The 50,695-nt window shown below is 65.5% G+C and carries 41 protein-coding genes and 2 CRISPR repeat arrays; of the genes, 28 read left to right on the top strand and 13 right to left on the bottom strand.

The window, feature by feature from the left end; translation table 11 throughout:
* The 4 genes from ACO6D6_RS15025 to ACO6D6_RS15010 form a co-directional block, all read right to left on the bottom strand.
* The coding region (locus ACO6D6_RS15025) for a hypothetical protein (protein WP_484786050.1) at window positions 1-274 on the bottom strand (274 nt) is incomplete at its 3' end.
* A gap of 54 nt (window positions 275-328) precedes the next feature.
* Window positions 329-883, bottom strand: coding sequence for a hypothetical protein (locus tag ACO6D6_RS15020; protein WP_484786049.1), 555 nt, complete (start codon window positions 881-883; stop codon window positions 329-331).
* Between the two features lie 52 nt (window positions 884-935).
* Window positions 936-3,050, bottom strand: a complete 2,115-nt coding sequence (locus ACO6D6_RS15015) for a GH-E family nuclease (RefSeq protein WP_484786048.1) — start codon at window positions 3,048-3,050, stop codon at window positions 936-938.
* A gap of 225 nt (window positions 3,051-3,275) precedes the next feature.
* On the bottom strand, window positions 3,276-3,647 hold the full coding sequence (locus ACO6D6_RS15010; RefSeq protein WP_484786047.1) for a DUF6507 family protein: 372 nt from the start codon (window positions 3,645-3,647) through the stop codon (window positions 3,276-3,278).
* Window positions 3,648-4,045: 398 nt separating this feature from the next.
* Between ACO6D6_RS15010 and pdhA the strand changes: the two genes are divergently transcribed.
* From pdhA to ACO6D6_RS14995, 3 genes are read left to right on the top strand one after another with little or no spacing between them, the layout of a single operon-like run.
* A complete protein-coding gene (gene pdhA / locus ACO6D6_RS15005; RefSeq protein WP_484786046.1) occupies window positions 4,046-5,125 on the top strand; it encodes a pyruvate dehydrogenase (acetyl-transferring) E1 component subunit alpha in 1,080 nt (359 codons plus the stop codon).
* A complete protein-coding gene (locus tag ACO6D6_RS15000; protein WP_484786045.1) occupies window positions 5,122-6,096 on the top strand; it encodes an alpha-ketoacid dehydrogenase subunit beta in 975 nt (324 codons plus the stop codon). The genes pdhA and ACO6D6_RS15000 overlap by 4 nt, the downstream gene beginning before the upstream one ends.
* Before the next feature lie 19 nt (window positions 6,097-6,115).
* Window positions 6,116-7,600 carry a dihydrolipoamide acetyltransferase family protein gene (locus ACO6D6_RS14995; protein ID WP_484786044.1) on the top strand — a complete coding sequence of 495 codons (1,485 nt, stop codon included), beginning with the start codon at window positions 6,116-6,118 and terminating at the stop codon, window positions 7,598-7,600.
* 65 nt (window positions 7,601-7,665) lie between these two features.
* Here the strand turns inward: ACO6D6_RS14995 and ACO6D6_RS14990 are convergent, their stop codons facing one another.
* Window positions 7,666-8,388, bottom strand: a complete 723-nt coding sequence (locus ACO6D6_RS14990) for a DUF4282 domain-containing protein (protein WP_484786043.1) — start codon at window positions 8,386-8,388, stop codon at window positions 7,666-7,668.
* A 71-nt stretch (window positions 8,389-8,459) separates the two neighbouring features.
* Between ACO6D6_RS14990 and alr the strand changes: the two genes are divergently transcribed.
* Window positions 8,460-9,572 carry an alanine racemase gene (gene alr, locus ACO6D6_RS14985; protein WP_484786042.1) on the top strand — a complete coding sequence of 371 codons (1,113 nt, stop codon included), beginning with the start codon at window positions 8,460-8,462 and terminating at the stop codon, window positions 9,570-9,572.
* A 305-nt stretch (window positions 9,573-9,877) separates the two neighbouring features.
* Here the strand turns inward: alr and ACO6D6_RS14980 are convergent, their stop codons facing one another.
* Window positions 9,878-10,573 (bottom strand): EcsC family protein, encoded by a 696-nt coding sequence (locus ACO6D6_RS14980; RefSeq protein WP_484786041.1) that lies wholly within the window; start codon window positions 10,571-10,573, stop codon window positions 9,878-9,880.
* A gap of 87 nt (window positions 10,574-10,660) precedes the next feature.
* Here ACO6D6_RS14980 and aat point away from each other — a divergent pair, with 87 nt between their 5' ends.
* Both aat and ACO6D6_RS14970 read left to right on the top strand, forming a co-directional pair.
* Window positions 10,661-11,419 (top strand): leucyl/phenylalanyl-tRNA--protein transferase, encoded by a 759-nt coding sequence (gene aat, locus ACO6D6_RS14975; RefSeq protein ID WP_484786040.1) that lies wholly within the window; start codon window positions 10,661-10,663, stop codon window positions 11,417-11,419.
* A gap of 33 nt (window positions 11,420-11,452) precedes the next feature.
* The gene (locus ACO6D6_RS14970; RefSeq protein ID WP_484786039.1) at window positions 11,453-12,232 is read left to right on the top strand and encodes a hypothetical protein; all 780 of its coding nucleotides are present in this window, start codon (window positions 11,453-11,455) and stop codon (window positions 12,230-12,232) included.
* Between the two features lie 50 nt (window positions 12,233-12,282).
* Here ACO6D6_RS14970 and ACO6D6_RS14965 read toward each other — a convergent pair whose 3' ends face one another.
* Window positions 12,283-12,900, bottom strand: coding sequence for a WXG100 family type VII secretion target (locus ACO6D6_RS14965; protein WP_484786038.1), 618 nt, complete (start codon window positions 12,898-12,900; stop codon window positions 12,283-12,285).
* A gap of 105 nt (window positions 12,901-13,005) precedes the next feature.
* Here ACO6D6_RS14965 and pheA point away from each other — a divergent pair, with 105 nt between their 5' ends.
* From pheA to ACO6D6_RS14950, 3 genes are all read left to right on the top strand, one after another.
* The gene (gene pheA / locus ACO6D6_RS14960) at window positions 13,006-13,911 is read left to right on the top strand and encodes a prephenate dehydratase (protein WP_484786037.1); all 906 of its coding nucleotides are present in this window, start codon (window positions 13,006-13,008) and stop codon (window positions 13,909-13,911) included.
* 758 nt (window positions 13,912-14,669) lie between these two features.
* On the top strand, window positions 14,670-15,941 hold the full coding sequence (serS, locus tag ACO6D6_RS14955) for a serine--tRNA ligase (protein ID WP_484786036.1): 1,272 nt from the start codon (window positions 14,670-14,672) through the stop codon (window positions 15,939-15,941).
* A gap of 112 nt (window positions 15,942-16,053) precedes the next feature.
* On the top strand, window positions 16,054-16,836 hold the full coding sequence (locus tag ACO6D6_RS14950; protein ID WP_484786051.1) for an HAD-IIB family hydrolase: 783 nt from the start codon (window positions 16,054-16,056) through the stop codon (window positions 16,834-16,836).
* 39 nt (window positions 16,837-16,875) lie between these two features.
* On the opposite strand, the gene ACO6D6_RS14945 is transcribed toward ACO6D6_RS14950, so the two are convergent.
* On the bottom strand, window positions 16,876-17,424 hold the full coding sequence (locus tag ACO6D6_RS14945) for a WhiB family transcriptional regulator (RefSeq protein ID WP_484786035.1): 549 nt from the start codon (window positions 17,422-17,424) through the stop codon (window positions 16,876-16,878).
* A gap of 326 nt (window positions 17,425-17,750) precedes the next feature.
* Window positions 17,751-18,701, bottom strand: a complete 951-nt coding sequence (locus ACO6D6_RS14940; RefSeq protein ID WP_484786034.1) for a hypothetical protein — start codon at window positions 18,699-18,701, stop codon at window positions 17,751-17,753.
* Window positions 18,702-18,812: 111 nt separating this feature from the next.
* Between ACO6D6_RS14940 and ACO6D6_RS14935 the strand changes: the two genes are divergently transcribed.
* The 19 genes from ACO6D6_RS14935 to ACO6D6_RS14845 all read left to right on the top strand — a co-directional run bounded on the left by ACO6D6_RS14935 (window position 18,813) and on the right by ACO6D6_RS14845 (window position 43,448).
* Complete coding sequence (locus tag ACO6D6_RS14935; protein WP_484786033.1) at window positions 18,813-20,210, top strand: hypothetical protein; 1,398 nt, start codon at window positions 18,813-18,815, stop codon at window positions 20,208-20,210.
* Window positions 20,207-21,571, top strand: a complete 1,365-nt coding sequence (locus tag ACO6D6_RS14930) for a hypothetical protein (RefSeq protein ID WP_484786032.1) — start codon at window positions 20,207-20,209, stop codon at window positions 21,569-21,571. Before ACO6D6_RS14935 ends, ACO6D6_RS14930 begins: the two co-directional genes overlap by 4 nt.
* 435 nt (window positions 21,572-22,006) lie before the next feature.
* Window positions 22,007-23,821, top strand: a complete 1,815-nt coding sequence (locus ACO6D6_RS14925) for a hypothetical protein (RefSeq protein ID WP_484786031.1) — start codon at window positions 22,007-22,009, stop codon at window positions 23,819-23,821.
* Between the two features lie 2 nt (window positions 23,822-23,823).
* Window positions 23,824-24,777: a CRISPR system precrRNA processing endoribonuclease RAMP protein Cas6 gene (gene cas6, locus ACO6D6_RS14920; RefSeq protein ID WP_484786030.1), complete on the top strand. Its 954-nt coding sequence runs from the start codon at window positions 23,824-23,826 to the stop codon at window positions 24,775-24,777.
* Window positions 24,770-27,253, top strand: a complete 2,484-nt coding sequence (locus ACO6D6_RS14915; protein WP_484786029.1) for a TIGR03986 family type III CRISPR-associated RAMP protein — start codon at window positions 24,770-24,772, stop codon at window positions 27,251-27,253. The genes cas6 and ACO6D6_RS14915 overlap by 8 nt, the downstream gene beginning before the upstream one ends.
* Before the next feature lie 11 nt (window positions 27,254-27,264).
* The gene (locus tag ACO6D6_RS14910) at window positions 27,265-28,779 is read left to right on the top strand and encodes a Cas10/Cmr2 second palm domain-containing protein (RefSeq protein ID WP_484786028.1); all 1,515 of its coding nucleotides are present in this window, start codon (window positions 27,265-27,267) and stop codon (window positions 28,777-28,779) included.
* Complete coding sequence (locus ACO6D6_RS14905) at window positions 28,776-29,402, top strand: RAMP superfamily CRISPR-associated protein (RefSeq protein ID WP_484786027.1); 627 nt, start codon at window positions 28,776-28,778, stop codon at window positions 29,400-29,402. The genes ACO6D6_RS14910 and ACO6D6_RS14905 overlap by 4 nt, the downstream gene beginning before the upstream one ends.
* Entirely contained in the window at window positions 29,399-30,490 is a 1,092-nt protein-coding gene (locus tag ACO6D6_RS14900; RefSeq protein WP_484786026.1) for an RAMP superfamily CRISPR-associated protein, read from the top strand. Before ACO6D6_RS14905 ends, ACO6D6_RS14900 begins: the two co-directional genes overlap by 4 nt.
* Window positions 30,491-30,595: 105 nt before the next feature.
* Complete coding sequence (locus ACO6D6_RS14895) at window positions 30,596-31,906, top strand: RAMP superfamily CRISPR-associated protein (RefSeq protein WP_484786025.1); 1,311 nt, start codon at window positions 30,596-30,598, stop codon at window positions 31,904-31,906.
* A complete protein-coding gene (locus ACO6D6_RS14890) occupies window positions 31,899-32,339 on the top strand; it encodes a hypothetical protein (protein ID WP_484786024.1) in 441 nt (146 codons plus the stop codon). Before ACO6D6_RS14895 ends, ACO6D6_RS14890 begins: the two co-directional genes overlap by 8 nt.
* A gap of 519 nt (window positions 32,340-32,858) precedes the next feature.
* Window positions 32,859-34,044: a CRISPR direct-repeat array (repeat unit 37 nt; unit sequence GTCTGGAACCACCGCGAACCTCAAAGCGGATTGAAAC).
* Between the two features lie 136 nt (window positions 34,045-34,180).
* Entirely contained in the window at window positions 34,181-36,079 is a 1,899-nt protein-coding gene (gene cas1, locus ACO6D6_RS14885; RefSeq protein ID WP_484786023.1) for a CRISPR-associated endonuclease Cas1, read from the top strand.
* Window positions 36,070-36,354: a CRISPR-associated endonuclease Cas2 gene (gene cas2, locus ACO6D6_RS14880; protein ID WP_278693294.1), complete on the top strand. Its 285-nt coding sequence runs from the start codon at window positions 36,070-36,072 to the stop codon at window positions 36,352-36,354. Before cas1 ends, cas2 begins: the two co-directional genes overlap by 10 nt.
* 290 nt (window positions 36,355-36,644) lie before the next feature.
* Window positions 36,645-38,056: a CRISPR direct-repeat array (repeat unit 37 nt; unit sequence GTCTGAAACCACCGCGAACCTCAAAGCGGATTGAAAC).
* A 686-nt stretch (window positions 38,057-38,742) separates the two neighbouring features.
* Window positions 38,743-39,027 (top strand): WhiB family transcriptional regulator, encoded by a 285-nt coding sequence (locus ACO6D6_RS14875; protein ID WP_073969986.1) that lies wholly within the window; start codon window positions 38,743-38,745, stop codon window positions 39,025-39,027.
* A gap of 471 nt (window positions 39,028-39,498) precedes the next feature.
* Complete coding sequence (gene sp36, locus ACO6D6_RS14870) at window positions 39,499-39,663, top strand: Sp36 family protein (protein ID WP_126376329.1); 165 nt, start codon at window positions 39,499-39,501, stop codon at window positions 39,661-39,663.
* On the top strand, window positions 39,660-40,121 hold the full coding sequence (locus ACO6D6_RS14865; RefSeq protein WP_484786022.1) for a RidA family protein: 462 nt from the start codon (window positions 39,660-39,662) through the stop codon (window positions 40,119-40,121). Before sp36 ends, ACO6D6_RS14865 begins: the two co-directional genes overlap by 4 nt.
* Window positions 40,118-40,735 carry an endonuclease III gene (gene nth / locus ACO6D6_RS14860; RefSeq protein WP_484786021.1) on the top strand — a complete coding sequence of 206 codons (618 nt, stop codon included), beginning with the start codon at window positions 40,118-40,120 and terminating at the stop codon, window positions 40,733-40,735. The genes ACO6D6_RS14865 and nth overlap by 4 nt, the downstream gene beginning before the upstream one ends.
* Window positions 40,714-41,337, top strand: a complete 624-nt coding sequence (locus ACO6D6_RS14855; protein ID WP_484786020.1) for an NUDIX hydrolase — start codon at window positions 40,714-40,716, stop codon at window positions 41,335-41,337. Before nth ends, ACO6D6_RS14855 begins: the two co-directional genes overlap by 22 nt.
* Before the next feature lie 513 nt (window positions 41,338-41,850).
* Entirely contained in the window at window positions 41,851-42,618 is a 768-nt protein-coding gene (locus ACO6D6_RS14850) for an ABC transporter ATP-binding protein (RefSeq protein ID WP_484786019.1), read from the top strand.
* A gap of 17 nt (window positions 42,619-42,635) precedes the next feature.
* A complete protein-coding gene (locus tag ACO6D6_RS14845; protein WP_484786018.1) occupies window positions 42,636-43,448 on the top strand; it encodes an ABC transporter permease in 813 nt (270 codons plus the stop codon).
* Window positions 43,449-43,534: 86 nt separating this feature from the next.
* Here ACO6D6_RS14845 and ACO6D6_RS14840 read toward each other — a convergent pair whose 3' ends face one another.
* From ACO6D6_RS14840 to ACO6D6_RS14825, 4 genes are all read right to left on the bottom strand, one after another.
* On the bottom strand, window positions 43,535-44,818 hold the full coding sequence (locus tag ACO6D6_RS14840) for a hypothetical protein (RefSeq protein ID WP_484786017.1): 1,284 nt from the start codon (window positions 44,816-44,818) through the stop codon (window positions 43,535-43,537).
* On the bottom strand, window positions 44,818-46,848 hold the full coding sequence (locus ACO6D6_RS14835; protein ID WP_484786016.1) for a hypothetical protein: 2,031 nt from the start codon (window positions 46,846-46,848) through the stop codon (window positions 44,818-44,820). The genes ACO6D6_RS14840 and ACO6D6_RS14835 overlap by 1 nt, the downstream gene beginning before the upstream one ends.
* Before the next feature lie 362 nt (window positions 46,849-47,210).
* A complete protein-coding gene (locus ACO6D6_RS14830; RefSeq protein ID WP_484786015.1) occupies window positions 47,211-48,440 on the bottom strand; it encodes a hypothetical protein in 1,230 nt (409 codons plus the stop codon).
* Complete coding sequence (locus ACO6D6_RS14825; protein ID WP_484786014.1) at window positions 48,437-50,437, bottom strand: hypothetical protein; 2,001 nt, start codon at window positions 50,435-50,437, stop codon at window positions 48,437-48,439. Before ACO6D6_RS14825 ends, ACO6D6_RS14830 begins: the two co-directional genes overlap by 4 nt.
* Window positions 50,438-50,695: the final 258 nt, after the last annotated feature.

Raw genomic sequence — 50,695 nt, 5'->3', positions numbered from 1 at the left:
TGTCATCGACTGTTTTGACCCACATCTGATTCCGGCCCGGTTTCGGGAGGTTGAGTTCACCTTTCCGGATCTCGGCGAGTTGTTCGGCGTGGGAGAGTCTCCATACCTTCTCGATCTGGTTCTTGGAGTATTTGGGGCGTTCGTTGGCGTAGGGGAGGAGGTCCCCGTTCGAGTCGTAGCCGTAGGAGTTCGCTGTTCCTTTGGCTGGCATGCCGGTTTCATCGAGGCTGCGGTTCTCGGGTAGCCGGGAACCGGTTTTTTCGTCGTAGCGCATGACCCAGCCCCGGTGTCCTGAGGGGTTCTTGTGGTGCTGGATCTGGTTGATGGGTCAGTTGAATTCGGGTCGGGGTGAGGGGCCGTGTTGGAGGTAGTCGTGCATGCGCCGGTGGAGGTCGGGGTGTTGTTGCGCGTCGAGGTCGACGTATTCTTTCAGTGTTACGGGTTTTCCGAAGGCTTTGCCGACGATGATGTCCCAATCGATTCCTGGGTAGGAGAAGATGACGTCGTAGAAGGGGCCGAGTTCTTTGTCGCTGAGGCCGTAATTGTCGAGCATGGTGCGGATTGGGACGTTCCATTTGGGTGCTTTGAGGTTGATGTCGGCTCCGCCGTCGAGGAAGCGTTGCAGCAGCTTCGCCTCTCCGATGTAGTCATGCTTACGTTTTCCGAACATGACGTGTAGGATGTTGATTTTTTCGCTCGGCTTGACTCGGGTTGGATCTGCTCCGTGGTCGAGCATCCAGTTCGCGATCTCCACCCGGGCGGTCAGATCCTCGTTTTTGAAAACACTGAAAAAGAAGTGTTTCCAGTCGAAGTCCGGGTTCTCGGCGAGTGCTTCCTTGAATTCTTCCAGGGTGCCTTCTTCGATGGCGTCGTATGCATCCATAGATTTTCTCCTCTGGGTGATGACGGGTTCGTGATCTGTGAGTTGGGCTCAGTTATTCGTCGATGTGCGAGCGGTTGCGCATGGGGTCCTCCACGCGATAGTTCTTTGGATCTCGGTATCGTTTCAAGAATTGTTCCTTGGTGATTCTTCCTGAGAGGTAGTCGTCTCGGAGGTCGCTGTATTTGGCATCTTGGATGTGTCCCATGTCCCAGTCGCGGGTTGTGCTCTTGGGGTCCCAGGTGATTTTGCGCCATCTGTTTCCGTCTGCGTCGATGTGGATGTCGGGTCCGTTGGGGATGTCATCGACTGTTTTGACCCACATCTGATTCCGGCCCGGTTTCGGGAGGTTGAGTTCACCTTTCCGGATCTCGGCGAGTTGTTCGGCGTGGGAGAGTCTCCATACCTTCTCGATCTGGTTCTTGGAGTATTTGGGGCGTTCGTTGGCGTAGGGGAGGAGGTCCCCGTTCGAGTCGTAGCCGTAGGAGTTCGCTGTTCCTTTGGCTGGCATGCCGGTTTCATCGAGGCTGCGGTTCTCGGGTAGCCAGGAACCGGTTTTCTCGTCGTAGCGCATGACCCAACCCCGATGTCCCGATGAGTCCGTCAGCTTCAGCGGCCGGCCATTGCGGTGGTCGACCGGTTGGCCGTCCGCATTGCGTGGCGCACGATCCAGCGCGCGCTGCACGTCGTCCGGGGTGTAGCGCCCGATCTTCTTGGCCGCGTCCTTGGCCGAGATCGTTTTACGAACCGGAGCGTCCGGGTCATAGACGGTGCCCTTGCTGCCCGCCGTCAGACTGGTGCCATCGGTCGGCTGTGCGAGTTTTCGTTCCGGGAGGGAATCCCTCGAAGGTGCGGAACTGCTCTCACCGGGAACCGTGGGTGAGTCCCCATCCGAAAGGCCTGGATCGCCCGGGGCGTGACCATTGCGGGGAAGATCCGATGGGGCTTCCGCGGCTCGGCGTGGTTTGGCTGGGTTCTCAGAGCGCTTGCCGGTACCGGGGGTGGGATCCGCGGTGTGGTGGACGACATCGAAATTGTTGGTGATTTTCCTGCGCCCATTGCCGGGTCCGCCGACGTAGGCGGGTTGGCGGCCGTGTCTCTTGCGGATCTCCTCGGCCAGTTTGTCGGCCGCTTCACCGAATTTGTCGATTCCTTCGAAGATCTTCTGGTTGCCCTTGTGCATCCAATCCTTGAGGGATGCGCTGAGGTTCCTGAGGCCGGCTGTGAATTTCGGGATCTGGTTGCGCAGATACGTGACCGGGTGTGGAATTTTGGGAAGCAGGCCGAGCTTGCCCAGGGTCTTCAAAGCGGCCGCTTTCCCGAAGAGCCCGAGACCCAGCTCGGTTCCGGTGGCGACGGGATCGTTCTTCCATTTGTGCCAGCCGTCCTTTCCGGCCCAGTGGGCGTCGAGATCGAAGCCCACCAGGTCCGTCCCGGCGCGGGTGAAGACTTCTAAGCGTTCGCGTTCCCATTCGCTGGGCTTGTATCCTCCCCACACGATGAAGGGAGTCGCGATAACGGATACGACCAGCGAGGTACCCAGGTCAGTGATGCCCACCGCACCGCCCCAGATCGTGTTCCACGTGTTCCCGATACTCCAGCCGTGCTCGTCGAAACCCGCGAGGCGTGTGGCGCTGTCCCAGGCTCCCTGGAAGAATCGGCTGGCCCCCGTGTTGAAGGAATCAGCGCAGTTCTTCGTCTGGCGTTCCCCGGGGGCTCCCCATGGCATGGGGCCCATCTGCTCCAGTTCTTCGAGGGTGGGGGTCGGGGGAGCTGGAATGCACATCGTCGAGTCTGTTTTGTTGATCCTGTCCGCGCACTCGCTGACGGCCTGGGTGATCTTCACGTAGATCGCGTTGTATTTCGCCACGAACTCGTTGTTCTTGTCGACGGCATGTTGATGGCGTCGCCAGTCGGTCTTCTCCGTTTTCAACGACGGCGCGTTACCACTCCATCCCACGCCGGCGGGCCGGGGAATCGTGACGCTCGAATCCGGCACCTGTTCATCGTATCCGGCCTGAGCCTCCTCTCGAAACTCCCTCGCAGCCTTCTCCAAGTCTTGAAGGTCTTTTTTGATCGTGGTCATCGTGTTGGCGTAATTCTGGATGGCCGATCCCGATATCACCAGTGCAGCCCTGATGTCGAAAGAGGGAAGGGTGGTTTTCAGCATCAAGCTGTACACCTGCTCCTGTTCCGGGGATTTGTAGATGTCCGGTAACCTGGACCACGATTCCCTGATCGCAGTTGTTCGTGAAACGACATCGATGCCCATGGAACTCAAGGAATCGCCGGCAGAATTGATCGTTTCGGGATCCAGGGTTTCCGGCTTGCAGGGAAATGCGTCTGGGTTTATCAGGCCAGTTTCGTCCACTGGAGCATTCTCGCCTGGCATGTCCTACTCGTTTCCCTTGTAGCCGTATTTCTCGAAATACGAGAAATCTCCCGATGCAGCAGAATTAAACATTTCTCTCTCGAAGTTGCCGGCCATCTCCTGCTGTGCTTTATTGTAAGAAATTGTTGCATTTCCCACACCCACGACGCCGGCATTCACGTGCGACGCCACCGTGCGCAGGTTCTTCTTCTGGGTTTCCATCACCCGCTTCAGTGCCGCCGGAATGTATCCGGCGACCTGCGGGCACCATGACAAAGCAGTCTCGATGGCTTCGAGGTCTTCCTCGGAAAACGTGGCGGCCAAGCCCTCCTGTTGCTCAGAAACCTCCAGTAACAACGCCCTCACCGCTGCGGGTACGATCTTCCACTGAGACATCAGCAGTTCCCTTCCTGTATTTCAACGGCGACACTCGCGCCCGCCGTGCCGAACCCCGGGTATAGAATCCAACCGAAGGAACCCGCGCATCCGCAACCCCCGGGGCCGCGCGAGAACCCCCGGGGCCGCGCGAGGGGTCGAGACATCCCATGCTGAAAGTCGGGTCAACCCCGGCCCGACTTGGAGCAACGCCTGCGAGAGCGCGGCATGCATCAGATCCGTGTCAACCAAAAAGACGACGTCCGTGCGCCTCGTGCCGCGTGTGAGAGCGCGGGTCGGCTTTCGGGGGTAGGGGTGGGTGGAATCAACAAATCTCGTCGAAGGAATTGTAGGTTCTCGACCTTCGGAGGAAACCTACGTCCCCGTAGGCTACGGTTGCGTAGGTTTTAGGAGAGGTCATGAAACACGACATGGTGCAGTTGCTGACCCCCGACGGGCAGCGTGTCGAGAACCCCGAGTTCTCCTTCGGGGGAACCGCCGACGACCTGACCCAATACCTGCGGGACATGGTGCTGGCAAGGCGATTCGACACCGAGGCCACCGCCCTTCAAAGACACGGGGAACTTGGTTTGTGGCCGCCCGCCCTCGGACAGGAGGCCGCGCAGGTGGGCTCCGCCCACGCCCTCGGCGCCCGCGACATCGTCTTCCCCACCTACCGGGAACACGCCGTCTTCCTCGCCCTCGGTCTGCCCTTCCAACAGATCCTGGCCCTGTTCCGGGGCTGCGACGCCGGGGCCTGGGACCGGCTCGACCGGTTCCGCAACTACCAGATCATCATCGGCTCCCAGACCCTCCACGCCACCGGCTACGCCATGGGATTGCAGCTGGACGGCCTCGTCGGCAACGACGACGGCGACAACGCGGCCGTGATCGCCTACCACGGTGACGGGGCCAGCTCGCAGGGCGACGTCAACGAGGCCTACGTGTTCGCGGCCAGCTACAACGCCCCCGTCGTCTTCTTCTGCCAGAACAACCAGTGGGCGATCTCCGAACCCATCGCATTGCAGTCGCGGATCCCGCTGTTCCAGCGCGCCCGGGGGTTCGGGTTCCCCGGGGTGCAGGTGGACGGCAACGACGTGCTGGCCGTCCACGCCGTCACCCGCTGGGCCCTGGAACGCGCCCACAAGGGCGAGGGCCCCACCTTCATCGAGGCGTTCACCTACCGGATGGGCGCCCACACCACCTCCGACGACCCCACCAAGTACCGCCTCGACGAGGAAACCGCCGAGTGGGCCGGCCGCGACCCCATCACCCGCCTGACCACCCACCTGAAACGGCAAGGGATCATCGACGACGCCTGGCTGTCCGCCCTCGACGCCGACGCCCGCGACTTCGGCGCCGAGATCCGCGCCGCCATCCCGAAACTGACGGACCTGACCATGGACGAACTGTTCGACAACGTCTACGCCGAGAACACCGTCGCCCTTCAGGCGCAGCGCCGCGAGTACGCTGAATGGGCAGCAGGGGAGCAGGCATGAGCAACATGACGATCGCCAAGGCCATCAACCTGGGCCTGCGCCGCGCCCTCCAGGCCGACCCGAAGGTCCTGATCACCGGCGAGGACGTCGGGAAACTCGGCGGCGTGTTCCGCATCACGGAAGGCCTCCAGGCGGAGTTCGGAACCAACCGGGTCATCGACTCGCCGCTGGCGGAATCAGGGATCATCGGCACCGCCGTCGGACTGACGATGCGCGGCTACCGTGTGGTAGCCGAGATCCAGTTCGACGGTTTCGTCTTCCCCGCCTTCGATCAGCTCGTCACGCAGGTCGCGAAACTGCACGCCCGCACCGCCGGGCGCCAACCGATGCCGATGGTGGTGCGCATCCCCTACGGCGGCGGCATCGGGGCCGTCGAACACCACTCCGAATCCCCCGAGGCGTACTTCTGCCACACCCCCGGATTGAAGGTGGTCACCCCCTCCAACCCGCACGACGCCCACTGGATGATCCAGCAGGCCGTCGCATCCCCGGATCCCGTGATCTTCCTCGAACCCAAACGCCGCTACCACGTCAAGGGGGAGGTGAACTCCGAGCAGCGACCCGCCCCAATGCACCAGGCCGGGATTCTCCGGCAGGGAACCGACGCCACCCTCATCGCGTGGGGGCCGATGGTGCGCACCTGCCTGGACGCCGCCGCCGTCGCCGCGGAGGAGGGCACATCGGTGGAGGTCGTCGATCTCAGATCCCTCGCGCCCATCGACTGGGTGAGTTTGATCGCCTCCGTGCGCCGCACCCGCCGCGCCATCGTCGTCCACGAGGCCCCCCGCACCCTCGGGCTGGGCGCGGAGATCGCCGCCCGCCTCCACGAGGACCTGTTCTACGACATGGAATCCCCGGTGCTGCGCGTCACCGGCTACGACATCCCCTACCCGCCGTCGCGCCTGGAGGACGAGTTCCTGCCATCGGCGGACCGCATCCTCGACGCCCTCGACCGTTCCCTGACGTGGTGAACCCAAGCAGACAGGAGTGATGATGAAACGCCAGTTCCTTCTCCCGGATCCCGGTGAAGGTCTCACCGAGGCCGAGATCGTCGCCTGGCGGGTCACCGTCGGACAGGAGATCGAGGTCAACGACGTGCTCGTCGAGATCGAGACCGCCAAGTCGCTGGTGGAGCTGCCCTCACCCCATGCCGGGACCGTGACTTCGTTGCTGGTGGCGGAGGGGGTCACGGTGGAGGTCGGCACCGCCATCGTCGAGATCGAGGACGGCGTCGAGGGTGGCGGGGAGGAGCCCCCGACCCTCGTCGGCTACGGGCCGCGCGACGAACCCGCCAGGTCGCGGCGCCGCCGCAGGAACACCGCAGGCCGGGATGCGGAGGCCGCCCGTCAGGGGTTGGGGGAGAGTTACGCCTCCCGTGAGCCGTCGCGGCGTCCCGACGACGTGGATCCCGCGGGTCGGGTCGTCGCCGCTCCCGTCGGTGATCCGTTGCCGGAGACGGGTGATGCACCCACCGAGTCGACGCTGGTGCTGGCCTCCGATCCGCAGTCCGCGCGGGCCAAACCACCGGTGCGCAAGTACGCCCGCGATCTCGGGGTCGATCTCGGGAAGGTCGCGGGAACCGGGCCGGAGGGCACCATCACCCGCGCCGACGTCGAGGCCGCGTGGATCTTCGAACGGTCCCGGTCGGCGGGGGAGGCTCCCCGGGAGGAAGCCGCGCAGGGCAGGGTCGTCAACGACGCCGCCAGCTTCCAGGACCCGGGGCCGCGGAGCCACGGATTCGGATCGCCGCGCAGCCCGCAGGGTGGTGGGGAACGCCGCGTCCCCATCAAGGGGGTGCGCAGGGTCACCGCCGAGGCGATGGTGCGTTCCGTCAGCACCCACGTCCACGTCACCGAGTGGCTGACCACCGATGTCACCGGCATGATGGAGTTCGTCGAGACGCTCAGGGCGCGACGGGAGTTCGCGGGGCTGCGTGTCTCGCCGCTGCTGATCCACGCGAAGGCGGTGTGTCTGGCGTTGGGTCGCAACCCCGACCTCAACGCGTCCTGGGACGAGGAGAACCGCGAGATCGTCTACCACCGGGACGTGAACCTCGGTATCGCGGCCGCCACCCCGCGGGGACTGATGGTTCCCAACATCAAGGCCGCGCAGGACCTCAGTCTCCTGGAGCTGTGCCGGGCCCTCAACCAGCTCGTCGCAGTCTCCCGCGACGGCAAACTCCAGCCCCCCGACTACGCGGGAGGCACCTTCACCATCACCAACGTCGGTGTCTTCGGGGTTGATGCGGGAACCCCCATCATCAACGGTGACGAATCGGCGATCCTGTGCATGGGTGCCATTCAGCGCCGCCCCTGGGTGGTGGGTACCGGTGCGGAGGAGCGGGTCGTGCCGCGCTGGGTCACCACCCTGGCTGTTTCCTTCGATCATCGGGTCATCGACGGTGAACAGGGTTCCCGTTTCCTCCACGACGTCGCCGAGATCCTCGCTGAACCCGCCCTGGCGTTGCTGTTCTGACCTCGGGAACGAGAAGGCCGGGCCCGCTGTGGGCCCGGCCTGATGGTTCGTGGTTGGGGAGGGTGTCACTCCTGGGTGTCGTCGTTCTTCTTGACCAGAGCGGCCATTCCCTCCAGGAAGGCTCGGGACAGGATTATCAGCGCGAGAACACGGGCCGGCGGAATGAACAGCGAAGTGATGATGGTCATGGCGCCGTTGCTGCCGCTGAGTGAGGACCCGGAGACGAGCCCACCGATCAGCTCGAAGAGCGCAACGACGCCGAGGCAGATCACGACCACCACGTAGACGGAGCCGATGCCTTTCTTGAGTGCGCTGCCCCTGAAACCGAAATCGAAGATCGCACCGAAGCCGGACGGGGCCTGCTGCTGGGCCCACTGCTGCTGGCCACCGTAGGAAGCAGCCTGCTGCTGGCCGCCCCACTGCTGCTGGGACTGCGCCTGCTGGGCCGCGCCCCAGGTCGCCTGCTGGTTCCAGTCCTGCATGTTCTGCTGGCCGGTGTTCTCCTGGCCCGGGGTGCCCCATTCAGGGGCGGACGGGACGGATTGCTGGGGCTGGGCGTTCCAGTCCTGCGCCGCGGTGACGGAGGTCTGTTCCTGCGCGGGTGTGTTCCAATCCTGGGCTGCGGGCTGGACGGTGGTCTGATCCTGAGACGGTGCCCCCCAATCCTGGGCGGGCTGCTGCGCAGGTGCGTTCCAATCCTGGGCCGACTGCGCGTTCCAATCCTGGGCGTTCGACTGCTGGGGCTGGGCGTTCCAATCCTGGGCGCCGGTCCACTGGTTGTTCGACATGGGGGCCATTCTGCCACTCGAAACCGACACCGCCACCCCACGGTCTCGGCATGTGCGCCAGAATGAGGGGCATGTGCCCTTCCCAGCTCAACGTAGACCTGGCCGCCATCGACGCGAATCTTGCCTTGGCAAGTGAACGCAACCCCGGCCGTGCGGTTCTCTTTCCAGTAAAGGCCAACGCCTACGGCCACGGGATAGTTCCCGTCGCCCGGCACGTCGAATCCGTGGGCTCCGCCCAGTGGCTCGGCGTGGCCGAGGTGTCCGAGGCGGAGCAGCTCCGCGAGGGGGGCGTCGAGCTTCCCACCCTGAAGTTCTCGCCCTGTTTCCCCGAGGAACTGGGGCGCGCCATCGCCGCCCGGCTGACCATTTCCGTCGGTGATGTCGGAGGGGTGGAGGCAGCCCAGGCGGCCGCCGAACACGCCGGAGTCCGCCACCCCGTGCACCTGAAGATCGACACCGGCATGCGGCGCGTCGGTGTCCATCCCGACGATGCCGTCGCCCTGGCCAAACAGATCAAGGACAGCCCCAATCTGGTCCTCGACGGTGTGTTCACCCACCTGCCGATCAGCGACTGCCCCGAGGGGGAGGAGTTCACCAGGGCCCAGCTCGCCCGGTTCCTCGCCGTCGTGGACGAGATCCGCGACGCCGTTGGGGAGATCCCGTACGTCCACGCCGGGAACTCCGGGGCGGTGCTCGGCCACGACCTGACGGGCACCAACCTGATCCGTCCCGGGATCATCGCCTACGGCTACCGGGCCGATTCCAGCACCGCCTGGGAGGGTCTGAGTCCCGCCGCCACCTGGACGTCGCGGGTTTCGTTCCTCAAACGCGTCCCCGAGGGGGAGACCGTCGGATACGGCCGCACCTGGACCGCCCCCTGCGACACGTGGATCGCCACCGTCCCCGTCGGCTACGGCGACGGCTACTCACGGCTGTTCAGCAACCGCGGACGCATGCTGGTGGGGGGGCGTTCCTACCCGATCGCGGGCCGGGTGTGCATGGATCAGACGATGATCGACCTCGGCCCCGGCGACCCGCAGGTCGCGGTGGGCGACGAGGTGGTGCTGCTCGGCCGCCAGGGCGACGAGCAGATCACCATGGAGGAACTCGCCGACCTGATGGGCACCATCACCTACGAGGTGCCCTGCCTGATCGCCCCCAGGGTGCCGCGCCTCTACGTCTGAGACCCGCGAAGGAGAAGACTGGTTGAGCCGGCCGGCTCGTTTGGCGAGCTGGTCGTGTCGGGTCATTCTGAGTCAAGCTGGTTGAGCCGACCTGCGAGCGTCAGCGAGTGGGTCGTGTCGAAACCATGGTGACCGTGATCGGGGTCTTGGGTGTCGGGTGTCGGGGGTTTCGACTCGGGTCGCTCGTTCCTCGCTCCCCGGCTCAACCAGCGTCGGGGGTGGGAGTTGGTTGAGCCGACCTGCGAGCGTCAGCGAGTGGGTCGTGTCGAAACCATGGTGAGGGTGGTCGGGTCTGACGGGATGTCTCAGTCCTCCACGATGACCGCGTAGCCCGTGGTCCGGGGGCGGCGGGAGAGGAACTGCTCCTGGGCGTACTGGATGATGGAGTGCGTGGACCAGCCGTCCACGACCGCTCCGACCCCGCCGCCGACCAGCGGAACCTTCTTGGCCAGGAACACCCCGAGGCGTTTGCCCCCGACTTGGTTCATCGACTGCTCCAGGAGCGCCCTGGAGACACGGGAGTCGAGATGTGGGTCGAAGGCCGGGGCGGTGGCGACGGCGGCCGCGGAGCTGGGCAGGTCGCCTGCGGCGATCAGCGCCGCCGATCCGCGCGGGCCGAGCATGACCATGAGGATCGCGGTTCGGACCCGGGGGTCGTCCAGTTCGTAGCCGCGCAGGTGCGCGATGACGGCGACGGCGCGCGCCTGGATGAAGGCGGCCGCGGCCATGTTCGCGGGAATCGTGACCAGCGACAGGAGCAGACCACCCCAGTTCGTCGCGAATCCCTGGCCGCTCGCCAGCGCGATGTGTTGGTTCGACAACCAGCGGATGGCGTCCTCGTGGTTGTGGCGCTGCCTGAGCTGGTTGTTCGCGATGGTGCGGGCGCCCGGGAGTTTCCCGCGACCCGTGATGGCGAGATCCAGCAGCCGGTGGAAGGCATCCGACGTCAGACCCTCGGCCGTCGCGACCACTTTGTTGTTGGCCTCGTTGGCGTCACTCATCTTCCCACCGTCCTTCTGCCCCGACTCGCATTATGTCATTGTGAAAGGTTTTGTTGCGTACACCAACCAAAATCTTCACCGCGATCGATGAAATCATCAACTGGCACCCGCGACGACGAAAGAACCGGCGACCCTGCAAGACTGGGAGTCGTGCTCGACAACGTCTTCGGATCACCCGATGCCTGGCCGGACTCCGACCTGATCGGGTACAGCGACGAATTCGACCCCGCCCTGGCGCTGGTCGCCTACCGCTGTGGGGTGTTCCCCATGCCGGTGGAGCAGTGGATGGGGTGGTGGTCGCCGCTGCGACGCGCCGTGCTGCTCCCCGGCAGGCTGCGCATCACCAGGTCGCTGCGCAAAACCGCTGCCCGCTACACCACCACCGTCGATCACGCCTTCCCCGACGTGCTGGCCGCCTGCGCCGACCCGAAACGCCCCGACGGTTGGATCGACGACCGCATCGCCTTCGCCTACACCGCCCTCAATCAGGCCGGGTACGCACACAGCGTCGAGACCTGGGACGCCGACGGCAGGCTGGTCGGGGGACTCTACGGGGTGCACCAGGGAGGAATGTTCGCGGGGGAGTCCATGTTCCATCACCCCGAACTGGGCCGCGACGCCTCCAAGGTGGCGTTGCTGAGGCTGGTCGCGGAATTCGCCCGGGCCCACGTCGACCTGCTCGACGTGCAGTGGCTCACCCCGCACCTGGCCAGCCTCGGGGTGATCGAACTGTCCCGCGACGACTACCTGGCCCGGCTGGGCGTCGCCCTCGAGGGGGAGCACCGCAACACGTGGTTGAATGCCGAACGCTGGGATTCCCACCAGCTGCTGGCGGCCCACGCCTGATCCGCTGAACCTTCCGCCGGGCACACTTTTCGCATGGTGGTTGATGCCAGGCTCCGGGGATCGCTGCGGGGGCCGTTGTTGGTTCTGTCGTTGTTCACGTTTCCGCTCGTCGGGTTCGGATTCTGGCTGCAGGTCAGTGGATGCGACTCCCGCTGGTACGACACCGGGAAGTCGGTTCTCGGGGCGATCGGCTTGGTGGTGTTGTGGTGGCTGCTGCGGCGCGAGGGCACGACTCTTCGGGGTTGCGTGGGACGGTTCAGGGCCAGGCACCTGGGGTGGGCGTTGGTGGTGGGGCTCGGGATGTCCGCCATATTCTTCGGGACCTGGCTGATCGCGGCTGATTGGCTCAGGAGGAAACTACCGGCCCCGGACGACGAGTTCTATCTCTTCTCCATCGAGTTCATGGTCAGGGCCCTGGTGGAACCGGTCTGGATCACGTTCACGGTCAATCTGCTGTTCCTCGGTTATGCCCTGCCCCGGCTGCGAGCACGGTTCGGCCCGGTGTGGGCGACGGTGATCGTCGCCTTCTGCTCCGGGCTGGTGCAGCTGGGATACGACCTCCGGAGCCCGGTGACGATGATGATATCGATGCTTCTCGGATTCCTGTTGGTGATTCCCCCGGCCCTGGTCACGCTGGCGACGGGGAGCACCTGGCCGGGTTTCCTCGGATACCTGTTCATGGTTCAACTGAGGAAACTCGGAGAAGTGTTCTTCGCTCTTCTGTTCCTGGCCTACATGCCGGTGTTCTGGCTTCCGCTGGTCCTGGTGGCCCTGGTGGTCTGCTGCTGGTACGGGGTGAAAACCCAAGGGTGAGGTGCCGGTCGCCGGTCCGGTGTCCCCGGGGGTGACCTTGGGAGCGTGTCCTAGCTGGCGGCCGGGGCGGTGGGGAACCACGCCCCCGACCCGTGGGCGCGGGTCATGGCCTCCGGGAGGCCAGCCACGATGTCCTGCTGGCGGCGGCTCGACTCGTCCCACGAGGTCTGTGCCGTGGTCCAGGCGTGCCGGGCGGCGTCGTCCCAGTGCATCATCGAGCCCGACAGTTCGCTGTACAGCACCGCCAGGAGGGCGTTCAGTTCGGCGTTGGCGTCGGCCAGGCCCGCGATGCCCTCGGGAAGCGACGCCGGGTATCCGTGCTGGGGGGTTTCGGGATGTGCCCGGCGGGCCTGCGGTTGTGGGTCGTTTTGGGGGTGTGCGCGGCGGGCCTGCGGGTGTGCGCGGCGCGCGGGAGGGGTGGGCACCTCCGCCTGGCCGGTGAGGCTGGCGTGCACCATGTCGAGGCCCTGTTTCACCCGTTCAAATTCGGAGTCGAACTGGCTGTAGTCGTGCTGGAACGTGTTGAACTCGCTCGCCCCCCAGCGGGATGCGAGCGCGGGAAGCTGTTTCTGCAGCCGGATCTGGAGGTCGTGGATCTGCTGGTGTTTCGTCTCGACCTGGCCAGCGGCCTGCGCCATCACGGGGTTGTCCGCGCGTTTGGGGGCCATGGTGTTCTCTTCCGGTCGGGTGCTTTCGAAAAACCCTATGCCCGGGCGGGGTCACCGTGGGGGAGGTCGTGGTCACGGCAAGTTGCGCGGCGCTACCCTGAGCGGGTGCTCGGATATTTCGGACCCGCGGGGACTTTCACCCATCAGGCCCTGCTCACCATCGACGACTCCGACGGCGTTCCTTTCGCCAGCGTCGGCGAGGCCCTGGACGCGGTCAGGCAGGGGCATGTCGACGGCGTCGTGGTGCCGATCGAGAACTCCGTGGAGGGTGGGGTCTCCGCCACCCTAGACAAGCTCGTCGACGGCGATCCCCTGGTGGTCACGGCCGAGGTGGTGATCCCCGTCGAGTTCGGGATCTACGTGCGTGCCGGCACCACCCTCGACGACGTCACCTCGGTGCTCACCCACGGACACGCGGCCGCTCAGTGCCGCGACTGGCTGGCCACGATGATCCCCGACGCGCAGGTGACGGAGGCCGGTTCCACGGCGGGTGCGGCCAAGGAGGTCGCGGATCCGGCGTCCCGTTACGACGCCGCCATCTGCGCGCGGGTCGCGGGGCGGCTCTACGGGCTCGAGGAGCTGGCCCATTCCATCGAGGACAACCCGGGTGCGGTGACCCGGTTCGTCGTGGTTTCCCGCCCGGGCCGGGTGCCGGAACGCACCGGCGCGGACAAGACCACCCTGGTGGCCTACATGCACCAGGACCATCCGGGCGCCCTGCTGGAGATCCTGCAGCAGTTCGCGGTGCGCGGGGTGAACCTGTGCCGCATCGAGTCGCGTCCCACCAAGACCATCCTCGGCAGCTACTGCTTCGCCATCGACGCGGAGGGTCACCTCGATGACCGTCGCCTCGCCGAGGCCCTCCTCGGGTTGAGACGGATCTGCCGCGACGTGATCTTCCTCGGCTCCTACCCGCGCGCCGACGCCCAACCGGCCGATGTGCGTCGCGGTTTCGACGACGAGGCTTTCGAGGAGGCGGCCGAGTGGTTGCGGTCGCTCGGCGCGGACTGAGGGACGCGGGTGGCAAAAACCGGACTATCCGGCTCAACCAGCTTCGACCCGGCCACCCAACGCTTGCCTTCTTGTCGTTCGCCAGCCTTTCCGACGGGAACGCTTGTCTTATCGTCGAATGCCTGCGCTATAGCGCAAGCGTTTGACCGCAAGGCAGGCGTGGCTAGTCGGGTCGGCCCCGCACAGCTCCGACGCTTGCCTTCTCGTCGTTCGCCAGCTTTCCGGACGCCTGCTTGCCTTCTTGTCGTTCGCCAGCCTTTCCGACGGGAACGCTTGTCTTATCGTCGAATGCCTGCGCTATAGCGCAAGCGTTTGACCGCAAGGCAGGCGTGGCTAGTCGGGTCGGCCCCGCACAGCTCCGACGCTTGCCTTCTCGTCGTTCGCCAGCTTTCCGGACGCCTGCTTGCCTTCTTGTCGTTCGCCAGCCTTTCCGACGGGAACGCTTGTCTTATCGTCGAATGCCTGCGCTATAGCGCAAGCGTTTGACCGCAAGGCAGGCGTGGCTAGTCGGGTCGGCCCCGCACAGCTCCGACGCTTGCCTTCTCGTCGTTCGCCAGCTTTCCGGACGCCTGCTTGCCTTCTTGTCGTTCGCCAGCCTTTCCGACGGGAACGCTTGTCTTATCGTCGAATGCCTGCGCTATAGCGCAAGCGCACGACCACAAGGCAAGCGTCCCGGCCCAGCCGGTTTCGGGAAGGGCAGGGCCGGGAATCATGGTCCTGCGACCGGTTGCGCACGGCAGCCGCGTAGAGTTCACTCCATGATCGATCCCAAGCTGTTGCGCACCGACCCCGACCTCGTCCGACGTTCACAGGAGGCCCGCGGGGACTCCGTCGAGCTCGTCGACGAACTGGTCTCGGCCGATGAGGCGCGCCGCTCGGGGATCGCGACCCACGACAGGCTGCGTGCCGAACAGAAGGAACTCGGCAGGCTCATCCCCAAGGCGCAGGGCGACGAGAAGACCGAGCTGCTGGCCCGCACCAAACAGCTCGCCGCCGAGGTGAAGGCCGCGCAGGAACAGTCGGAGGCCGCGGGGGAACGTTTCAACGAGCTGATCATGCAGCTCGGCAACATCGTCATCGACGGTGTGCCGCGCGGCGGTGAGGACGACGGCGTCGTGATCGAGACCGTCGGTGTTCCCCGCGACTTCGCCGCCGAGGGTTTCGAGCCCAAGGACCACCTGGAGCTCGGTGAGGCGCTGGGCGCCATCGACATGGAACGCGGCACGAAGATCTCCGGGTCGCGGTTCTACGTGCTCACCGGCATCGGTGCACGCCTGGAGTTCGCGTTGCTGAACCTGGCCATGACCAAGGCCGTCGAGTGGGGATTCACCGCCATGATCCCCCCCGCGCTGGTGAAACCCGAGGCGATGGCCGGCACCGGTTTCCTCGGCCAGGCCGCCAAGGACGTCTACCATCTCTCCACCGACGACCTCTACCTCGTCGGCACCTCCGAGGTGGCCTTGGCGGCCTTCCACAGCGACGAGATCCTCGACGCCGACTCCCTGCCACGCCAGTACGCCGCGTTCAGCCCCTGCTTCCGCCGCGAGGCCGGTTCCTACGGCAAGGACACCCGTGGCATCTTCCGCGTCCACTGGTTCGACAAGGTCGAGATGTTCATCCACTGCCTGCCCGAGGACGCCGAGGACTGGCACCAGCGACTCCTCGGTTTCGAGAAGGAGTTCCTCCAGGCGCTGGAGATCCCCTTCCAGGTTCTCGACGTCGCATCCGGGGATCTCGGCCTCAGCGCCGCCCGCAAGTACGACTGCTACGCCTGGCTGCCCACCCAGCAGCGCTACCGCGAGGTGACCTCCACCTCCAACTGCACCCAGTTCCAGGCCCGCCGCCTCGGGATCCGGTATCGCACCGAGAAGGGCACCGAGCACGTCGCCACCCTCAACGGCACACTGTGCGCCATGACCCGGATCATCATCATGCTGCTCGAGAACCACCAGCAGGCCGACGGGTCGGTGCGCGTCCCCGAGGCGCTGCGCCCCCACCTCGGTGGCCTGGAGGTGCTCACGGCGGGTTGATCCCCACCGACCAGCGGTTCTCACCCACCCGACCAGCGGTTCCGGTGCTCCCCACGCTGGTCCGGTCGGCGAGCCCACGAACCCAGGAGAAACAATGACCTTCAAACCCGCGCTGGTTGCCCTCGACATCGATGGCACCATCGTCAGCGCCGGCGGCGAGCTACCCGGCGAGGTGCGCGACGCGGTGCGGCGTGTCGTCGCCGCCGGGGTGCCGGTGGTGCTGACCACCGGCAGGGCATGGGCGGGAACCCAGGTGGTTTTCGACGCCCTCGGTCTGCCACCCGGCCCGTCGGTGTGCGCGAACGGCGCGATGATCGTGAACTACCCGCCCATCGATGTGGTCCACGAGATCCGTTTCGACCCCGCCGACTCCATCAACCGGGTGGCCAGGCTGGCCCCGAACGCGGCCATCGCCGTCACCGACGGCATGAAATGGCGGGTTTCGAAACCTTTTCCCGACGGGGAACTGAAGGGTGAGATCATCGTCGAATCCCTGGGGGAGCTGGCCTCGCGCCCGGTTTCCCGCATCGTGGTGCGCGACCCGGAAAGCGACGACGACGTGTTCAACGAGATGGTCGAGGCCCTGGGGCTGCGGGAGGTTTCGTACTACATCGGCTGGTCGTCGTGGGTGGACATCGTTCCCGAGGGCGTCGACAAGGCCCGGGGCCTGGAGCAGGTGTGTGGGCAATTCGGTGTCACCGCCGCCGACGTGCTGGTCCTCGGCGACGGCTACAACGACATCGAGATGATCCGGTGGGCCGGTCGGGGGGTTGCGATGGGCGATGCCCCCCACGACGTGAGGGCCGCGGCGGATCACGTCACCGGCGACTTCGGCTCCGGCGGGGCCATCCAGGAACTGGCACGCTGGTTCCCCGCGGAAAGCAAAGCTGGTTGAGGCGGGAATCCCGCCTCAACCAGCTGCCGGATAAGGGGCTCAGGCCACCGAGGAGGCCGGGCTCAGCACCTCGGCGGCGGCCTTCATCACCTCGCGCTTGCCGGGCAGGTTCTTCCTGCCGATGGACTTCACCACCCCGCCCTGGGCCTCGGCGCGCCTGAGGTGACGTTTCACCGTCGAGACGGAGCAGCCGACGCGGGCGGCTATTGCGGACAGCGACTGGGTGGGGTTGGCCTGCCGTAGCCGGTGGATCTCCGCGTGGTCGAAGTTGCGACCCGAGGAGACCCCGGCGAAGCTGTCCAGGTCCTCGGGTTCCACGGTGATCCCGAGACGGGCGCGGATCTCGCGGCGCTGGGATTCGGTGGTGCCGGCCACGAAACCCGCGACGTCGTGGAGGACGACGGCGTCGGTGAGGCACTGGGAGCGCAGTGGGCAGTCCGCACAGAGTTTCGCGGCGCGGGCCGCCAACGCTGTCCGGGTGCGGGCTTCGGCGGTGGTCTCGACGCTGCTCTCGTCCTCCAGCAGGGGGTTCTGGAAGAGCGAGGCGAACTTGACGCAAAGGGTGGCGTTGTCGAGCGCGATGGTCACGGTTTGGGTCCTCCTTGCCCCTGGTCTTCAGGGCTTCGCATTACCTGCTACACCAGAGTGTCGGATTCCCGCGAAGCTGATAAGCGTTTTTGGTAGGGGGAATTACCCGATTTGCCTGGGTATCCGACTTACCCGCCCCTGAGTATCCGTACTCAGGCAAGTTTTTCCGGCAAATCCCCTTTGACTAGGCAGTCTGTGAGCAGGCTGTCATACTTTCGGTTGAAGTGCCCAGTCAGGGGCGATACCGGGGAACGCTCGGATACCGGGGGCTGAATCACCGGGATGGTATGGGTACTCAGGGAATCCCCCCACGGAAGAGCGGGTGCTCACCACGCCCAGCGGACCCCGTAGCCCCACCCGGGCTGCATGTTTCTGAAGTTGGCGACGGCCCTCTTGTCCATCACCTCGACGGGATGACCGGAAGCGGTGGGGGACATCATCTGGGAGGGCCAGGCGCGGTCGACGCGCTCGACGAGGCTCGGGAGGCGCGCCTCGAAGTGCAGCTCGATCCTCGCGGCGTGCATGGATGTGACGGGGGCGAACCCGAAGACCGGTTCCAGGCAGTCGTGGTCGGGCAGGCGCACGGACACCGAGAAGGTGTGGGACTCCCCGACGTTCAGGCAGCGGGGAAGCCGCAGCTGGACGGTCCACGAGCCGCCGTTGTCCTGAACCCCCGCCAGTCTGCACCCCTCGAGGGTGTGGTACTTCAGCTCGCGGTCGCGCATCAGGGGCAGGAACAGGTGCTCGTCGAGGGCGTTGAAACCTTCGCGGAGGGCCATCACGGTGCGGTTCACCAGGACGGTGGGTGAGTCGTCGCGAAGATCCAGCCGGCAGTGGGTTCTCGTCGTGAGGAAGTCGATGTTCTCCAGCGCGGGGGCGTGGTCGCCGGCGAGCAGCAGGTGGGTGATCTCGTGGGCGGCCTTCTCGATGTGGCGGTACAGGGTGCGGCGTCCCATCACCAAAACGGCGGCGGAGCGATTCACCCGTTCCCCGGGGGAGCCGGTGATGTCCTTGCGGAACCCGGCGGAGAACAGGAAGGCGTTCCGGGTGTCCTCCTCCAGGCGTGCCGCGCAGGACAGCAGCGCCTTTGACACCTGGTGCCGGGCGAAGGGGGAACCCGGGTTGAGTCCCAACACCTTCAGCAGGGGTTCGGGCAGGTGGAGATCGGGGTTCTGGATTCCGTCGGAGCGGAGTTTCTTGATGGCGTCGAGCAACTCACTGGAAGCGGCCTCCTGACATTCCGGGGAGGCAGCCTCGTTTTTCCGTGAGCCGTCCATGGCGAGATACTAGCTTTGGTCATCTGACTTCTGAACTCACAGGGTCGGTATTCCTTGTCGCAGCCGCACCGAGGGTAATGTCCGTCATTGGATGGCGACGGAAGGAGACTGATGTCCAAGTCCTTTGCGCAGTTGTGCGGGCAGTGGCTGGAACGGCTGCCGAAATGGGAACGGTACGCCCCCAGGGGGTTTGGCGTGACCGTGAACCTCGTTGTCAAACGCCTGTTGCATCCCTGTGTCACCGCCGGGCCCGAATGGGTGGGCGTGGGCCGAGGGGAGAAAATCGGGGACGAACGCGGCCGGGAACTGTTGGCCTGGCTCGACTGCCGGCGCGACATCGTGGAGAAACTGCTGACCCTGCTGCGGACCGGTGTCGACGATGCCATGGCCCGGGCGCGGCAGCAGGGACTGGACGTCACCGTCAGCAGGGTCGCCGAGGCAATCGCCGTCGCCATCGGGTCGAAGTGGAAACAGGACGTGGTGCTCACCGACCTGGAGGTCGAGTCGGTGTGGGGGACCTTCCTGTGCAACAGCGTCCCGCTGGGCAGACGGATGGACAGGCGCGAGTTCGCCGAATACCAGGGGCTCTACGACCTGCTCTGGGAGGAGCAGGGACGTGCCAGCCTGGAGGCCGAACCCTACGGGCGCTACGGGCTGGGCGAGAACGAACGGCCGCCGCTGGTGGTCGCGGAGAGGGAGAACGTCTTCCTCGGTCTGCAGCGTTCGGTTTTCTCCCGGTTTTCGCTCGCGGCGCGAGAACCGTATGTGAAGGGGAGCGCCGATGAGATTGCGCGACGTGAGGTTTCCCGGGCCTGCTCCAGGCTCGGACTGGTCGACGAATCGGCCCGGATCACGCTGAGAAGCCTGTACGCCGGTTTGCTGACCGGACCTTCCGGTCCCGGGTGGAAACCCCCGGGCGCCACACCCGGGAAACGCGACTGGAACGACGATCTCCTGCCGCTCGGGGAGGAGACCGACCCGCAGGGCGACCCCGCCCTGGATTGGAAGGGGATCCACGCCGGGCTGGCTGCGCTGGCCCAGGCGATGATCGCCACCTTCACCGGCCGAACCCTTCAGGGGCAGTACCTGAAATGGGCCGAGAGGATGGAGGAGGCCCACCAGGACGCCATGCGCCGCGCCTGGCACGAGTGTTTCCGGCTGGACATGGCCGGGAAGCCCGTCACGGAGGCGAAGGCGTCGAAAATCGTCAAGCAGGCCATCTACGGGGGCATCCCGAGTGGCCAGAAGCAGCGCAGGGATCCCCGTCGGTTGACGGGTGTCCACGAGGATGAGATCCCACCGGAGGAAACGGGTGGGACGGTGGAACCCGATCGGCTGACGGTGTTCGGGCGCGCCATCGAATGGTTGCGCGCCGACGAGGAACGCGCCCGGGCGGTTGTCCGCGGCGACGAGGACGCGACCGCCGAGTACGAGCGCGCCGCAGCCGAACTGGGGCTCCCGACCATTGACGAGGTGTGCCATCACATGGACCAGGACTGGAAAAAATGAGTGGAACCGACAAACAGATCATCATTGAGGCGCTGGGCGGTGGCCCGGTGCAGGTGGGGACGGGGGGACCGGCGCCGGCGGGGAACGTCACGCTGTCCCTGGAAACCGTCGTCGTCGTGGTGAATCCCGCCGAGCCCGAGGAGGCGCCCTGCTGCCTGGTGGCCGATGTCGACGAGTCCCGGGAGGAGCTGGCCGACCTCTACGGCAGCGCCACGGCCGGGATCGCGGCTCAGGCCGCCGGATGGGACGGGTCGGGGCGGGTCGGGAAGCTGCCCCTCGCGCCCGACGACGAGAACATGGCCGAGGCGGTGGCGCGGCTCGGGGTGGTGCGGTGGCTGCAGGAATGGTCGCCGTTACCGCTCGACTGGCGGCTGCTGCGGCTGGAGGAACTGACCCTGGTGACCTCGCTCGCCGGGCGTCTCGCGGACGAACCCGACCGGCTGCCCGAGCTGGTGGAGCTGTGCCGGTACTTCCACGACCACCTCGACGAGGAGGAGTTCACGCCCTTGGTCGGGTTGCTCGGGGACGCGTTGGAGCAGGTCGCGAACCGGTCCCCGCTGTCCGGGGAGTCGGGTGACTGGGCGCGTCAGCTGCTGGCCACCTGGCCCGCCGGGGAGGAAACCATTCCGCCCGGATGGCTGGACGCCGAACTCATCGACCGGTTCAGGCCCGAACTGGCCCTGGCGGCGGGCGCGGAGAGGTGGGGAACGCTCGTCGAATCCATGACCATCGACTGGGAACAGCTGCCGCGCGGCTGGGTGGCGACGGGCGAGAACAACGCCCGGTGGGTGCTGGACCTCGACGTCGAGGGGAAGGTTCACTGCGCCGTCGCGGTGGACGGACCGCAGGAGGTGCGCTGGTTCGGTGGGGTGCCCTGGGGGAGGCAACCGGGTGAGGGTGACCGGCTCGGTTTCGACCTGTTCTCCGGATCTGTTCCCGAACCGGTGCTGAGCGGGGAGCTCGGCTACGATTCACGGGCCCGCGGCTGGGTCGGGTCGGTGACCGGGACGGCGGAGCAGACGGCCCGGCTGCGACAGGGCCGCGAGGAGGGCGCCGGGATGTCGGTTCGGGTGCACTGCGATGACACCCGGCGGGAAATCCCGGAACCGGTGGCGGCCGCGCGTCGCTGGTCGGTGCGGGGGGTGAGCGCGCTGAGGCTCCTGACCGCCGCCGATGACCGGGGACTGCGTGCCGGAACGGTGGCGGCCCTGACGGAGGCGGTTTCGTGCTGGGATGCGGCCGGACGGAAACGCGACGCCGAGGCCTGTCGTGGTCTGCTGCGGAAGGCGGACTCGGGCGAGTGGAAGGACTGGGTGGGCCTCACCGTCGCCGAACGGTGGCTGCTCCACCCGAGGTCGTGAGAACGTGAAGGCGGGGTGCGCGTCGCGCCCCCCGCGTTTTTTCACCTCGCGGCCCGGGCCGCCCGGTGGGTCACCAGCTCCACAACATGGGTGTTCACCTCCTGAATCCTGGGGACGGGGCTTTCCCGCCACCCGACTTTCGGATCCAGCAGCACCCGGGAACGCGATCGTGGGGCGAACCCTGCGGTTCGCCCCACGTGTGATGAGATTGCGGTTCGCAGCCTCAGCTGCTCTTCATGTCACCAACGCCAAAGCATGTCGCGCCTCCTTTCGTGGACCTCGGGGGGAAACCCCTTCGCTGCACATACGGATCCAGCCCCAAGGGTGGGCCGCTTTCCGGTTGGGCTCCCCGACCCGGGAGAATGCTTCGTCGGTGGGGGATCAGCGGCCGTCCTGTCCGTCAGGGACCGGTGAGGCCACGAAAGGAGACCTGCGATGACGTCATCACGACCCCCGGGGCGGGGCAACGGCCCCGTTTTCATCTCCTACCACCAGAAAAGCGGGGCCGCCGACGCCGAGTTCATCGAAACCTATCTGCGTTCCGGGGGGATCGTGCCCTGGCGCGACATCCGCGACCTCGAGGCCGGAACGGTCGAACGCAACATCACCCAGGCCTTCGAGGAAGGGCTGAGCGGCGGGGTGCTGCTGCTCTCCGACGGCATCTCCGAGAGCAGTTTCGTCCCCGAGACCGAGGTGCCGCTGCTGGTCGGGGCCCACAAGGCCGACCCGGACGGCTTCCAGCTGCACATCGTCAACACCTTCCGGAAACCCGGTTCCCCGGACGAATGCGACTTCAAAGCGCCCGGCAAACAGCTGAGTGCGAAATACCTGGAGGCGGAACAGCTCAATGACCATCTCCAGCGGCGGCTGCTGCACTCCGACGACAAGGGCGGCAAACCGGTCAGCGAAGTGAACCTGGTCCTTCGTGACCTGCTGCGCAACCGCCTCAAGGTGCGCCGGCCGCAGCTCGACGACGGGGAGATCGAGATCGGGGTCCAGACCCGGCCCGAACCCAACCACCTGCCCGCGGACAGCCGCACCGTCCCGGAGGCCGACCTCCACATCCGGCTCCGGCAGGATTCCGCCACGCAGATCCCGGAGGAACTCGACTACCGCTGCCTGCAGCAGGCGCTGCCGGTGCTAATCGACGAGCTCCACGCGGCCCGGATCAGGCGTGTCCTCTTCCGGGGCGGCTGCCACCCGAGCCTGGCGTGGGCGCTCGGCGCGGCGCTGCCGCACGCCCGCGAGATCGAACACTTCACCTGGCGCGACACCTACGGCAAGGACTGGGCCTCCACGGACGAACCCGCGGAACGCAGCACCGGCATCCACCTGGAAACCCTGGGTCCCGACGGGAGCAGACGCACCCTCGGGTTCCCCCGCGACGAGATGCCCTCCGGTGCCGAGCTGCGGCGGGCCCTCTGGGGGGATGCGCCCGCGAAGAACGTCGTCGTGCTGCTGGCCTCTGACGACCTGCGCCACCCGCCCCTGCTCGCCCTGGCCGAGAAGCTGGAGGACCCGGCGGTGCTGGTCATCAACCTCCACACCCCCTCCGCCGACGGCGCCAAGAAATGGATCGGCCACACCGAGGGGGCCGGGCTGGCCAGGCGCGTCGGTGAAATCCTCCGGAGGCTCGGGGACCTCGCCAAACTGCACCTCGCGGTCAGCGCCCCCGCGGCCATGGCGGCCCTGACGGCCCGCTGGTGCAACACCCTGACGATCGATTTCTACGAGCTCGGCAACACCGGAACGGACACCCGTGGATACATCCGGGTGTTGCGCACCGAATCCGGGAACAAATCCCCCATCACGGGGGTCTTCCCCCAGGGTGTGCCCCAGATGGACGAGGTGAGGAAACTCATCAACCTCACCCCGCACGACGTCACCTACTTTCCCGAGGTGGGGGAACCGTTCACTTGGGCGGCCCCCGAGGGCCCCGACCAGTGGGTGCGGCGCCAGGAGCAGTCCGAGGAGTTGCCCTCGCTCCGGGTTCAGGGATGCGAGATCCCGGTGACGAGGATCCGGCAGGGAGGCATCACCCCGAAGCCGGATCTGATGCCGGGGGTCGGATACATCGTGCCGCGGATCAGCGCCGAGACGGCCCGCAGGTCCGATTTCTTCTTCCCGCACGGCGAGGTCCGCGGCCAGGGTGGCGGCATCATCGGATGCCGGAGACTCGGATGTTTCGAGGCGGTCTCGGACAAGGTGCTGCCCTATCTCGAATTCCTCGATCCCGTTCCGCAGGACTGAACGTGGGTGCGTTGAGATCCCTGCCCGCGGTGCGGGTCAGGACCTGGCAGGTTCTGCTGCGCGTGGAGACGGGGGAACATCACCTGACCCCCACACCCTCGGGAATCCACGCGATGGTTTCGTCGTGGCTGCACCGGTCGCCGGGCAGCGGCGGCGGGGAGTCGCACACCGGGGAACACCGGTACGCGGTGCGGTGGCGGCAGGTCAGCGAGTTCGCCGTGCTCGTGGAGCTGCGACTGTTCGACGACTTCCTGGCTCCGCTGCTGGTGGGCCGTGTCGCCTTCGGCAACCGGGAGCGGCTCGGCATGGTGACGCTGCGGGTCGAGGGGATCCAGGAGGTCGCCTCGGTGAACCTCGCCGAGATCACGGGCAGGCCGTCGAAGGGGTGGCGGCTGCGATTCCCCGAGGGTGTCACCTTCAAACGCGGCGACGTTTTCATGCCCTGGCCCGATCCTTACCTGCTGCTGGGCAGCATCCAGCGGCGGCTCGCGCTGATCTGCGGCCAGGGCCGGGACGAGCAGCGCCTGCCGCGGGAGGTGGTGGCGTCGGTGTTTCCCACGCAGGTTGAGCTCCAGTCCGTGCGATGGGCCGAGGGGGATCCTCGCCGGGCCAGTCTCCGCGACGTCCGCGTCGCGCTCGGGGAGGTCGACTGGCTCTGCACCGGCGACGCGGCCACGTCGAGCCTGATCGACCGGCTCCTCCAGGTGGGGGAACTGACCGGCGTCGGGGCGAGAACGGCCTGGGGAGCCGGTGTGCTGGAGATCGCGGACCGGGTTCCGATGCGAGCGGGCGTCGCGGGAGACAAACGCCGTTCCCGGCGCGGCCCGTCCCGTCCGTCAGGGATTGGTGGAACCGGGAGAACCCCGTCCCCCCGGGTTGTGGGGGAACCGGGGGAATGGGGGTTCGACGATGAGCGGCCGGGCGGGTCGCGGGACAGGAGGTTTGGCAGTGAATGAATACGCCTACGTCGAGGAGATCGGCGAGGACCAAGTCCGGGTGTGGCCGCTGACCGATTCGGAACTCACGTGGAATGGAGAAAAAGTCCTGACGCGAAAGGACGGCTTCACTCTCGAAATCGAAATGTGCCTCGGGTATGAGAAAGGGAACCCGGGATACTACTTGGTGGAAACCGATGAGCTACCTGAAGTGTGCATGTTGGAATCTCCCATTTCCGGAACTTCGGTCGGTTCCAAGAGAAGCAAAACTTGGAGAAAAGAACTGTGGATTCCCGAAGGAAGTGGCGGGCTGGAAGGTGCTCTCCGTGACAAAGCCTACAGCCATGACTTCGATCTCCTGGAAGTCGAACCTAAACGGTTGTGCTGGGGTGGTGAAGGTCTTGGCAGGTGGATTGAGACGGCCAAGGAGGAAGTTGAGCGAAAAGCCGCACGCAAGAAGGCCGGTGAAACCCGAGAGAAACTGAAAGAGTTCCACGACGGCGGGAATGCTTTCATCAATCCCTACACCTTCGTTCCGCTGCCCGACAAGGTAAAACGGGACAAACCCCACGGCCACGCGAGGGCCGTCGAGGGCGGGCTCACCGGATATCTCGACGTGGAGTTCGCCTTCCGTTCCCCGCTCATGATGCCGGTGGACTGGAACATCCCCGAGGAGACAACCGTCACCGGCACCCGGATCGAGGAGCGTGTCACGGTGCCGGGATCCTCCGTGCGGGGTGCCGTCCGGTCGCTGTTCGAGGTGATAAGCAGCAGCTGCCTGTCCATACTCGACCCCGACTACCGGCCCGCCCACCGGGCGTCGCTGGAGATGCGCCCCGACAAGCGGCTGGCAGTGGTTGACGAGGTCGATTCCGACGGGAAAGTGATCTCGGTGCTGCCCACCAACCGGGTGGTGTGGATCCGGGCCGAGGCGCTGTGGCGCCTGTTCGATGGGGCGGCGGGGCTGCGTTCCGGGGTGCGGATCTCCCTCGACGAGAGTGCCATCTACGAACGGAGTTTCGGCGGCAACAAGGGCAAACCCGTGAAACGCGAACAGCTCAAACCGGAGGGGGAGGCCACGCTCACGGAGGGCGGCGACTGGGTGGTGCATGTCGCCGATGCCGGGACGAAGGGCGACCACCCCGCCGATCACATCTATGTGGCCGTGGGCAAACTCGAAACCACCCCGATCCGGCTGGGCGAGATGACCTGGGAGAACTACCGGGAGCTGTGCAGGTACTCGGTGGACGTGACCGGCGGAAAGCTCGCCCCCTCGGCGCCCGCGTGGGATGCCGAGGAATGGGCGGGAGTGGCTGTGCTGGTCAGGCACAGGAGCGGCACCACGATCGGGAAGCGACGCAAGAGCGACGGCGCCCTGGCCCCGGGCGATTCGGTGTGGATCACCACCGGGAGCGAGGGCGGCGAGCGCGTGGTCGCCGGGCTCACGATGTCGTCGAGCTGGCGGGAGCTCGGGAAGGGCCCGATCCGCGATCGGCTTCCCGACGAGTCCCTGCTGCCGTGCCGCGACCCGGATGAGCTGTGCCCCGCCTGCGCCACCTTCGGTTTCATCGAGGCCCGCGCCGAGGGTCAGCGACGCGACCAGGCGGAACACAACGCCTACGCCTCCCACCTGCGGTTCGGGGCCTTCGAAACCGACGCTCCGGTGCCGCTGCGGCTGGTGCTGCCCCCACCGACCCGCTCCCCGCGCCCGAGCGCCGGGGCGTTCTACCTGGAACACCTCAAAGTGGAGGGCGAGAACCGGGAGGCGGGTGTGGCCGAGTTCGGGAAACCGGCGTCGCGGTGGGGCGGGCGGCTGGACAGCCCCCGGATGCGCCGGATCGCCGGCCGCAAGTTCTACTGGCACGGCCAGGAACCCGAGGACACGACCCCCACACCCCGCCAGGTGCGCCGCGCTCACTACCCGGCGGAAGGCGCCCCCAACTGCCGGGAGGTCAGGCGCTGGATCACCGAGAAACCTCCCGTCCTGCGGGGACGGATCCACTTCGAGAACATCGACGCCCGCCAGCTAGGGCTCCTCATGCTCGCGCTGGAACCCCGGGAACTCGCGAAACGCGCCGGTATCACCGTCAACGGTGAACTTGCCACCCACCTCGGTGGCGGCAAGGGCCTGGGCTTCGGCACCGCCGTCGGCCGCATCACCGCAACCTGCATCCAGGACGCCGCGGGCAGGTACCGGGCAGGCGCGGGGAAGGTGGAGGTGGATCCGTGCGGTGCCGCCATGCAGGTCATCGACCCAGAGGCGCCGTGGATCACCGGGCTGGTCAAGGCCCTCGGCACCGAAAGCGTCCCCGCCGACCGCATCTGGTACCCGACCATGGGCAACTTCACACAGCGGGGCAGCTACGCGCAGCAGCAGAGGTTCGACAAGAGTTTCGAGTACTACGCCAAGTTCTCCGGAGGCAAGAACAAGGAAACCCGGATGCGAACCCTCCCCAGGATCGACGACCCGATCCAGTACATGAGTAACGAGAACTGAAAGGACCGGAGATGACTTGTTTCTCATCCATCGGGGTCAAACAGATCCAGGGTTATCTCGCCCGGTCCCGTCGCCTGTGGGGCCGCCGCGGCGCCTCCGACATGCTGGCCTACCTCACCGACACCACTGGGGCCGCCGACCGCATCGAGGAACGCAGTTTCGATACCGCGGGGGAGATCCTGCAGGGTTTCCCCGGGGTGACGGTCAACGACGAGGCCATCGACGTCGACTCGGTGCTGAACATCCGGGGCGAGGATCCCGGCGAGGTCCGCAAGGCCACCGAGGCCCTCGCGCTCAACATCAAACTGCACCTGCCCGCCGCGCACGTCCACACCAGCCTCCGAGAGACCACCGGGTACGGCGACGTCATCCGCGCCGAGGACCGGGACATGGCCGCGGAGACCAGGCAGTATCCGCCGTCGATGATCGAGTTCCCCCTGGCCCACCACTGCGACGAATGCTCCTCGGGCATGGCCTCGGAGGAAACCTCGGTAGGTGACGAGACGACGCGGCTGTGCGGCGACTGCGCCTCCCGCGCTCCGCGGGAGGGCCGCAACAGGCTCCTGAACTGGTCCCGGCTGGGTAGCGTCCAGCAGGGGTTCATGGTGGAACAGGTCATGCTCCGCGAGCTCCGGAAGCAGGAGAAATTCGGGAATCTCAAACAGGTGGAGCACTTCAAGGAACTGGCGCAGCTCGGTGACCTCGGCTCCGAGGGGTCGCGCACCCACACCGGCAACCACGTCGCCACCATCTTCGCCGACGGCAACGGTTTCGGAAAGCTGTTCCGGGAGCTGCGGGCGGCCGCGGCGGAATCGGAAAACGGCCTGCAGGAGCTGCGGAGGGTTTCCAAGGCCGTCAAGGACGCCACCAAACGGGCGCTGCAAAAAGGCATCGAGGAGATCACGGACGACCGGGTCGCCGCAGCGAACCGAATGCCCGCCGTCCCGCATGTCCTCGGCGGCGACGACGTGCTGGTGACCGTGCCCGCCACCAGGGCCTGGCCCTTCCTCATCGCATTCCTGAAACACCTGAAACAGGAATCGGGCAGCGGCGCCTTCGGGCTTGGGACTGAGAAGGTCAGCTTCTCCGCGGGCATGGTGATCTGCAAACTCGCCTACCCCATCGGCGACCAGGTGGAGCTGGCCACCACCCTGCTGCGCACCGCCAAGGAAGCGGTGAGGGGCGAGGACTGGTCCTTCGCCTGGCTGGACGTCACCAATGAGGGCCCCAAACCGCCGAGACGATTCCGCACCCTCGATGACTGGGAGCGGATCGAGGAACTGCGGGACCTGGCGCGCCGGCTCGGCGACGACGAACGCGGCAATGCGGCGCGCGCCACCCTGCGCCAGGAACTGTGGATCAGGGACGAGAGGGACCGCACCCTGCACCTGAGACACCGGGCCGGCAGGCTGCCCGGGGCCGCGGACCTCCTGAACGCGGCGTTCGGGAGGAACTGGCAGCGGGCGACGAACCAGGGAACCGAGGAACTCCTGACGGTACTGAACATCATGAGGTGGTACGCATGACGACGACCAAGACCGCGATCGAGTTGAAAATCCGTTTCAACACCGCCTTCCGCATCTCCCAGGGATACGGGCAGGGGGAGGTCGACGACGTGATCGACGTGGAGAACCCGCTGCCGGCCACGTCGCTGAAAGGCGTCATGAGGGACGCCGCCCGCTTGGTCCTGCCGGGGAGACGACAAGGCGACAAATACGTCGACCATCACCTGGTGGATGCCGTCTTCGGGAAACGCGGCAGCGGCAGCTCCCCGTGGAACTTCTCGGACGGGAAACTCGACCACACGGATGATCCCCGGGAGCGAATCCGGGTGCGCTCCCGGGTGGCCATCGACGAGCGGCGCCGCGCCCGGGCCGGGGCGTTGTTCTTCGCGGAGGAGCTGCACGCGGACCGGGCCACCGCGACGATCTCCCTGACCCAGCCCTTGGCTCCGGAGGAGCTGGAAGAACACGTCGCGCTGCTGCACGTCGCCGCGCGGCTGGTTGACGGGATCGGCGCCGACCGGCGTCGCGGCCTGGGGTGGGTGAGCATCACCACCGACACCGACGACATCGAGGCGATGGTCAACAGGATCGAGCGGGCCAGGGATGAGCGGGCCGGGAACGAGCAGGTCAGGAGCGGATCATGAGCTGGTGGCGGGTAACGGTGAGAAGCGAACAGGCGATCGTCGTCGGCACCGGGGCCACCCGGGCCTTCCACACCCCGAGCCTCGGATACATTCCCGGTTCCACGCTGCGCGGGGCGCTGGCCGCCGCCTGGCGGATCCGGTACGGAGACCCGGATTCCGCCTTCCGGGAAACCTTCGACCACTCGGTGCGGTTCGGGCCCCTGCTGGCCGTGACGGGGGACGTCGCCAGCCAGTCCGTGCTGCGCCGCAAGTACACCTCCGGCGACGATGAATACGTCGACTGTGCCTTCGAGGATGCGGGCGACGCCGTGGGGGAGCACCTCAAGGGCGACGTGATCTGGGGCGACAAGGACGCATTGAAGGTGGTGACCACCACCGCCATCGACCCCGAGAAGCGCACCGCGCTCGACGGGAACCTGTTCTCCCGCGAGGCCCACCGTCGCCGGCAGACCTACCACGGCCTGATCCACGGCGACGAGAACCTGGTCGGGAGGTTGGCGGAGCTGGAATCCGCCAGCATCGGGGGTCGCAGGAGCGTCATGGGACGCGCCCGGATCCGGATCGAACCGGCACAACCACCCGAGCTGCCCGAATCGGGGGATGTGGTGCTGCGCACCCTGTCGCCGACGATCCTCCTGGACGATGCGGGCGGACCCAGCCTCGACTGGGAGGGGGCGAAGGCCTTCGAGGGCTTCGATGTCGTGGGCGCCTGGGGTGGCAGGCTCGCGGGTGAGGGGATCAGCGGCTGGCACATGGCCTCCGGCACCCCGAAACCCGGGGACATCGCCGTCGCGCCCGGGGCCGTCGTGAAGCTGCGGGAACCCGGCCGGGACAAGGTGCTGGAGCTGCTGGAACGCGGTCTCGGGACCCGCAGGGCCGAGGGCTTCGGATGGCTCGAACAGGTGACGAAACCCTGGCGGCCACCCGGTGGGAAACCCGGCGAGGAACGGGCCGGGGGGTCGCGACCCCGGATCTCGACGCCATGCTCGGCTGGCCGGTGGAGGACCGCAGGGCGGTGGCGGACTGGCTGCAGGAACTGCGGGAGGGTGACGGCACCGAGTCCCTGGAGGGCAGGCGCGCCTGGCTGAACCTGACCGAGGGTCGGCGGAAGGGGGTCCGGCGCGTGATCCGCGACACCCCACAGGCGCAGCGCAACGTGTGGGCATCGAGGCTGAGAGAGGGACGGAACTGACATGAATCTCACCTACGTTCGAGTGACGATCCGCCCTTTGGGGCCGTGGCGTGTGGGGGCGGTTGGGGAGGACCAGTCCACGCTCGAAACGCTGCGCGACGCCGCCGGGAAACCGGCAGTGCCGCCGTCGAGCTTGGCCGGTTCCTTCCGGGCCGGGATCGACGAGGCGGCCCGGGAACTCCTGATGGGCCAGGAGAAAACGAAGGACGGAAAACCTGAGGCCTCCGCGCTGTGGTTCCTCGGTACCCGGCTCACCAGCGGCGAGGACGGACAGCCGGAGATCAGGCGCCGCACCGCCACCGCCGTCGACCGGAACCGTCGCGCGGCCCGCAACCACGGGTCGCACGACGTCGAGGAGGTTTACGACACCGAAACCATCCAGCTCTACCTGCGGCACGAGGGTGATCCCGCCGAGGCGCTTCGGCTGCTCGGGCAGTGGCGGGTCACCATCGGAGGCGGGATCAGCACGGGCCTCGGGTGCGCCGAGGTTGTGGCCATCTCGTACCGCACCCTGGATCTGTCGCAACCCGCCGACCTGCTGGCCCGGGTCTCGCTGCGGGACGCCGGGCCGGACGCCCTCGACGAGCTGCTGCAGGGCGGCGCCGACCATGCGGTGACCGCCGGGGAATCACCCACCCTCCTGGAGGCGACGATCCGCATCGAGGGATTGAACCTTCCCACCCAGAACCTGGCGGATCAGCTGAGGCCGGAGGACCACTGGTTCCACGGCACCCGGTGGAAGGGGATCCTCCGGGGCCGGGTGGAATACATCGGACGCAGCCTCGGCCTGGATGTCTGCGGCGCGGAGGACCAGCAGTGGCGCGGCTGCGGGAGGTGCGCCGTCTGCGAGGTCTTCGGGTCCGGGGAAACCGGGGTGGGCAGGTGGAGTTTCCACTTCACCCCGCTGAAACCCGACCACCCGGCGGGACGGACCCGCAACGCTATCGACCGTTTCACCGGAGGGGTGGCGGAGAAGAAACTCTTCCCCGAAAAGACGGTGACCTCCCGGGCGCGGCTGGTGATCGGGCAGCTGCGCGGCGTCGAGACGCACCACGCCTGGGTGCTGAAGGCCCTTCTACTGGCGCTTCGGGACCTGCAGGAGGGATACCTCGGAATCGGGGGCCGGACCTCGACGGGGCTCGGTTCGGTGCGCTTCGAGAAGTTGAGGCTCGGTGAGGAGTTCCAGCGTTTCGGGATGGCCGCGACCACCCCGGAGGACGTCGAGGGCATCACCGAGGCGGAAATCGAACTGGAAAGAACCCACCGGTCGCTGGGGGAGCTGGAGGAGAAGGAGGAGATGCAGCATGCCTGAGCAGAAACGAACCACCGAGACCCGCTACCTTTCCGGGCAGGGCGAGGTGGAGTGGTCCCGGCTGCGGGAGGAAGCGGGCGGCCTCACCTGCGCCTGGGCCGACTACGAGGGCTTCCACATCGGCCCCTGCCCCGACGAGGCGCCCCCGTACAGCCACATCTGGGGTTGGAGTCGCGACGGTGAGGTGCTGCTGCGCGGCCGGATCGACGCGGGCAGGGTGATGGCGGGATGGCTACGGAAAACCCCGGGCGGCGGGGAGAAGGAAAAGGAGGTGCCCACGGTGACCCGGCAGGTCATCACCTGGAAACCCGACAACGAACGCCTGAAGATCAACTTCGCAGGAGAAAAAGCAAACTGGCCCGAAAAAATGCAATCGGTGGAGGTCCTGGGAGAAAACCCGGTGACATTCATAAAAGAAGAAAATCCTTCCTAAACCCGGTTGAACCGGGCTGCGACGAAGCTTTTTTAAAGTCGATTGAACCGGGCTGCGACGAAGGAGCAGCCCGTGTCGAAACCACTCTTCCTGAAGCAGGCCGACCCGCCCCGTGATGAAGGTTCCTCAAAGCTGGTTGAGCCAGCTCGTGGTGAAAGTTTTTGAAGCTGGTTGAGCCAGCTCGTGAGCGCTAGCGAACGGCTGTGTCGAAACCACTACCGGCGGCCGAACAGCAAACCCGACCGCGCCCTGGGTCGGATCCCGCGCCTCGGGACGGGACCCGGCCCGAGGTAGACTCCGACGAAGACGCCCAGCTCCCCGCGACCAGGCATCTTGGAGACACCCTCGGACAGGGGTGGTTGGAGAACGACCCAAAACAGCCTCAGGTGTGTATGGCACTTGACTAGGGGTTTTACCCCATTGAGGACAGGTTCTGTCCGCTTGTTGGAGGGGGTGAGGAGGGGTGGTGTGTAAAACCACCACAACAGGGCTTGTCAGGACGGCGTGCCAGGGGGTAGGGTCTGGAACCACCGCGAACCTCAAAGCGGATTGAAACGACGTTAGTCCAAGAGCTTTCTTGACTTGCCGATGTCTGGAACCACCGCGAACCTCAAAGCGGATTGAAACCGTTGCCGCGATGGTCGCCCCCACAAGGAGGAGGTCTGGAACCACCGCGAACCTCAAAGCGGATTGAAACCAGCCAGGCTGTCACAAACGCGATCATGTTGATTCTTTCTTGTCTGGAACCACCGCGAACCTCAAAGCGGATTGAAACCCAAGGCGTCCAGGTAGAACACCTTGATAGCCTCCGCGTCTGGAACCACCGCGAACCTCAAAGCGGATTGAAACCGGGCAGGCCCAGCCGGGGCCACAGAGACCGCAGCCGTCTGGAACCACCGCGAACCTCAAAGCGGATTGAAACTTTTTCGTAAACATATTTAATTCCTTTCTGTCGTCTGGAACCACCGCGAACCTCAAAGCGGATTGAAACAATGTCGTCAGAAGGCACTTAGCCAGGGTGCTGTCTGGAACCACCGCGAACCTCAAAGCGGATTGAAACCAAGCGGAATAGGCGTACCGCTCATCCAGCTCATGTCTGGAACCACCGCGAACCTCAAAGCGGATTGAAACTTTCCCCACGATCCGCCTTATCAATGGCGGCCTGCCTGGTCTGGAACCACCGCGAACCTCAAAGCGGATTGAAACATTAGGAGCGTCACCGCTGCGAGAAGTGCTACCCGTCTGGAACCACCGCGAACCTCAAAGCGGATTGAAACAAGGTGTTTCCGCCCTTCGATCGAAGGCGGATGTCTGGAACCACCGCGAACCTCAAAGCGGATTGAAACAAGAAGGCGTGAAACGCCTTGTGCCACCTGTCATCGTCTGGAACCACCGCGAACCTCAAAGCGGATTGAAACTTATTCTCCTTTCCGCAAGAATGGCAGTTCCAGGAGTCTGGATCCACCGCGAACCTCAAAGCGGATTGAAACCTTCCCTGAAGCGACGGCTTCCTTGACAAGCTCATGTCTGGAGCCACCGCGAACCCTGAAGCGGATTGAAACTAGCTGGCTGAAGTAGTTCACTAGGTCAGCACTTGGTTTGAGACCACCGTGAACCTTAAAGCGGATTGAAACTTGAGGACCTCATCAACGAGCTTATCAGCCGTCTGTCTGGAACCACCGCGAACCCTGAAGCGGATTGAAAAACCGGATTGAGTCAGTTCGGGGAGCTGTTCCCGATGAGGAATCTTCGGGAACCCCGATGGGCTGATTTCTTCGTGCTTGATCCCCTCTTGCGCAGGGCGAGTTGGGGATTTAGTGCATGACGTGGAGGGGGAAATAGTGATTACTGACAACCTTCTTCTCGATGAGGAGAAGGTCGTGGAGTGCTTCACCCTGCCCGCGCTTCGTTGCGCCTGGGAGAGGGTGTTGAAGAAGGACGCCCAGGACGGCGACATCTCCGATTCGGTGGAGCGGTTCGCCGAGGGGGTTCAGGAAAGACTGGAGGAGCTCGCCGAGGAGCTCCGGGCGGGGACGTACCGGCCCTCGGACCTGACCCGGGTGGTGATCCCGAAGAAGAACGGGGAACGTTTCCTCGACATCCCCTCGGTGCGGGACCGGATAGTGGAACGGGCGATCCTGGAACACATCAACCCGACCATCGACCCGCTCCTCGGGGCCACCGCGTTCGGTTACCGCCCCGGACTGGGGGTGGCGGACGCCGCCCAGGAGGTGGTGCGACTCCGCGAGGAGGGCTACACCCACGTCCTGCGAACGGACGTGCACGACTGTTTCCCGTCGCTTCCCGTGGCCCTGTTGCGTCGCCAGCTGGAGTTCCTGATAGCCGAACCCGAGATCCTGGCCGTGGTTGACCTGCTGCTCGACCGCTGCACCCGGTTCCCCGGGAAGGGGCGGGGTGTCTTTCCCGGGCTGCCGCAGGGCAGCCCACTTTCACCGCTGCTCGCGAACCTGGCGCTGATTCCCCTGGACGAGGCGCTGGTGGATGCGGGATTTCCGGTGGTGAGATACGCCGACGACCTCGTGATCGCCCTCGAAGAACCCGGGGACGCACCCGAGGCCCTGAGAACAGCAACAAAGGTGTTGAAGGAGCTGGGAATGGAACTTGGAGCGGAGAAAACGGCAGTCGCATCGTTCTTTGAGGGATTCGCCTTCCTGGGGGAGGACTTCGGTCCCCGCTACCCGCCGGCGGAAGGCGAGGGCCGCATCCGGGAACCGGACAAGAAAATCCTCTACGTGGCGAAACAGGGCAGCCGCATCCAGGTGAGAAAAGGACGGGTGCAGGTGATCCAGGACGACCACGAACTGCTTTCCGTGCCTGTCAGCGACATATCCAGAATGGTTTGTTTTGGCTCGGTCGGGGTGACGGCCGGCGCCCGCAACTGGGCGCTGCAGAACGGGGTCGACGTGCTACTGGCGTCGCGTCGCGGAAAATACCTGGGGGCGATGGTCAACGACTCGTGGCCCGCACGCCGCAGCAGGGTACTGGCCCAACTGCTGCTCGACGGGACACCCCGCGAAGTGGAAATCGGCCGGGAAATCATCCGGGCGAAACTCGGCCATCAAGTGACCCTGCTGGGCAAGTTCACGAAACGATCCGATGCGGACGAGACCCGGGAGGTGACCCACCACATCCGGCAGCTGATGCGGATGCTGCCCGACGCGAACAATCGCGACGAAATCATGGGCCTGGAAGGGGCGGCGGCGAGGGTGTACTGGCCGCGGCTCGGTTCCCTCGTCCCCGAGGAGGTGGCTTTCACCGTGCGATCGAAACAACCCCCGAGGGATGTGCTGAACGCCGCCCTGTCGTTCCTGTACACGATCCTCCTCGGCGAATGCGTGACCGCTCTGCGGGCCACCGGACTGGACCCGGACATGGGTGTCCTGCACGCCGACCACGACACCCGCCCCAGCCTGGCCCTCGACCTGATGGAGGAGTTCCGCCCACTCGTGGTGGACCACGTCGTGGTGACGGCGGCCCGCAAACACGTCCTCACCGCGTCGCACGGCCGGGAGGTGGCGGACAAGGGAGGGATCTTCCTCACCGCGGCGGGACGGGAACTGATGCTGGACGCCTACGAACGCAGAATGCTCACATGCGTGGCCGGGGCACTGGACGACTTCCGCTCCACCAGACGAGGACACCTGTACCAACAGGCCCAGCGGCTGCGCGCAGCCATCATGGACCCCGAACAGAAATGGACGGGACTGGCATGGCGATGATGCACCTGGCCGCCTACGACGTGCACGAGGACCAGCGACGCGCCCAGCTCTCCGCGCTCCTCCAGGCCTACGGGGACCGCATCCAGTACTCCGTGTTCCTGCTCGGCATCACCCCGGAGGAGCTGGTGGAGATCCAGAGCCGGGCAGCCGGCATCATCGACGAGAACACGGACTCGCTGTGGATCGTGAGACAGTGCGCGGCCTGCTGGGAGGAGGCCCGAACCCTGGGTCAGGCCCATCCACCGGCCCGGGTGCTGCACTACACGGTGATGTGAAGAATCCTGCCGGATCCGCCGACGCCTGACAGGACGGGCCGGGAGGCGGCATGAGGGTAGGGTTGAAGGAAGCCGGCAATCCCGGCTGCCCGCAGCCGGGGGTTTTGGAGACACCCTCGGACAGGGGTGGTTGGAGAACGGCCAAAAACAGCCTCAGGTGTGTATGCCACTTGACTAGGGGTTTTACCCCATTTAGGACAGGTTCTGTCCGCTTGTTGGAGGGGGTGAGGAGGGGTGGTGTGTAAAACCGCCGCAACAGGGCTTGTCAGGACGGCGTGCCAAGGGGTAGGGTCTGAAACCACCGCGAACCTCAAAGCGGATTGAAACACTGCCCCCCACAACACCAATAACGGAGATGAGTCTGAAACCACCGCGAACCTCAAAGCGGATTGAAACCCCTTCCTCCCACCTATAGGTTGAACCAAGCGTCCATGTCTGAAACCACCGCGAACCTCAAAGCGGATTGAAACTCTGACCTTCTCCCCTTCGCGCGAGCGGAGGGCTTGGAGTCTGAAACCACCGCGAACCTCAAAGCGGATTGAAACGGGACGGCGTCGGATCTGGCGTCGGTGTCGGGGGTCTGAAACCACCGCGAACCTCAAAGCGGATTGAAACTTCAGCCATCCTGAGATTCTCCTCTGTAAAGAGGAGGGTCTGAAACCACCGCGAACCTCAAAGCGGATTGAAACCAGACCACGACGGCCAGCCCACATGGCCTCCAGCTCCTGGTCTGAAACCACCGCGAACCTCAAAGCGGATTGAAACCTAGCGGCCTCAGCTTCGGCCTTGGCCTTTGCCTCGGTCTGAAACCACCGCGAACCTCAAAGCGGATTGAAACGCTCTTACGTGCCGCTTTCACGGCCAACTGCGCTGGCGTATGAAACCACCGCGAACCTCAAAGCGGATTGAAACGAAAAGCGCTCTTCTTGGCCATAACGGCCTCCTGTATGAAACCACCGCGAACCTCAAAGCGGATTGAAACTCGAAGTTGCTTTAGGTGTCGTTTTTTAATGTTACGTATGAAACCACCGCGAACCTCAAAGCGGATTGAAACGATTTTTATCCAGGGACCGTATGCACGGTACTCGTATGAAACCACCGCGAACCTCAAAGCGGATTGAAACCATGTTGCAAAGCACCCATCATTTTGGGTGCAGTTGTCTGAAACCACCGCGAACCTCAAAGCGGATTGAAACCGATGTTGAGCGTGAGCACCACAAAATAGACGATGGTCTGAAACCACCGCGAACCTCAAAGCGGATTGAAACTGAAGCCGGCGTTGTTGTTGGCATACGGGGAGGCCGGTCTGAAACCACCGCGAACCTCAAAGCGGATTGAAACTGATAAAAATGGTGACTACGGTGAGCCAGATAGCTACATGTCTGAAACCACCGCGAACCTCAAAGCGGATTGAAACAAAATATTCCTATCGCTGCAACCAGCATAATTACGGGTCTGAAACCACCGCGAACCTCAAAGCGGATTGAAACGTACTCACAGCCGGGACACCCGGCGTGTGCGAAGTCTGAAACCACCGCGAACCTCAAAGCGGATTGAAACCAGTTTCTCACTCCCACGCAGGGGTCGAGGTCGTTGCGTCTGAAACCACCGCGAACCTCAAAGCGGATTGAAACACTCGGGGAGTACAGACAGTGGCTTGTACAGGTCTGAAACCACCGCGAACCTCAAAGCGGATTGAAACGTAACGTCTCGTCGTAGCGTGGGCCTGCTGCGGTCTGAAACCACCGCGGACCTTGGGGCGGATTTGAATGGGAATGGGTGCCAATGGGGGTGTTCATGCTGTCATTAGCGTCTTCCGCAACTGGGGTTGTTGAATCGATTTGTGGGTTTGGTTGGGTGGGGTGCGTCGAAATCGACTTGTGGAATGTTGGGTGTGCTGTCGGGTCCGTTGGTCGGGTGCGATTGGGTGTTTTTGCTTTGGATTGCACCCGGGTGCTTCGGGTGCAATCCTGTGATTTGTCCACTGACTCGTCGGTGATGGGGATGGGCGTGGGGTGGCCGTGACATCGCTACAGGGTGGGGTGCGCAGGGCCCGGGCTGTGCGTCGCTCGGGCAGATGTTCGTGGGAGCAGGCCCCCGTCGCCCGGCGGTGGTGGTGCGTCGCCACGAGGGTGTTTCCGCGGTTTGTGTAAGTGGTTAGATAACGAAAGTTAAGGTGCGCGGGTCGGGATTTGTCATCCGATTGGCTGGCGTTTCACGGAAACTGACAGCGTCCAGTGCCCGTAGGGCGCGGAAAATCGTGGTCTTGGGAGGATCTCGGCGGGCCGGAGGGGGTCAAGTGGCCGATTTCTAGCGCTTTTGCTTTCGGGAGGGATGCGCTAGCGTCATAGCTGAATTTTGAAAATCAACACGCGAGGGAGGGTGTGGATGTCTCTGGGTGAGCTCGGCGAATGGACATTACGGGCCAAATGTCGTGACATGGAGGATGTCTTGTTCCCCGAGTCAAAGGATCAACGACGGGTCCGGAACATATGCATGAGCTGTCCAGTGCGAATGGAATGTCTGGCCGAGGCACTCGACAATCGCGTCCAGTGGGGGGTTTGGGGTGGCATGACCGAGCGCGAACGCCGCCGACTGCTGCGTTCCCGGCCCGACATCACGTCCTGGCGGGAGGTCTTGCTCACCTATGGTCGCTTGGAAGAAGCCAGCTGAGAGTTGCCCGCGTCCCTCTTGAAGTCGGTTGAGCCGGTCGGCGAGGGTCAGCGAGCGGGTCGTGTCGGAACCTTGGCGGGGGTGGTTGGGTCTGCTGTTCGGGTGCGGGGTGGTTTCGACTCGGGTCGCTCGTTCCTCGCGACCTGGCTCAACCAGCTTCAGGGAAGGAAGCTCGCGATCCGACTCAACCAGCTTCGAGGAGGGGAGTCCGCGATCCGACTCAACCAGCTTCAGGGAAGGGAGTCCGCGATCCGGCTCAACCAACTTCAGGGAAGGAAGCTCGCGATCCGGCTCAACCAGCTTCGAGGAAGGAGGTGCTCACGGTCCGGCTCAACCAGCTTGGAGAGGGGGAGTTGGTTGAGCCGAGCCTCGCGAGCGTCAGCGAGTGGGTCGTGTCGAAACCTCTTGCGCGTGCCCGGGGAGTCGTGGGCGGTCTGGCCCGGGTGGAGCATTTGATGGCAGGCTTGGGGCATGACCAAATGGGAGTACCTGACCGCACCTATCCTCAGCCATGTGTCGCAGCAGATCCTGAACAACTTCGGGGCCGACGGCTGGGAACTCGTCACCGTCGCACCCGGCCCGACCCCTGAAACGATGGTCGGGTACTTCAAGAGACCGCTGGAGGAGGGACGATGAGCACCCCCACCCAGCGACTCGCCGAACTCGGGCTGACCCTGCCGCCCGTCGCCAAACCCCTCGCCGCCTACACCCCCGCCATCACGGTGGGAAACCAGGTGTGGGTCTCGGGACAGCTGCCCCTGCGCGACGGGAAACTCATCGCCACGGGCCGCCTCGGTGACGCCGTCGAGCCGGCCGAAGGTGCGGAGGCCGCGAAGGTCGCGGCCCTGAACGCCCTGGCCGCAGTCGCCGATCAGGCCGGGGGCCTCGACAACGTGGCCCGCATTCTCAAGGCCGTGGTGTTCGTCGCCTCCACCACCGACTTCACCGCCCAGCCGCAGGTCGCCAACGGCGCCTCCGAACTGCTCGGCGAGGTCTTCGGCACCCCGCACGTGCGCAGCGCCGTCGGGGTGGCGGTCCTGCCCATCGACGCTCCCGTCGAGGTGGAGCTGGTGGCCGAACTCGCCGCCAGGTGACGGCGGCCCTGATCGGATCCAGGCTCGCAGCCGCCTACCCGGATGCCCGCTGCGACCTGGACCACCGATCACCCTTCGAGCTGCTCGTCGCCGTCGTCCTGTCCGCCCAGACCACCGACGCCCGCGTCAACCAGGTCACCCCGGAGCTGTTCACCCGCTATCCCGACGCGGAACGCCTCGCGGAGGCGGAACAGGACGACGTCGAGGAAATCATCAGCAGTCTCGGGCTGTACCGGTCCAAGGCGAGATCGCTGACCGGGCTGGCCCGCGCACTCGTTGCCGACCACGACGGCCGGGTACCGGACAGCCTCGACGAACTGGTGAAGCTACCCGGGGTGGGGCGCAAAACCGCCAATGTCGTGCTCGGAAACGCTTTCGGTATCCCCGGGATCACCCCCGACACCCACGTCATCCGCGTCTCGAACCGGCTCGGCTGGGTGCACTCCAGCGAACCCGACGACGTGGAACACGCCGTCGGGGCGCTGTTTCCGCCCAGCGAGTGGGTGATGCTCTGCCACCGGATAATCTGGCACGGTCGCCGCTGCTGCCGCGCCCGCAAACCCGCCTGCACCGTTTGTCCCGTGGAGGATCTGTGTCCCAGCTCTCAGGCCTGACGGCGGCGCTGCGCGACGGCGTGGCAGGGCCGCTCGGCCAGTTCGGTCGCGCCCCCGGCGACGCGCGCCCGGCCGCCGTCCTGATCCTGCTCACCGACGAGCCCGACCCGGCCGTGCTGTTCACCGAACGAGCCGGGGGACTGCGGGCGCACGCCGGACAGATCTCCTTCCCCGGCGGCGGCGCGGAAACCGGTGAAACCCCCGTCGCCACGGCGCTGCGGGAGGCCCGCGAGGAGGTCGGCCTGGATGCGGGGCTCGTCACCGTCCTCGGGCAGCTCCCGACGGCCTGGGTGCCGGCCAGCGGCTACGAGGTCACCCCCGTCGTCGCGCTGTGGTCGGAGCCGCTGCCGCTGGCGCCCGTCGACCCCAGGGAGGTCGCGAACGTGCTCCAACTGCGGATATCGCAGCTCAGCGACCCAGTGAACCGTGTTACGGCCACCATCCCGGGCGGCTACCGCGGTCCCGGATTCCAACTCGGTGACCTGTTCATCTGGGGCATGACCGCCCACCTCCTCGACGTCACCCTGCGGGTAGCGGGCTGGGAACGGTCGTGGGACCGGGGTCGGGAGGTACCGGTGCCGGGTCGCTTCCTGAGGGACTGACCCAGCGCCGCCGTCGTCGGTTGGGTATCGGTCGTCCGCCCGTCACCGTCGGCGGCGGTTGGGTATCGGTCGTCCACCCGTCACCGTCGGCGGTCGGGTATCGACCGTCTGGTCGTCGCCGTCTCGTACCACTGCCCGCCCAGCCGTCGCCCGCTGCCGCCTGCTGTCGTCGTCGGTTCGCTGGCCTTACCCACAGTTTGCTGGCCTTACCCACGGTTCGCTGGGCTTGTTGATGTTTGCTGGCCTCACAGCGCAGGCAAACATGAACAAGGCCAGCAAACCAGGTTCAAGGCCAGCAAACCAGGTTCAAGGCCAGCAAACCGGGATCAAGGCCAGTGAAACAGGTTCAAGGCCAGCGAATTGGGGCTGGGCGCTGCGCAACCGTGCGACCCCCTGGATGCGCCCCGCAAGTGCTCTTGGAACAGAAACTAGACTTTTTTTGAGCAAGTACTTGCGCATCTGGAAAGTTGTTGTTACCGTAGGGCTCAACGACGGACCGCAGGAGGAACCGACATGACCACCGCCATCAGCTTCCAGAACGTAACCAAGGACTACGCGACCTCCAAGGGCATCGTCCGAGCCCTCCGAGGCCTGGACCTCGAGATCCCGCAGGGCGTGATCTACGGGCTTCTCGGCCCCAACGGGGCGGGCAAGACCACCGCCCTCGAAATCGCCGTCGGGCTGCGTGAGGCCACCGGGGGACTCGCCCGGACCATGGGACTGGACCCGGTCAGGGACAATGCCGAGGTCAGGAACCGGATCAGCATCCAGCCGCAGAACGCCACCGGATTCGACCTGCTGACCGGCGAGGAACTCCTCGACATCTGGAGTGCCCTCTACCCCAACCCCCGACCCGCGGAGGAACTGATCCGCCTGCTCGACATGAGCGGCTACATCGACCGGCAGCTGCGACGCCTCTCCGGCGGGCAGCGGCAGCGGGTCAACCTGGCCCTGGCGCTGATCGGCGGAGTGAACGTGACCGTCCTCGACGAACCCTCCACCGGACTCGACCCGATGGCCCGCGCCGACCTGTGGGACGCGCTGCGTCACCTCAAGCAGGAAGGCATGACCATCATCCTGTCCACCCACGACATGGAGGAGGCCGAGGTCCTCTGCGACTGCCTGTCCATCATCGACGCCGGCGCAGTCGTCGCCGAGGGCAGCCCGTCGGAGCTGATCACCGACGCCGAACGACGCCACCAGGGACCGGATCGTTTCCGCGGCCTCACCGACGTCTTCTTCCAGGCCGCAGGCCGTTCCTTCCACCAGCAGAACAAGTGACCCGCAAGGAGGTCGTCATGTCAACCCTTTCCATCACCCGCCCACTGACCGCAGCAAACCAGGAGATCGCAATGCCCACCGCTTCCGTCACCCGCAAATTGTTCAAACTCCACTGGCTGGAACTCACCCGCAACCGCGCCCAGTTCATCTTCGCCATGGTGTTTCCCCTGTTCATGGGTGGAATGTTCTTCCTGATCTCGACGGTGATGCCCTCCAGCACCGCAGCCAACTTCGGCGCCATGATCCTGCCCATGAGCGGCTACCTGGCGCTTTCCGGGGTCGCCCTCAACCTGACCGCCGGACCCCTGGTGCAGTACCGGGAACAGGGCACCTTCCGGGTACTCGGCACCACCCCGCTCAGCCGGACCCGTTTCCTGCTCACCCACCTGTTCCTGCGGGTCGTCTTCGCGATGGTGCTCTGCGCGGCGCTCTACCTCCTCGGGGCGGCAATCGGGCTGGCCGACTGGGCCGCGATCCCGGCCCTCACCGCCGCCTCCCTTCCCGCCCTGCTGCTGTTCCTGGCCATCGGGTACTGGCTGGGTGGCGTGATGACCAGCTCCCAGGCCACCAGCAGCGTCAGCGCCTTCCTGCAGGTCGGGTTCCTGTTTATCAGCGGCGCCGGAATCCCAATGTGGCTGCTGCCCGAGACTGCCCAGCAGGTCATCAGCTGGCTGCCGCCGGCCCTGTCCGTCGACCCCATCTTCTGGGCGTCGAACAGCCCGCTCCAGCGGCACGATCCGTGGCTGACCAGCGGAATCACCATCGCTTTGGCGGCGCTCGTCATGCTGGCGGCGATCCGCACCTTCCGCTGGGAGGTTCGCAGCAGGTGAGACGGCATCGCGCCCGTGCAGTGCTCAATGCGTCAAGGGTCCTGGTGGCCCGGGCGCATTGAGCGCTGCACGGACAAGGAAGAAACTCAGTCCGGTTTCTCGCCCATGCGGACGGTGCGCATGATGTAGCGGCCCTCCTGCTTCTTGGAATCTCCTTCGCTGAACCAGGCCACATCGTCGGTGCGCAGTTCCTTGCTGTCCGGGGTGGCGGGCAGCCAAGATACGGGGACGTAGAAGGGTTTCTGTTCATCGTTGTCGCCGGGTACGAGGCGTCGCAACAGGAAACCGGGGCCCGTGGACAGGCCCGCGGAAACAACGTCCAGATCCGTGATGTCGAAGGCGGCCCCGGACTCGATGTTGAACAATTCCTTGGGCAGTACGTCCTTGGAACCCGCCTTGATGGCGGCGGTCGCGGCCTCCGGGTCCTGGTAGCGGAAGACCCAGCTCCCGTCACTGACGGCGGTGACACCCGCAACGGTGCCCAGCTCCTCGCCCGAGGTGCTGATCCGGGTGAGGGTGGTCGGCAGGTGACCGTACTCCCGCAGGTTCTGGGGCGACACGAGCAGGGAATCCGAGGTGGCTCCGGCGAGCCACCGATCGGTGCGGAAGCTGGTGGGCTCGGCCTGCGCCTCGGTGAGGGAGAAGACGTTGAGGGTTCCGGTGCCCGCCGGATAGAAGTGTTGGGAGGTTTCAACCACCAGGGAATCGTTGGTGAGGGCCTGCCCCAGGACCAGCCCGGAGACCTCGACGGTGCGGGTCGCATTGCCGGTCTCGGTGTCGATGACGACGATGTGCATGCGCTGGTCGCTCATGTCGCTGGAACTCCCCGAAACCAGGTACGGCTTGACCATGATCGCCAGGTGGTGCCCGTTCGGGCTGGTGACGACGGGGGCCGGTTTGCTGGGCGAGCTATCCCTTTTGAACAGGTCCTGGGCTGTCCTTTTGAACAGGTCCTGGGCTGTCCCGGTGACGCTCCAGTCAATCTCCGAGGACGCCGGTTCCAAGATTCGGGTCCACCTCAGGGAACCATTGGCCGGGTCGAGGCAGAGGATCTTGGTCGCCTGGGAGTCGTCGTTCTTCGAGGAGGTATCCAAGGGGTGGTAGGTGTTGAGGACGATGATGATGCCGAAGGGCGTGGAGTGCACCGAACGGCTGTTGTCGATGGGCACACTGGCGCTCAGTTTCCAGCCGGAGCCCTTGCGGGAGGGGGTGATGAACGGGGAGTAGCTGTTGCCCGCGTCCTTCAGGTTCAGGGAGAAAGGCGGGGTGGGGGAGCTGTCGCGGTTCCCGGCCGGGGTGCACGACCCGAGCGGAAGAAGGACGAGAAACAGCGCCGCGGACAACCGGAGCACCGTGTTCCAGGTTTTCATCAGGATTCTCCCGTCAGGCCGTACAGGCGATGAACGTGCCGGTGGACGTAACCGACCTCTTTTTCCTTGACGTGTGACTCGTACCCGACCCCGGCTTCGGGATCGAAGGCCACGAGGGTGAGACCCGGGACCGTCATGAAAATGGTTGAGTTGTATGCTGCCACGATCGGGGTTGTGAGCTGAGGCAGGGCGTCGGGGGATCTGGCACCCAGCGCTTCGGGAGACATGGTCGTGGTTCCCGGGGTGATGGGGATCGTGGTCGCCTGTGAACCGTCGCCGGGCTGCATGATGATCGCCCCGGTCCCCGACCCGTCGTCGGCGGTCACGGCGATTCCCGCCTTGGCTGCTGCGAGCCCGGGGTATTGGGAAGCCTGAGTGGCGGTGCGGGTGACCGGATCGAACACGGCACCCACCTTCGGTTTGTCACTCCTGTCGTTGAGGTCCCGGATGGGAAGAGTATCGGGTGAATAGTCCGGGTAGGCGGCGAGGGTTCCCGTCATCCCGGACACGAAGGAATTGATGCCCGTTGTCCTGCCCAGGGCAACCGGGGATTTCGGTTCCAGACCGGCGAGGGAATCGAGGGTGACGGCCTCCGTCTCGATGCCCTTGGCGATGATCTTGTGGGTTTCTCCGTCTTCGTTGGGTTCGCTGTCTTGAACATCGATTGGTTCCGTGAAGTGCGCGACCCATCCGCCTGCGACAACCGGGGTGGAATACTTGCCGTCGACCGCGATGCTCACCACCTCGGAGATTTTCGTGGGATCGGTGTCGGGGGCGACTCTCAGAACGCCGTCGAGAGCATCGTAATAGTATAGTCCCAAGAGCCCGTTCCTGGTGTAGCTGAGGATGAAGGAATTGTGTCCCGCCGGACCGGAATAGTCCCAGGATTCGCTGTATAGATCGCGGGTGGCTGATCGTTGGGTTTCAGCTAGGGTCCAGCGCTGCTGGCCGTCGGCCAGGTTGTAGGCGGTGTCGCCGTCCAGAAGGGCGGAATCGCTGAGCTGGATGCGCCAGGTTGTGTTGGAGGGATGTTCCCCGGTGACCTTCCCGGTGAGGGTGTCGATGATGATGGTCACGGCGTCGTACACCAAGGTTTGGTCAGTAATTTTCCGGGGTTTATCCGTCAGGTCTTTCGCGCTCCTGATCCGGAAGGCGATGTGGCGGCCGGTCGGGCTGGTTGTGAAATCGGGGGTGTCGGGTCCCCCGTAGCTCCTGAGATGTGGAATGGGAAAGTAGGAGGCCTTGTCGCGGCGGTAGCTCCACAGGACGGAGCCGTCGGTGGGATTCAAGGCGGTCAATCCCTCGTCGGTGAAGAGCACCGGTCCTGCCGCCCCGGCGATTATCCCCAGCAGCCCCGGGACATCCTTCTCCCAGGCGAGTGTGGTGCCGATGCGGGTGGGTCGCGCAGGCAGATCACCCGGAGGTGGGGACGCGGTGACCTGGGAGACCGGATTCGCGAACACGTGCACCAGCAGCACCGCGATCCCCAGCGCGAGAGAGGGGGAAAGAATGCGGGCGATCCGGCGAACCTCGGTGTCCGGGGGAACAGGGACGCGCGGCAGGGGACGGAAGCGGGCGGGGTTGTCGGGGGCCTCGGGGAACGGATCCATGCTGTCGCGGATGCCCCGCAGCAGCAGGTCGGAGACGGCGAACAACCCGAGCCCCAGGGAAACCACGGCCATGACCAGCAGCAACCCCAACCGGATCGACGACTGCTCGTAAACCACCCACCAGCGGCGGCAGTGGAAACCGGCCGCCGTGATCGAACCCACCGCAACGATCACGGCCGGAATGATTCTCCGGAAGCCTAACCAGACGGCCAGCAACCAGAAAACCGGGATCGCGGCCAGTACCAGAAGATGAGGCGTGACAGTGGACAGGAGCAGGACGCCGTCGTCCCAGAACGGGATGGCCAGGAGGGCAGCGGCGGTGATGACCCCCAGCCCGGCCAGTCTCAGATTTCTGAGACCAGGAACGAAACGCGGTGGGGGATCTGCGGTGGTGACGGCGTCGTCGGGTGTCGGGGCCATGCCTAATTGTCGACCATCAACGGGGAGCGTGGGAGTGGTTACCGGAAAATGACGAACCCAGCCCCCGAAGTTGGTTGAGCCGGCCTGCGAGCGTCAGCGAGTGGGTCGTGTCAAAACCTCTTGCACAGCTGGTTGAGCCGGCTCGGTCTCTTTTGTTCATGAAACGCTGGTGGGGGACGGTTCAACGTCGGGTGGCGACGTTGAACCGTCGAGCTTCCGCGATTCGTGCATGGGGGAGGTGGGCGGGCTCAGAGGGGGCGGGTTCAGAGGGGGCGGGTTCAGAGGGCGTGCGCAACAACAGTTTCTGGAGGTGTTTTGTGCGCGGGAGGGGAGTGTTGCGTAACCGGGACAATCCGGTTGGGTCAGATGGGTGCGTAGTGGACGGCGTATCCCTCTTCCTTGAAGTAGTTCAGGAACTCCTTGCGGGGTGTCTGGTCGCCTGCGGTCGTGTTCAGCCAGAGGGCTGCTTCCCTTTCGATGGGTTGTATGGCCGGTTTCAGGAAGATCCCCCACCCGCTGGAGGTGACCACGTCCCTGGGGGACGCGCCGGTCAAGTCGACGACCGAACCCGAATCGGCATTCACCAGTTCCCGGGGAAGCTTTTCCAACTGCTCGGCGAGCGAGAGCTCGTCGAGGTTCTGGGCGATGAGGGCTTGGGCGGCGTCCGGGTCCTTGAAGCGTTCCAGCCAACCCCCGGGGTGCAGATCGGACACGCCCGTCACCGCTCCCAGCTCCTCACCGGAGGTGCTGATCCTGGTGAAGGTGCGGGAACGTCCCGTTGGGTGGAAGGAGGTCTTTTCCCTGTCGAACTGCGGTGACATGAGCAGGGAATTGGTGGTGGCTCCTGCCAGCCACAGATCGGTTCGGAAGGTGACCGGTTCGGCTGCGGGTTCGCCCAGGGGAAAGACGTTGAGGATCCCGGTGCCCGCCGGGTAGTAGTTTTCGGCGGTCTCCACCACCAGACAGTCGCCGGTCAGGGCGTGGCCGAGGACCATGCCCGTCACCTCGACGGTGCGGACCTCGTTCCCGGTGGCCGCATCCAGCACGATGACCTTCGTGCGCTGGTCGCTGATTTTCGTGGAATCCACCGGCCTCATGTGGGACAGCAGAGGAACCGCCAGGCGGGTGCCGTCCGGGCTGGCGACGATGCTGTTGCCGACTGATCTGCGTCCCTGCTCGTAGGCGACCTGAGGGGTCAGCGGTAGTTCGCTTCCCGAGAAGTCCTTGGTGGCCGGTTCGATGATGCGGGCCCACCTCACCGACCCGTCCTCCGGTTTCAGGGCCACCAGCATCGTCGCCGGGTGCGTCTTGCGGTCCTTGGAGTCATTGTTCCCTCTCGGGGAGGTGTCGATGGACAGGACGGGGCCGCTGGCCGTCGCCGCCAGTATTTTGCTGACGGTGTCGCTGGATAGGCGGCGATGGCCCAGGACAACGACCTCCCAGCCGTTGCGGGTCGGTGTGGGAGCCTCGACGAGGGCGGACGGGTTCGCCTCGGCGATGCTCACGGGTAGTTCCGCTCCACTCGGGGGTTGCGTGGATGCGCTCAGGGGCAGGGTGAGGAGCGCCCCCAGGAGCAGGTGGGTGAGTTTCATCGGGGACCTCCTGCTACGCCGTACAGCCGGTGCGGGCTGCGGGGTTCTTCGGGTCTGTCGTACAGCCCGGTCGTGGGATCGAGGATGACCAGGGTGAGTCCGGGGGTGGTCACGAAGGTCGTCGTCGCCCTTGGGAAGCTGCTCCTCGGGTAGAGCTGGACGGGGGAGTACCCGTTACTCCGGTCCCGGAGGAGCGCATCCGGGGAACGGTAGGTGGAGCCCGGCGCGATGGGGATCGTCGCCCCGGCGGATCCGTCGCCGGGTTGCAGGGCGATCGCGCCACCATCCCTGCCTGCCACGAGCCCGACCTTCGCCGCGGCCGGCCCTGCATACTCGGAGGCGGGGGTCACGGTGCGGGTCGCGGGATCGAAGACGGCGCCCACCCAGGGACCTCCCGCTCTCTCGATCTTATGGAAGCTGTTCTCGTCGTCGGCGGGGCGGAGAGCCAGGGTGCCCGTGGCGCGGGAGGCCACGGAGTTCAGGCCCGCCGTGCGCCCCAGGTCGACCGGTGGCTCGTCCTCCAGGCCTGCCAGGGAATCGAGCGTGACGGCCTGCGCGTGCCAGCCGCTGACCGGAGTGAACTCTAAGTCGCCTTCGTCCTCTGGTAGTGCCTCGGTGTACCGGACGGTCCAGCCGTTTGTGATCACCAAGGGTTCCTCGTCGGCGCTGTAACGGTCGAGGGTGATGTTGGTCGCGACGGTGGTCGCGGTGGGATCGGTGTCGGGAATCAGGGTCAGGTTTCTCCCATCGCGGCGGAGCACCAAGGATTTGTGTCCCGCGGGACCGCAGTAGGCCCGGCAGTCGTACTGGGATGTGACGCGGCCGGAACCCTCGATGCTCCACAGGCGCCGCCCGTCGATCAGGGAGTGGCCCGTGTTCCCGGTCAGGATGACAGAGTCGGTGAGCTGGATGCGGAGCCCAGTGGACGGGTGTTCGCCCGTGATCCGACCGGTGAGGGTGTCCAGGACGATGACCAGGTGGTTGTTGTTTTCGGAGCTGTAGGAGTCTTTTTCCTTCTCCTGCGGACCCGTGATCGCCAGGGCGACGTGACGTCGGTTGGGGCTGGTGATCAGGTACGAGTTCACCGGGCCGTTGTCGCCGTAGCTCTGCGCGATGCGGGTGTACCTGGCGCCGGGACGGCGATAGCTCCACAGGGTGGAGCCGTCGCCGGGATCGAGGGCCGCGATGCCCTCTTTGGTGAGGATCACCGGTCCCGCGGCCCCCGCGGCCACCTCGAGCAGACCGGGGATGTCCCGGCTCCAGGCGACTCCGGCGCCGATGCTGGTCGGCCGGGCCGGCGGGTCGCCATCGGGGGCGGGGACCGTGGTGTGGGAGACCGGGACCGCGGGTGCCACGAAATGGAACGCCGCGACCAGCAACGCCAGGACGACGGTGGGCGCCAGGGTCAGGACGATCCGGCCTGTTCGTCGCCCGTTTCCCGCGGGCCCGGGCCAGGGCGGGTCGGAGTCCTGCTTGCCGGGGGAGAGCGGACGGATGCGGGCCGGGTCGTCGAAATCACCGGGAAAGGAATCCAGGCTGTGACGTATGCCTCGCAACGTCAGGTCGGTGGCGGTCATCGCGCCCAGGCCGAGCACCGCCATGGCCTGGGCCAGCAGCATCCCCATGCTGAACGAGGACCGCGAGAACGTCGCCCACCACAGATTCACCAGGAAACCGGCCATGACAGCGCACCCCGCCGCCACCAGGCAGGCCGGGACGATCCTGCTTCCCTCCCCGGGACGGGAGGCGAGGAACCAGATGGCGACGACGGCCCCCAGCAGGACGAAACACCAGACGAGCGGGCCCTGCGGCACCCCGAAATCCCCCTGCAACGGAAACCACAACCCGACGGCGACCAGCAGGACGAACAACCCCGCCGCCCGTGTTCTCCGGAGCAGCGGCACGAGTCGGAGGGTGGCCTCCGGGACGGGTTTCCTCGCCTCGGCGCGGGGATCGTCGTCGTCAAGGAGAAGGTCGAAACCGATGCGTGAGGCCATGGTCAATTATCGGTCAGAACCGCTCACCGGGGGTGGGGATACGAGGAAATACCGGGTGGTTTCGACTCGGGCTGCTCCTTCGTCGCAGTCCGGCTCAACCGGCTTGGGAGTGGTGAAGTTGGTTGAGCCGACCTGCTCGTTCTGCGAGCCGGTCGTGTCGAAACCATGGTGACTTGGGGTCGGGTCTGCTTCTCGGCTGCCGGGTGGTTTCGACTCAGCCGTTCGCTGGCGCTCACGTGCTGGCTCAACCAGCTTCAA

The sequence above is a fragment of the Arachnia sp. genome, assembly GCF_057238465.1.
Note: the sequence above shows the minus strand (reverse complement) of the source record. Positions and strands in the feature narration are given on the sequence as shown.

Excerpts from the sequence above, each read along its gene's own strand:
- ACO6D6_RS15020 (WP_484786049.1), bottom strand. The coding sequence starts at position 883 with ATGGATGCATACGACGCCATCGAAGAAGGCACCCTGGAAGAATTCAAG.
- ACO6D6_RS15015 (WP_484786048.1), bottom strand. The coding sequence starts at position 3,050 with ATGCTGAAAACCACCCTTCCCTCTTTCGACATCAGGGCTGCACTGGTG.
- ACO6D6_RS15010 (WP_484786047.1), bottom strand. The coding sequence starts at position 3,647 with ATGTCTCAGTGGAAGATCGTACCCGCAGCGGTGAGGGCGTTGTTACTG.
- pdhA (WP_484786046.1), top strand. The coding sequence starts at position 4,046 with ATGAAACACGACATGGTGCAGTTGCTGACCCCCGACGGGCAGCGTGTC.
- ACO6D6_RS15000 (WP_484786045.1), top strand. The coding sequence starts at position 5,122 with ATGAGCAACATGACGATCGCCAAGGCCATCAACCTGGGCCTGCGCCGC.
- ACO6D6_RS14995 (WP_484786044.1), top strand. The coding sequence starts at position 6,116 with ATGATGAAACGCCAGTTCCTTCTCCCGGATCCCGGTGAAGGTCTCACC.
- ACO6D6_RS14990 (WP_484786043.1), bottom strand. The coding sequence starts at position 8,388 with ATGTCGAACAACCAGTGGACCGGCGCCCAGGATTGGAACGCCCAGCCC.
- alr (WP_484786042.1), top strand. The coding sequence starts at position 8,460 with ATGTGCCCTTCCCAGCTCAACGTAGACCTGGCCGCCATCGACGCGAAT.
- ACO6D6_RS14980 (WP_484786041.1), bottom strand. The coding sequence starts at position 10,573 with ATGAGTGACGCCAACGAGGCCAACAACAAAGTGGTCGCGACGGCCGAG.
- aat (WP_484786040.1), top strand. The coding sequence starts at position 10,661 with ATGAAATCATCAACTGGCACCCGCGACGACGAAAGAACCGGCGACCCT.
- ACO6D6_RS14970 (WP_484786039.1), top strand. The coding sequence starts at position 11,453 with ATGGTGGTTGATGCCAGGCTCCGGGGATCGCTGCGGGGGCCGTTGTTG.
- ACO6D6_RS14965 (WP_484786038.1), bottom strand. The coding sequence starts at position 12,900 with ATGGCCCCCAAACGCGCGGACAACCCCGTGATGGCGCAGGCCGCTGGC.
- serS (WP_484786036.1), top strand. The coding sequence starts at position 14,670 with ATGATCGATCCCAAGCTGTTGCGCACCGACCCCGACCTCGTCCGACGT.
- ACO6D6_RS14940 (WP_484786034.1), bottom strand. The coding sequence starts at position 18,701 with ATGGACGGCTCACGGAAAAACGAGGCTGCCTCCCCGGAATGTCAGGAG.
- ACO6D6_RS14935 (WP_484786033.1), top strand. The coding sequence starts at position 18,813 with ATGTCCAAGTCCTTTGCGCAGTTGTGCGGGCAGTGGCTGGAACGGCTG.
- ACO6D6_RS14930 (WP_484786032.1), top strand. The coding sequence starts at position 20,207 with ATGAGTGGAACCGACAAACAGATCATCATTGAGGCGCTGGGCGGTGGC.
- ACO6D6_RS14925 (WP_484786031.1), top strand. The coding sequence starts at position 22,007 with ATGACGTCATCACGACCCCCGGGGCGGGGCAACGGCCCCGTTTTCATC.
- ACO6D6_RS14910 (WP_484786028.1), top strand. The coding sequence starts at position 27,265 with ATGACTTGTTTCTCATCCATCGGGGTCAAACAGATCCAGGGTTATCTC.
- ACO6D6_RS14905 (WP_484786027.1), top strand. The coding sequence starts at position 28,776 with ATGACGACGACCAAGACCGCGATCGAGTTGAAAATCCGTTTCAACACC.
- ACO6D6_RS14900 (WP_484786026.1), top strand. The coding sequence starts at position 29,399 with ATGAGCTGGTGGCGGGTAACGGTGAGAAGCGAACAGGCGATCGTCGTC.
- ACO6D6_RS14895 (WP_484786025.1), top strand. The coding sequence starts at position 30,596 with ATGAATCTCACCTACGTTCGAGTGACGATCCGCCCTTTGGGGCCGTGG.
- ACO6D6_RS14890 (WP_484786024.1), top strand. The coding sequence starts at position 31,899 with ATGCCTGAGCAGAAACGAACCACCGAGACCCGCTACCTTTCCGGGCAG.
- cas2 (WP_278693294.1), top strand. The coding sequence starts at position 36,070 with ATGGCGATGATGCACCTGGCCGCCTACGACGTGCACGAGGACCAGCGA.
- ACO6D6_RS14875 (WP_073969986.1), top strand. The coding sequence starts at position 38,743 with ATGTCTCTGGGTGAGCTCGGCGAATGGACATTACGGGCCAAATGTCGT.
- sp36 (WP_126376329.1), top strand. The coding sequence starts at position 39,499 with ATGACCAAATGGGAGTACCTGACCGCACCTATCCTCAGCCATGTGTCG.
- ACO6D6_RS14865 (WP_484786022.1), top strand. The coding sequence starts at position 39,660 with ATGAGCACCCCCACCCAGCGACTCGCCGAACTCGGGCTGACCCTGCCG.
- ACO6D6_RS14850 (WP_484786019.1), top strand. The coding sequence starts at position 41,851 with ATGACCACCGCCATCAGCTTCCAGAACGTAACCAAGGACTACGCGACC.
- ACO6D6_RS14845 (WP_484786018.1), top strand. The coding sequence starts at position 42,636 with ATGTCAACCCTTTCCATCACCCGCCCACTGACCGCAGCAAACCAGGAG.
- ACO6D6_RS14840 (WP_484786017.1), bottom strand. The coding sequence starts at position 44,818 with ATGAAAACCTGGAACACGGTGCTCCGGTTGTCCGCGGCGCTGTTTCTC.
- ACO6D6_RS14835 (WP_484786016.1), bottom strand. The coding sequence starts at position 46,848 with ATGGCCCCGACACCCGACGACGCCGTCACCACCGCAGATCCCCCACCG.
- ACO6D6_RS14830 (WP_484786015.1), bottom strand. The coding sequence starts at position 48,440 with ATGAAACTCACCCACCTGCTCCTGGGGGCGCTCCTCACCCTGCCCCTG.
- ACO6D6_RS14825 (WP_484786014.1), bottom strand. The coding sequence starts at position 50,437 with ATGGCCTCACGCATCGGTTTCGACCTTCTCCTTGACGACGACGATCCC.